The following is a 57671-nucleotide window of genomic DNA, read 5'->3' on the forward strand; positions in this document are numbered from 1 at the left end:
GCCCGCGGGGTCGCGACGGGGGTGCGTCGCGGCCCCGCGGGCGCGGTGGTGTAGCGGGTGATCAGTGCTCGAGCGCCGCCTCCGCTCCTGCCCCCGTGAGGGCCCGGACCTCAAGCTCGGTGAAGCGCTCCTCGGCCGAGGGCTCCCTCGAGGTCACGGTGCCGAGCCAGCCCAGGAAGAAGGCGAGGGGGATCGACACGATGCCGGGGTTCTCCAGCGGGAACCAAGAGATGTCGATGCTGGTCGGCAGGAGTGCCGCATTGCTGCCGTCCGGGTTCAGCTTCCCGGAGACGACCGGGGAGAAGATGACCAGCCCGACGGAGGAGATCAGGCCGCCGTAGATGCTCCAGACGGCGCCACGGGTGTTGAACCGCCGCCAGAACATGTTGTAGATGATCGACGGCAGGTTGGCCGAGGCGGCGATCGCGAAGGCCAGCGCCACCAGGAAGGCGACGTTGAGCTTCTGTGCCGGGATCGCCAGGATGATCGAGATCAGACCGATGATGCCGGCCGAGATCCGGGCGACCTTGAGCTCCTCGCCCTCCGAGGCCTCGCCCTTGCGGAAGACCGAGTTGTAGAGGTCGTGCGCGACGCTGGCGCTGGAGGTGAGGGTCAGGCCGGCGACCACTGCGAGGATCGTCGCGAAGGCGACTGCGGCGATCACTGCCAGGAGTACGGCGCCACCGACTGTCCCGGCGCCACCGCCGACCTCTTCGGCGAGCAGCGGCGAGGCCAGGTTGCCGCCAGACTTCTGCACGGCGCTGCCCAGCTGGGTGTCGAGGAGTGCGGCCGCGCCGAAGCCGAGCACGATCGTCATCAGGTAGAAGACGCCGATCAGGCCGATCGCCCACAGCACCGACTTCCGGGCGTCCCGCGAGGTCGGCACCGTGTAGAAGCGGATGAGGATGTGCGGCAGGCCGGCAGTGCCGAGCACCAGCGCCAGGCCGAGGGAGACGAAGTTGATCTTCGAGGTGGTGTCGGCGCCGTACTTGAGACCCGGGTCGAGGAAGCCGTCCTTGCCTGAGTTGGCGGCGGCGCTGCCGAGCAGCTCGGAGAGGTTGAAGTGGAACTGGGCGAGCACCAGGATCACGATCAGCGCCGAGCCGATCATGAGCAGCACGGCCTTGACGATCTGCACCCAGGTGGTGCCCTTCATGCCGCCGATGGTGACGTAGAAGATCATCAGCACGCCGACGAAGAAGATGGTCAGGTTCTTCAGCGCCTCGGACTCCACGCCGAGCAGCAGCGTCACCAGGGCGCCGGCGCCGACCATCTGGGCGAGCAGGTAGAAGATCGACACGACGACGGTGGAGGTGGCGGCCGCCGTACGCACCGGACGTTGCTTCATGCGGTAGGCGAGCTGGTCGGCCATCGTGTACTTGCCGGAGTTGCGCAGCACCTCGGCGACCAGCAGGAGCGCGACCAGCCAGGCGACCAGGAAACCGATGGAGTAGAGGAAGCCGTCGTAGCCCGACAGTGCGATGAGTCCGGAGATGCCCAGGAACGACGCCGCGGACATGTAGTCGCCGCCGATGGCGAGACCGTTCTGGAAGCCGGAGAAGGAGCGGCCGCCGGCGAAGAAGTCATCGGTGCCCTTGGTGCCGCGACTGGCGCGAAAGGTGATGTAGATCGTCAGGGCGACGACGGAGAGGAAGAGTCCCGAGGTCAGCAGTTGGTCGCCATCCATGTCAGGCCTCCTTCTCGTACTCGGCGTTGAGCTTGCCGGCCAGCGGGTCGAGGAACTTGTTGGAGTAGTTGCTGTAGATCCAGGCGATCACGAACGTGGTGAGGAACTGGAGGAGTCCGAAGACGAGTGCCACGTTGATGTTGCCCACCAGTCGGTGGCTCATGAAGTCGTGGGCCCACATCGAGAGGACGACATAGAGCAAGTACCAGGCGAGGAAGACGATCGTGGCCGGGAAGACGAAGCCCCGGTAGCGGGAGCGGAGCTCTTGGAACTCCGGCGTGGCATGCAGGTGGTCGTAGATCGGATTGTGCCGATCCGCCTGTTCATGGGTGGAGGTCACCGAACCGTCCCTTCGTGAGGTGTGATGCCAGTCACGCTAGGGAGGGCGCGTGGGCTCACGTCAGGGGGCGATCCGGGGTCAGCGCCGAGCGGGAGCGCGGAATCGGCGAACGGTCGTCCTGGTACGACGAGCGGTTCGTCACAGCCGCACCGAGCGCCTTGGGGGCAACGACACGTCGTCCCGCTCGACCGATCGGACATTGTTCCCCGAAGGGGCGTCTTCGTCTGGTCCCGCGACGTAGAGTTGTCTCGGCCGGGTCAGTCTCGGCCAGCTGCCGCCGTCGGTGGCGGTGCGCCCGCGGATCCCAGCTGGAACCCCCCGTCCAGCGATGCCCCATGTCACGGTGGTCCGCGGCGCCCGCCCCGGCGGTGGTCTGTCTGAGCGGTACCGCTCGCCGGTGCACATGCGCCCCGGCCAGGAGGCCTCGGCGCCGCGGCTAGGGTGACCCGGTGACCACTCCCGAGCAGACCTGGTTCGCCGATCCCACGGATGCGCTCGAGCGCCTGGGCAAGGTCGGCTACCTCGCCGACCACGCGACCGCGACGACCGCCTGCCTGGCGGGGCTGCTGGGCAAGCCGCTGCTGCTGGAGGGGCCGGCGGGCGTGGGGAAGACCGAACTCGCCAAGGCGGTGGCCCGGGCCACCGGCGCCGAGCTGGTCCGGCTGCAGTGCTACGAGGGACTCGACGAGGCCCGGGCGCTGTATGAGTGGAACTACAAGAAGCAGCTGCTGCGGATCCAGTCGAGCTCCGGCCAGGCCAACTCGGACGCCAGCTGGCAGGAGACGCACGACGACATCTTCACCGAGGAGTTCCTGCTCACCCGGCCGCTCCTCACCGCGATCCGCCGAAAGGAGCCGACGGTGCTCCTGATCGACGAGGTCGACAAGACCGACGTCGAGGTGGAGGGGTTGCTGCTCGAAGTGCTCAGCGACTTCCAGGTGACGATCCCCGAGCTGGGCACGGTAGCCGCCGTACGCCGCCCTTACGTGGTGCTGACCTCCAACGCCAGCCGGGAGCTCTCCGAGGCGGTCAAGCGGCGCTGCCTCTATCTGCACCTCGACTATCCGGACTCCGCGCGCGAGACCGAGATCGTGCTCTCCCAGGTGCCCGGACTGCCGGAGCGTCTGGCCAGCCAGGTCGTCGACATGGTGGCCCGACTGCGCGAGCTGGAGCTGAAGAAGGCTCCCTCCATCGCCGAGACCATCGACTGGGCCCGCACGGTCGTCGCTCTGGAGATCGGCGAGCTCGACGAGGCCGCCGCCACCCAGACCCTGGGGGTGGTGCTCAAGCACGTCACCGATCAGGAGCGCGCCATCAAGGAGCTGGGACTGGCGCGCCGCGGCGGGCGCTGAGGCGACGATGCCCCTGCTGGAACGCCACGTCGACTTCGTCGAGGCGCTGCGTCGTGCCGGCCTGCCGGTCTCGGTCGCCGAGGATCTCGACGCCGCCCGCGCGATCTCCGCAGTGCCCTGGCACGACCGCGAGACGCTCCGTGCGGCGTACGCCGCCACCCTGGTCAAGCGGGCCACCCACCGCCCCACCTTCGACCAGCTCTTCGACCTCTGGTTCCCCGCGTTGGTCGGCGAGGGGCGCACCGGTGCCGGCGGTCAGCCCTGGTTGGGCGACGACGGCGCCGAGGCAGGTGCGTCCACGGACGCCGACCAGCGCGGTCGGGACAACGGCGCCGCGCTGGAGGAGTTCCGCGCCCAGGCGGTGGAGGCGATGACCGAGGGCGACATCGGCCTGCTGGCCGAGCTGGCCATCGAGGCGGTGGGTCGCTTCGGCGCGATGCCCGGCCGGGCGCCGGGACTCTCTTCGTGGAGCGCCTACCAGGCGATGAAGCGGGTCGACGCCGACCAACTGGTGGAGCGCCTGGTGCAGGGCCTGCTGGCCCGCGGCGAGAGCCAGGCCGAGGCGCGCCGTCGTGCCACCCGAGCGGTCGCCGACTTCGAACGCCGCGTCGAGCAGGACTCGCTGCGTCGCATCGCGGAGGAGAAGGGCACCCGGTACGTCGCCGACAACACGGGTCGCCCGACCATCGACACCCTCGACTTCATGAGCGCTCGCGCCGCCGACCTGGTCGCGCTGCGTCGCGAGATCCAGCCGCTCGCCCGGAGGCTCGCCACCCGGCTCACCCAGCAGCACCACGCCAACCGCCGCGGCCCGCTCGACTTCCGGCGTACCGTCCGGGCCTCGATGTCGACCGGCGGCGTACCTCTGACCACCGTGCAGCGCCCGAAGCGGCCGCACCGCAGCGACCTCGTGGTGCTCTGCGACGTCAGTGGCTCCGTGGCCAACTTTGCTCAGTTCACGCTGCTGCTGGTGCATGCGCTGCGCGACCACTTCACCAAGATCAGGGCGTTCACCTTCGTCGACACGATCGCCGAGGTCACCGACGAGCTCCGGCCCGGTGCCGACCCTGTCGAGGTGATGGCGGCACTCGCCGCCTCCGCCCGGCAGGCGGCGCTGTGGGGCCGCACCAACTATGGCCGCGCGTTCAGCGTCTTCGACGCGGAGTACGCCGATGCGCTCGGCCCCAAGACGGCGCTGCTGATCCTGGGCGATGCCCGTTCCAACTACGCCGACCCGAAGCTCGAGCCGTTCAAGGCGATGGTGGAACGCAGTCGGCATGCCTGGTGGCTGAACCCCGAGCACCCTCGCAACTGGGGTGCCGGCGACTCGATCGCGCCGACGTATGCCGAGATCGTGCCGATGGTCGAGTGCCGCAACATCACCCAGTTGGGCGACTTCGTGCACTCCATCCTCTAGAAAACTGCTGATCGATACGGATCAGCAGTTCTCTAGCCTCGCTTGCCGGGCCTGGGTCAGGCCGCGACCAGACTCAGGTAGCCGAGCTCGCGCAGGCGCTGCACGGCGGCGGCGACGTCAGGGTGGCTGGCCTGGTCGGCCAAGGCCGCCCCGCGCACGTATGCCGCCGAGCCGGTCGTGTCGGCGCCGTCGAAGACCACGGTCAGGCGGTTGCTCACGGTCGCGTTGAGGAGCGAGCCGAGGAGGGCGACCGGGTCGCTGCGATCCTCCAGCGCCAGAACCGGGATCGACACCGGCACCTGGGTGGCTTGCGCCGCTGGAGCGCCCGCAGTCAGCACCTGATCGACATCGAACGGCAGAGTCGACTCGTCGGCCGCGAGCTGAGCCGCCACCAGGCCACCGCGGCCGAGACCGACCAGCATCACCCGGGCGCCCTCGGTCTGGCCGACCGCGCGCTCGACCGCCGCGCGTGTCGCTGCCGTCTGACTCGCGACATCGCCGTCGACGAGACGCAGGCCGCCCGACTCGCCCCCCAGGCCGCCGGTGAGGAAGACGAGGTAGCGTCCGGCGCCCACCGGTTGCACGAAGACGTCGGACTCCACCGTTGCCAGGCGCTGCACCAGGTCGGTCAGCGAGCCCGGGCGTTCGGCCGGATCACTCCGCGGTGCCAGCAGCGTCTCTGCTGGCCCGGCATCGGTGACGTAGCCGCCGGCGACGTCGCGCAGTGCCGAGGAGAATTCGTCGGCGAACGAGCCAGCGCCGATCGCGCGCAGCCCGCCCTGTGTCACGGCGGCGCGCTCGTCGCCCGCCAGGACGGGAGTGGTCAGCATCGCCCGCAGCTGGAGGGACTCGACCAACCCGCCGCCGGTGACGAAGTGCTGCATGAGGTCGGGCGTCGCCTCCGCCAGCTCGTTGAGGTACGCCGCCAGCTCGTCCCGGTCGGGAGCCGCCGTCTCGATGAGCCCGGCCGAGACGATCGGGCCGCCGAGGGCGACCTCCGGCGCGAGGTAACCGACCGCGCGAGCCGCGATCGAGCCCAGGGTGCGGTGCGCGAGCTGCTGCAGGTCGTCGATCCACTGGTAGGTCAGGACCGTTGCTCGGACGGCCAGGGCATCGGCGTCGAGTTCCAGCGCGTGGCCGTCGAGCCCGCCCTTGCCGGCGGTCGCCCGTTGCACCTCCTCCTCGACCGCGCGCCAGGTGTCGCGGGAGAGCTCAGCGGAGTCGGCCACATCGGGATCGGAGAGCACCCGGTGCCCGAGCGCAGCCCGCTCGCGGACCGTCTCCCCGGTCGCCTGGAACCACTCGGCGAGCCGGTTCAGGTCGGCGTACTTGTCGGCCATGCTGGGGTCCTCCCGGGTGTTCACGCCTGCACCTCCGCAAGGACGGGAGCCAGGAGTGCGGCGAGCTCCTCCGGCGGTACTGCTCGCACCTCGACCAGGCTTCGGTCTCCCTCACGTCGCGGGGAGAGCACGCGCCAGCCGTCGGCGAGGAGCACCAGGGAGACGACGCCGACGCGTTGCGGCTGGGCGGCAGGGGCCGTGAGCAGTCGGGCGCGACCGCGGGTCTCCGTGACCAGGGCGCTCACGACCTGGGCCGCGACGCCCGCGTCGAGTGGTTGACCGGCGGCATCGCTCGTCGTGTCGAGGTGGCGACCCACGATGGCGGCGAGGAGGTCTGAGCGACCGGAGCGCACCGCCTCGCTGCCGGCGTCCAACAGCTCGAAGCCGAGGGTGACCCGATCAGGCACCTGGGAGTCGCGGTGCTCGACGTCGGAGGGCAGGTTGAGGGCACGGCCGAGTTCGGCAGGCCAGTGGTCGATCGGGAACCAGGCCAGCTCGTAGACGACGCCGTCGGCGGTGGCGAGGGTGGCGACCGCGTCAGCGCCACGACGATGCCAGGCGTGTGCGCGCTCGCCGTCGATGACGACGTCGAGGTCGACCGCGAGCTCGGGAGTCGCGAGGAGACCGAGTGCGCCGACGACCCCAGCATCGACTCCACCGTCGAGGAGGCCGCGCCGGCTGAGCGACTCGGCGGGGTCCGGCAGCGCGGCGATCGCCTGGGCGAAGGCTGTGTCCTCCGCGCCGGTGCGGTTCTGGCCGAGCCGACTGGCCAGGCCGGAGGGCGCGCTCGGCGTTGCCTGCTCGAACGGCAGCGGTGCTCCGCCGGCGCGTTCGGCCAGCAGGTGGAGCTCGGGGAGGGTGAGGGAGAGTCGACGCGGCAGGCCGTCGAGCGCGTCGAGCGGCGCGGCGGCAGGGGCGGCGAGGTCGATGGTCACCATGTCAGAGACCCGGGATCGTCACGGTCAACCAGTCCTTGTGGCCGGAGGGGGGCGGGGTGAAGGCGAGCAGGGCGCGGTCTTCGTCGGAGGGCTCCACGACCACACCCGAGCCATGGTCGACATGCTGGGCGCGGGTTCGCGCCTCGGCGACGAGGGCGCCTGCCCGTCGCTCGAGGTTGCCGATGGTGTCCTTGAGGCCGTCGACCGCGGTCAGGTGCCGGGTCAGGGCGTCGGCAGCGATCTCGTGCTGCTCGGCGCAGTCGCGCAGTCGGGCCGCACGGTCGGCGATCCGGTTGCGCAGGTCGCTGGCGGCTCGCCCCTGCCAACTGATCGTCTCGACCTGCCCCACCAGGCTGTCCGCAAGAGCGCGCAGGTCGCCTGCCTGTTCCTGCAACTCGCGGGCGCGTTTGCGCATCGTGGCTGACTCGCCGTACATGGTCACCTTCCCTCGGCCTCGTCGCCCCCGTTCCCCGCGACGGGGCGGCTCAAACCGACAGTCCGGACCATATTGCAGATCGACCTCCACAAGGCGCGTTCTTGTGGTCTGATGCGGAGGCGAATTGCGGCTTTTTCTGGACGGGGGATGCGATGGCGCAACGGTTCTGCACGCAGTGTGGCGCTGGGGTCTCGGCGAACTTCTGTACCCGGTGCGGCGCACCGGTTGCGGCGCCACCCAGTGGTGACCGGCCCGCTGAGCTGCAGCCGGCTCCGATCATCCCGCCGCCGACCGTTGCCCCCACCTCGCCCACGCTCCCACCCGACCCCGGACCCGTGCCGGTCGCCTCCGAGCCGCCGACTCCCACGCCTCTCGCGCCCCTGGCTGAGAAGAAGCGCGGACGCCGGGGGATCTGGGTCGCGGGTGGAGTCGGCCTGCTGCTGATCGCCGGCGCCGCGGGCGCCGGGATCGCCCTGCTCGGAGGTGACGACGAGCCGAAGCGTCCAGTGCAGCCGGGTGGTTCGGTCGAGCCGACGACCTCCTTGCTGGGGGCGCCGGGCCACGAGTGGCGGATCCGGGCGGAGGACTTGGTCGACGAGCCGGGCGCCACCTTCGCCAGCCCGTTCTTCCGAGGCGAGGGCCAGTCCGTCACGCCGACCCTGCTGCCGGGACTCGTGGTCACCTTCGTGTCGTCGTACGACGAGGTCACCGACGAGAGTCGGACCTGGCTGGTCGGACTCGACCCCGAGACCGGCGAACGTACCTGGGCAGAGGAGAACGAGGACGGGCTCTGGCCCACCTGTGTGCCGCTCGCGGACCAGAAGCGGCTCGCCTGCTACACGGTGGAGTGGGACGAGGTGACCGAGAAGTCGTCCAGCGAGGTCGTCGTGAGGGATGCCTCCACGGGCCGGGTCGTGGGCTCCCAGGAGTTCGGCTACGGGATCGGCGACATCCGGGGCGTGGGAGACCGGATCTGGACGATCGGCGTCGACTCCGACTGGGAGACGGGCACCCATCGCGTGCACCTGACCGCCGGCGGGGCCTCGGACCTGACGGACGACGTCGACCGCGAGACCAGGCTGGTCGAGGACCAGGAGGACTACGGCGAGAGCTGGACCATGCTGCAGAGCGACGGCAGCCGCCTCTGGGCCACCGTCGCCGGCAAGTCGTTCCGGATCGACACGGGCACCGGCGAGCTTGTCGAGGACACCACGGTCAACGTCGCCTCCGACGAGAAGGGCAAGCCGATCGTCGTCCACGAGGAGGACGGCCAGAGCTGGCTGGAGGGCAGCGAGGATCGCTTCGACGGAACAGTCTGGGACGCGTGGGCCGGCAAGCAGGTGGTCCGACGCGGCATGGTCGGCGTCGGCCGGACCCTGGTACGCCGCGACACGGGCGCCCTGGTGCGTACCGTGATCGACGACGAGGCCGAGGCAAGCTGGGTGAACGACGACGTGCTCAGGGTCTCCGACTGGTCGGACGAGGAGACCGACGTCTGGTTCGAGGCTGCGTCGACCGGTGAGGTGCTGTGGCGCGATCGGCAGGGCAGGTGGAGCTGGGCGTCGATCTCCGACGCGTTCCTCAGCTTCGCACCGGACTCCGACACCTTCGACGTGCGGAGCGCGTGGACAGGCGACGTGGCCTGGAGCAGGGAGCTGCCGGTGACGAAGACGGACGACGGTGACACCTGGCAGATGACCACCGACATCGCCACCTGGACCGACGGCCTGGTCGTCACCTCCGAGGAGACCATGTTCGGCTTCACCGACTTCGGGACGCCCGACCCCGATCTGCTGCGCGTCCCCGAGGGGATCTCCGCTTCCTCGGCCCCGGAGGGGACCGACGACCGCGCCGCCGACGAGCTGCCCCTCGGCGATGAGTACGTGACAGCCTGCGGCTCCGAGCCGGAGTTCGTCCCCGTCGAGTCCGAGGGCGGGCCGGCCGGCGTGGAGGTGACCTACGAGGTGACCGCCACCTGCCCGGGCGGACAGTGGCTCGACTCGCCGGCGTACCGGATCGACCTGACCGGCGACGACGACGGCGAGGAGGTGCAGCTCGCTACCGGCGTCTTCGACTTCTCCGCCGACCGGGTCTGGATCCCGGAGGCGGGCTCCGGCGAGTCGGGCTCGCGGGTGACCACGACGTTCCCGGTCAGTCAGGTGTGGGCGACGCCTGAGGAGATCGGCGGCTACATCGAGCGAGCCGCGATCCTGGTCGACTGCGTCCGGGAGGAGTCCGGCTCCGAGGAGGAGCGCGCACCGGAGGACCGCGGCGCGACCGACGCCGGTGATGCCGCGTCGTCCGCCGATGTCACCGACCCGGATACGCGTGAGGAGAACAGTCTGACTGCGCTGCGCCGGATGGCGGCGCAGGACAAGGAGTACGTCCTCGCCAACCTGGCGGACCGGTGGCTGCCGCAGCTGTCGTCGAAGCAGGACGGCACCCACGACCGGGTGGACGAGAAGACCTACGACTACACGGCGATCTACGAGGAGCACCTCCGCCTCCGTCTGGAGTACCCCGACGTACGGCTGCTGTGGAGCAGCGACTGGGGCTCGTTCGAACGGCCCGGCTACTGGGTGACGGTGGTCGGCCGTGGTTCCGCGCGTCCCAAGCCGGCGCTCGCGTGGTGTCGCAGCACCGACCGCGCTCCGTCACAGTGCTACGCCAAGCTGGTGCGAGTCGCCGGGCCGTACGAGGGGACGACGCGGTTGCAGCGCTGACCGCTGTGACGGAAGGGTCGAACAGTCAGGAGAGCAGCGCCGCGGTGCGATGGATTGCGTCCGGGGTGCGAAGGCTCACCAGGAGGGTGGTCACGCCGCTCTCTTCCCAGGCGGCCGCCTTGGCACGCACCTGATCGGCGGTGCCGACGATGTGGAGGTCGTCGACGAGCTCGTCGGGTACCAGTGCCGTCGCCTCCGCGCGTGCGCCTGCCAGGAAGCGTTCCTGGACCCGATGGGCCAGGTCGCCGTAGCCCATCCGTGTGAAGAGGTTGATGTGGAAGTTCTGCTCCTTGGCGCCCATCCCGCCCATGTAGAGCGCCACGCTGCCACGTAGCCGGTCGAGGACCGCTCGCCTTTCGTGGTCGTTCTCGACCACCTGTAGATGACAGGTCGCTGCGATCTCGAAGTCGGCGGCGGTACGGCGTGCGTTAGGACGTGCGAATCCTTCGGCGAGCCACGGGCGATAGAGGTCGGCGCACTTCGGCGAGTAGAAGACCGGAAGCCAGCCGTCGGCGATCTCTGCGGTCTGAGCGACGTTCCTGGGGCCCTCGGCACCGAGCCAGATCGGCAGATCGGGGCGGAGAGGATGGACTATCGATCGAAGAGGCTTGCCGAGGCCCACAGCGCCCGGACCTTCGTACGGCAAGGGATGGTGGCTGCCGTCGTTGACCACCGGCGCCTCGCGTGCCAGCACCTGACGGATGATCGAGACCACCTCCCGGGTGCGAGCCAGAGGCTTGGCGAAAGGAACGCCGTACCAGCCTTCGACCACCTGGGGTCCGCTCACGCCCATGCCCAGAATCACCCGGCCATGGGAGAGATGGTCGAGGGTGAGCGCATGCATCGCGATGGAGGTGGGGGTGCGCCCGGACATCTGGACGATCGAGGTGCCCAGTCCGATCCGGGAGGTATCGCGGCCCCACCAGGCCAGGGGAGTGAACGCGTCGCTTCCCCACGCCTCGGCGGTGAAGATGGCGTGGAAGCCCGCATCTTCCGCCGCGGCGACAAGCTCCCCGACGCCCTGAGGAGGTTGGGCTGGCCAATAGCCCAGTTGCAGACCCAGCTTCATGATGCCGAGTGAATACGACGCGAGTGGAGGACGGATCCTCCCGCGGGAGGATCTTCGCCGGCGCAGGAGTGAGAGACGGCACTGCCGCCACAGAGCGGCGGTACGAGACGTTGCGTCGTACCCCTCCGGGGGCGCGTGAATATCCACCCGAGGTGTGATGCCGGTGTCCGCGCCCTCTCCTAGGTTCGTTCGGGCCGACCGACGAAGGAGCTGGAATGACGCAGGAAGCGCTCATCTATGAGGCGATCCGCACCCCCCGCGGCCGAGGCAGGCGTGGCGCCCTGCACGGAGTGAAGCCGGTCGACCTGGTCGTCGGTCTGATCGAGGAGCTCCGGGGACGCCTTCCCGAGCTCGACACCGACGTTGTCGACGACCTCGTTCTCGGTGTCGTGACGCCGGTCGGCGAGCAGGGCGGTGACATCGCGAAGGCAGCTGCGCAAGTAGCCGGTCTGCCGCAGACCGTGGCCGGGGTGCAGGTCAACCGCTACTGCGCCTCTGGGCTCGAGGCGACCAATCTCGCTGCAGCGAAGGTGCGTTCGGGGTGGGACCAGATGGTGCTCGCCGGTGGCGTGGAGTCGATGTCGCGGGTGCCGATGCTCTCCGACGGCGGGGCGCTCTTCACCGATCCCACCACCACCTATGACCACTACTTCGTGCCCCAAGGCATTGGCGCCGACCTGATCGCCACCATCGAAGGCTTCAGCCGAGAAGACGTCGATGGCTACGCCGTGCTTTCGCAGCAGCGCGCGGAGCAGGCGTGGAGCGAAGGTCGGTTCAAACGATCGGTGGTGCCGGTCACGGACCAGAACGGCGTCATCGTCCTCGACCACGACGAGCATCGCCGACCCGGGTCAACGATCGAATCTCTCGGCGCGCTCGCTCCGTCGTTCCAGATGCCGGGTACCAAGCTCGGCTTTGACGCCGTGGCGCGCCAGAAGTACCACTGGGTCGAGCGGATCAACCACGTGCACACCGGCGCCAACTCGTCGGGCATCGTGGACGGCGCCGCGTTGGTGCTGCTGGGCAGCGAGCGAGCCGGCACAGCAATGGGGCTGACTCCCCGCGGGCGCGTGGTCGCCACCGCCATCACGGCCGCCGACCCGACGATCATGCTGACCGGGCCGACGCCCGCGACGCAGAAGGTACTGGCCACCGCCGGCCTGACCCTCGACGACATCGATCTCTTCGAGTTGAACGAAGCCTTCGCCTCCGTCGTGCTCAAGTGGGTCAAGGACCTGCGCCTGCCGATGGAGAAGGTCAACGTCAACGGCGGCGCCATCGCGATGGGTCACCCCCTGGGGGCCACCGGCGCGATGCTCGTCTCCACCGTCTTGGACGAGTTGGAACGACGCCAGCAGCGTCGTGCCCTCGTCACGCTCTGCGTCGGTGGCGGCATGGGCATCGCCACCATCATCGAGCGACTCTGATCGCGCGCCCGGCACCTGATAGAGGAGAAGAAGTGAGCACCGAATCCAGCAGCGCCTCGATCATCACCTGGAGTCGCGACGAGGACGGCGTTGTCGTCGTCACCCTCGATGACCCGACGCAGGAGGTCAACACCGTGCACACGGGCTTCGTGCACGAGTTGGGTGCCCTGGTCGAGCATCTTCAGGCCGAACGGGAGGGGCTTGCCGGTGTTGTGATCACCTCCGCGAAGAGCACCTTCGTGGCCGGTGGCGACCTCAACGAGATCGTGACCCTCGGCCTTGCCGACGCCGCCCGCTTCACCCGCCACCTCAACAACCTCAAGGCGACCTTGCGAACGCTGGAGACGCTGGGTGTCCCGGTCGTGGCCGCCATCAACGGTTCAGCCCTCGGCGGCGGGTTGGAACTGGCGCTGGCTGCCCATCACCGGATCGTCGTCGACTCCCCGCGCGTACAGCTGGGTCTGCCGGAGGTGGGCCTCGGCCTGCTCCCGGCCAGCGGCGGCATCGTCCGCACCGTGCGGATGCTGGGCGCGCAGCGGGCCTTGGACGAGGTGCTCCTCAGCGGCCGTCGCTTCCGCCCGACGCAGGCGCGCGACCTCGGCCTCGTCGACGAGCTGGTCGACGACGTCGCCGACCTGCTCCCGCGTGCCAAGGCATGGATCGCCGAGCACCCCGATGCCACACAGCCCTGGGACGTCAAGGGATTCCGGTTCCCCGGGGGCACCCAGGCTTCCGGTGCCCTGGCGTCGGGGTTGCCCTTCCTCGCCTCGACGCTGCGGGCCAAGACCGGAGGAGCCCCGGCACCCGCCCAGCGTGCGATCCTCGCCGCCGCAGTTGAAGGCGTCCAAGTCGACATCGATGCAGCCGGCCTCATCGAGACCCGCTACTTCATCGAGATCGCAACCGCGCCGATCTCCAAGAACCTGATCAACCTCACCTTCTTCGACATGCAGGAGATCAAGGGCGGCGCGAGCCGCCCCGACGGCTTCCCGAAGAGCCGCGTGCAGAAGGTCGGCGTCGTCGGCGCCGGCATGATGGGGGCCGGCATCGCCTATGCCGCCGCCCGCGCCGGCATCGACGTGGTGCTGATGGACACCACGCTCGCCGGTGCGGAGAAGGGCCGTGCCTACTCGGCCAAGGTCGAGGGGCGAGCCGTGGCGCGTGGCCAACGCACCCAGGAGGCCGCCGACCAGGTCGTCGCTCGGATCACTGCGACCGACGATGTGCAGGATCTGGCCGGCGTCGACTTCGTCATCGAGGCGGTTTTCGAGAACGCTGCCCTCAAGGCGGAGGTCTTCGCCTCCGTGGAGCAGGTTGTCGGTGCCGAAGCAGTGCTCGGCTCCAACACCTCGACGCTGCCGATCAGCTCGCTCGCAGCCGGAGTGGCGCGCCCGCAAGACTTCGTCGGCGTGCACTTCTTCTCGCCGGTCGACCGCATGCCGTTGGTGGAGATCATCCGCGGCGAGGCCACCTCCGACGCGACGCTGGCGAAGGCGTTCGACCTGGTGCTCCAGCTGGGCAAGACACCGATCGTCGTCAACGACAGTCGCGGGTTCTTCACCAGCCGGGTGATCATCGCGCGCCTCAACGAGGCCGTCGCCATGGTGGGCGAAGGAGTTCCCTGCCCCAGCATCGAGCAGGCCTCGCTGCAGGCGGGATACCCCGCGGGTGCGCTGCAACTGCTCGACGAGCTGACGCTCACGCTTCCCCGCGCCGTACGCGAGGAGGCGAAGGCTGCGGCCGAGGCAGCCGGGCTCGACTGGCTGGCGCACCCGAGCCACGCGATCTTCGACCGACTCATCGACGAGTTCGGACGGGTCGGTCGCGCAGGCGGAGGCGGCTTCTACGACTACGACGACCAAGGCAAGCGGACCGGCTTCTGGCCCGGTTTGGCGTCCAGCTTCCCGACGCTCGACACAATGCCGCCGTTGCCGGATCTGGTCGACCGACTCCTCTTCGCCGAAGTGTTGGAGGCGTGGGCCGCCCACGTGGCTGGCGTGATCGAAGCACCGTCAGACGCCAACGTCGGCTCCCTGCTGGGGATCGGCTTCCCTGCATGGACCGGAGGGGTGCTGCGCTTCCTCGACCAGTACGACGGCGGTCGCGCTGGGTTCGTGGCCCGTGCCGAGCAGCTCGCAGCCCGCTACGGCGACCGCTTTCTCCCGCCCGCCACGTTGCTGGAGACGCTGGAGCGGGTCGAGCGGATCGCGTGACGTCTGGAGAGTGAAGGGCGGAACCGGTGAAGATCGACACCAACATCGGTGGCCAGATCGACGGCTCGGCAGGCGGCGACATCGCCGGGATCCGGGCCCAGGTCAAGGAGGCTGAGCAGTGCGGCTTCCACGGTGTGTGGAGCACCGAGGTAGGGCGCGACCCCTTCTTCGCTCCGCTGCTCGCCGCGGAACACGCCCCGGAGCTCACGGTGGGCACCGCCATCGCCGTCGCCTTCGCCCGGAGCCCGATGGTCACCGCCGCTTCTGCCTATGACCTGCAGTCGTTCAGCGGTGGGCGCTTCGTGCTCGGGCTCGGCACCCAAGTGAAGGCGCACATCGAGCGCCGCTACAGCATGCCCTGGTCGAAGCCGGCCGCACGCATGACGGAGTACATCGCGGCCCTGCACGCCATCTGGGACAGCTGGGAGAGCGGTAGCCGCCTCGACTTCCGCGGTGAGTTCTACAGCCACACGTTGATGACGCCGATGTTCACACCGGCTCCACACTCCTGGGGTCGACCGCCGATCATGGTGGCGGCGGTCGGCCCCAGGTTGACCCAGGTGGCTGCCGCGGCCGCCGACGGTGTCTTCCTGCACAGCTTCACCACCGAGCGCTATCTGCGCGAGGCAACCCTGCCGTTGGTCGGAGAGGCGCTGGCGGCCCGTGGCCGTGAGCGCGGCACCTTCACCGTCGGCTACCCCGGCATGGTGGCGACCGGAGCCGATGACGAGGAACTGGCGACCGCGATCGCCGCTGTACGTCACCAACTGGCCTTCTACGGCGCCACGCCTGCATATCGAGCAGTGCTTGAACTGCACGGCTGGGGTGCCGTCCACGAAGAACTGCATCGCCTCTCGGTCGAGCAGCGGTGGAGTGAGATGGACGGGCTGATCGACGACGAGATCCTGAATGCCTTCGCGGTCGTCGGCCCACCGGAACACGCCTCAGCCGAGATCCTGCGCCGGTTCGGCGATGTCGTCGACCGCTTCACCCTTTACGCGCCGTACGCCTTGGCGCCGGAGGCGCGTGCCGCTGTGGTCGGGGGACTTACTGCCTGAGCACGTGTCGACGACACGCGAGGAGACCTGTACGGAGAAGGAAAGGGCAGCACGATGGACTTCGGTGTTTCGCACGAGCACCAGGCACTGCGAGCCGCGGTGGCCGCGATCTGTGCCGACTTCGGCAACGCCTATTACACCGCGAAGGCCGAGCAACGGGAGTTCACCGAAGAACTCTGGCTCGCTCTGGGGGAGCGTGGCTACATCGGCATCAACATCCCCGAGGAGTACGGCGGGGGTGGCGCCGGGCTCCTCGAGCTCGCCGCGGTCGTCGAAGAGACCGGCGCTGCCGGCTGCCCACTCCTGCTGCTCCTGGTCGCCAGCGCGATCAGTGGCGAGGTGATCGCCGAGTTCGGCTCGGCGGCCCAGCGCGAAGAATGGCTGCCGCGGTTGGCGAGTGGTCGCGGCCGGGTCGTCTTTGCCATCACCGAGCCCGACGCAGGCTCCAACGCCCACCGGATCAGCACGACGGCACGCCGCGACGGTGACCACTACGTGCTGCGCGGCACCAAGCACTACATCTCCGGTGTCGACGTCGCCGACGCGGTGTTGGTGGTTGCGCGCACCGGCGTGGATCCGGCGACCGGTGGTGCCGAGCTCTCTCTTTTCGTGGTCGACACAGACTCCCCTGGGCTCACTGCCCAGCCGCTCCCGGTCTCGGTAGAGATACCGGAACGTCAGTTCACTCTGTTCTTCGACGACGTCCGCGTGCCGGCCGATCGCCTCATCGGTGTTGAAGGGGCCGGCTTCAAGCAGGTCTTCCACGGACTCAACCCCGAGCGAGTGACCGGTGCGGCGCTCCTGGTCGGCATCGGCCGCTATGCGCTCGCGCGCGCCGCGCAGTACGCCAACCAGCGAACCGTCTGGGAGGCCCCCATCGGCGCACACCAGGGGGTGGCGCATGCGCTGGCGATGGCGAAGATCGAGGTCGAGGCAGCCGGGTTGATGACGGCGCGAGCGGCGTGGCTGCACGACCAGCGCCTGCCCGCTGGCGAAGCCGCCAACATGGCGAAGTATCTGGCTGCTGAAGCGGCGCTGGCCGCGCTCGACGCGGCGATCCAGTGCCATGGCGGAAACGGTGTGGCTGCCGAGTATGGGCTCATTCCGCTGTGGGGCTTGGCTCGCGTGCTGCGCATCGCGCCGGTGAATCGAGAGATGATCTTGAACTATGTGGCTCAGCATTCGTTGGGCCTGCCTCGGTCTTACTGACCCTGCTTGGCTTCACTCGCCTGGCGGCTTCGTCGTGGTCACGGCTCGGGTCGGCCGACGTCCTACGACCCGAGCACCTTGAATGGGGAGAAAGCAAAGAACGAGCCCGGGCCCGCCAACGTGATCGCGTTGACGGGCCCGGTTCGTGCAGGAGAGCGGCGTTCAGACGGGTAGAGGCGCCGAGCCGTCGGCCTCTCCCGCTGAAGCGAGCGCGACAGGTCCCCGTTGGTCGACGATCAACGCCCGCGCCGTCCACCACAAGGCGGTGGCGGCCAGGCCGACACTCACGAGTGCGGCTAGGGCGAGCGCGAGGCCGTTGGGGTCGGTCGACGAGTTCTGCAGCACAAGCGTTGGGAAGCCCGCACCGATAACGTCGAAGGCGAAGTTGCACGGAAAGATCGCGAAGAGCGCCAGATAGTGGGCCGGACGCTGGGCGTTCCGGTAGAGAAGCGCGGTAAGGACTGCGAAGCCTGTGATCTGGGTTCCCTCCATGAACGCGATCCACAGCGGATAGTCGAAGACCCGCCAAGGCGCTTCGCCGTAGTAGACGTAGAGCCCCACGTTCACCGCGGTGATCTCGAAGATCGCGGTGGTGCAAGCCGTGATGCCGGCCAGCCGGAACACGGACCGGAACGACGCCGCCTGGCTCAGGCTCCGATAGCACAGCATCGCGGGCAGCCCGAAGACCATGATGTACGCCGGCATCACCCACACGGGCTGAGGCAGGCCGAAGCTGGTGAAGAGGGTCCACTGCTCACCGTTGTCGAGCCAGTGCAGGTGGTAGGCGATGTCGTAGATCGGCTCGATGATGCTGCCTGCGCCGACGGCGAGCACCAGGATCACCGGCAGTATCGTCCGGTCCTCGCGGGCGCGTTTGACGGCGTAGGCCAGCAGCAGAACGGAGCCGGTCCAGAGCAGGATCGTGGCCACAGTCTGCATGGTCGTGTTGAGCTCGAGGCCGTACGGCGGTGTGGGTGGTTGGCTGGGGAGGCCCATGGAGGGTTCCCTTTCTGTTGCTGGCAGGTGGGCGAGGTCTCACGTGTTGCGGAGTTGGCCGGGTGCGCCGGCTTGCAGCGATGTCGAGTCTCCGGAGGGAGCAGTGGGGGCGGCGGAGCCTGCGGCGTCGGGGCTGCCGAGCTGCACGGTGACGATGCCGAACGTGACCACGACGATGCCGACCAGCTGGACCGGCGTGGGCCGTTCGTCGAAGATCACCGCGCCGAGGATGGCGATCAGGGTGATGCCGATGCCACACCAGATGGCGTAGGCGGTGCCGATCGTCATGCCATGGACGAGTGCTTGCGAGAGCGCATAGAAGGCTGTCGCGTAGCCGAACACCACGACGACTGACGGCAGCAGCTGGGAGAAGCCCTGCGACTGGCGCAACATCATCGTGGCGGTCACCTCGGTCACGATGGCGATGGAGAGCCAGAACCAGGTCATTGCATTCACACTTTCTTTCTCAACGGCGCGAAACTGCCGATTCCCGCAATCTAGGGAGAATCCTTGTGATGGCCATCACCCTGAGCGGGTGGCTCTCTCCTCCTGGCGGGCGATCTGTCATTCCGCAGGGAAAAGAAGGGACCCGCCCGCCCTCGCCGTGAGGGCGACGAGGGTGAGCGGGCCAGGTTTGACGCCGGTCGGGCGTCAGTCGTTGAGCTCCTCAGGGGCCAGCAGCTGCTCACCGATGTAGGTGCAGGACTGGTCTGCGTTGAGGGGCTGGAACATGGAGGCCGCCGAATCGCGGTAGAGCCGCTCGAAGATGGCGCCCTTCTTGAAGGACGAGCCGCCCACGAGGCTCATTGCGCGCTTCGTCATGTGCATGACGTTCTCGGCGGTGAAGGTCTTGGCAAGCCCGATGTAAGGGAAGCGCAGCTCCACCGGCCAGTTGTCGTCGTACCCGTCGATCAGCTCCTGGCAGGTGCGGTAGACAACGCGCCGGGAGAGCTCCACACGGCTGGCCATGTCGCCGATGCCGTCGACGATGTGGCCGACGTTCGAGACCTTGGTCTCGGCCGCCGCGATGGCGCCGAAGGTGGCACCGAGCGTCTTCTTCGACAAGACCGCGCGAGCCTCCTCCAGCACGCGGTACTGCATGCCCAGGTAGATGCTCGCAAACATCAAGGACGCCCACTCGAGCACGCCGAACGCGCCGGAGCGCCACTCGCAGATGAAGCCGTCCTCGGGGACGTAGAAGCCCTCGAAGTGGATGGTCTGGGTGCCGGTGGCGTGCATGCCGAGGGCGTCCCAGGTCTTCTCGATCCGGATGCCGTCGCCCTGGCCCTTGGAGTCGACCTTGAAGTTGGCGATGAAGAAGCTCTCCTTCTCGACCCGCTCTTCGAAGGTGTCGGGGAGGTTGCCGTCCGCATCGGTGATGGTGGCGTTGGTGGTGACGATGTTCGCCGCCTCGCACAAGGTGCCCCAGACCTTCTTGCCGTAGAGGCGCCATCCGCCCTCGGGCTGGGGGACAGCGGTCATGTCGGCCAGGCCGGAGAAGCCGGCGCGCTGCTCGGAGAAGGGGCCGAACATGATGTCGCCGGCCGCCACGCGTCCCAGCCACTCCTTGTTCTGGACGTCGCTCATCAGGCCCATCGTGATACCCACCATGATGTAGTGCATGTTGTAGGCAAGGGTGATGGCCGAGTCGCCGCGCGAAAGCTCACTGACGATCTTCGAGGTCTGGAGGATGTCGGCGCCCATGCCGCCGTACTCCTTGGGCACGTTGAGGGCGCCGAGACCACTCTTCTTGAACTTGGTGATCGTCGACTTTGCGAAGGTGTTCTTCCGGTCGTGCTCGGGGCCGATCTCGCGGAAGTAGTCCGACAGCTCGGTGGCCTTGGCGAACGCCGCCTCAAACTCGGCCTCGGTCATCTTGTCGCTCATGGTGAAACTCCTGTGTGTATGCCGGTGAGTCGGGTCGGTCAGCTGAGGACCAGGTCGTCGCGGCCGGCCTCGGTGAGGATCGCCTTGTAGGCATCGAAGATCGGGCCGGTCAGTGGAAGCAGGCCGAGGGCTGTGGAGCGCTTGCCTTCGAGCTTGACCTTGCGCTGAGCCATGGCGAGGGTGAAGTTCAGCTTGCCCTGCCAGAAGCGGTTGGCGTTGTCGGAGCTCATCCGCAGCTGCACCGTCGAAGGAGCTGCTTCGGCGGCGTCGCCGCAGAGAACCTTCTGGCCCGGGAAGTCGACCAGGATGGTCGCATCAGGGCCGGTCTGCAGGATTTTGACGACCAGCGAGCCGTCCTTCGTCGCCTCGACGAAGGCGGGCTCGACAACGCAGGCCTCCATGGCCTTGCCGATGTAGGCGTAGATCTCGTCGGCGTCCTTGAACGTGCTCATCGTGGAACCTCCTCCAACAGTCCCGGGCGAAGAGTGCTCGGGGAAACCTCGGAATGTGACGCCGGTGGTTGGACCGGCCGATATCGAAGTTAGGGCCGGGGTGGTGTGTGACACGTCACCCAAGGGGAGGCAGTTTCACGTCCTTCCGAGTGTTCCCGGCGAACCCCGGCAATGTGGCCCGGCCCGCGAATGCGCCGACGCCACGACACAACCCAGCCCCTCGCCCGGGGGGTGCGGTTCATCCTGCGGTGTGACGTGCTAGATCACACCGCGCGCCTACGGTCGGGGTTCTGGTTCGTGTGCCAGTGGGGCGCCGGACCTCTCTCGAGGAAGATCCAGAGGAGACCTCATGAACTACGCGTTTGCCGTCAAGTGGCTCAAGGCGTTCCGGGAGAGTGCGGATGCGATCTGCGAGCTCTACGCCGACGACTTCGTCTTCGAGGACCCGATCCTCGACCAGTACCAGATCCGGGACAAGGGTGACCTCGGCCGGATCTTCGTGCTCTACGCCAACAAAGACCGCGAGAACGGTCTGGGTGTGCACAACTTCCGGATCCGTGGCTACGAAGGCGACCACCGCAGCGGCCTGATCCGCTGGGAGTGGACGCCGGAGGACTGCGCCAACTTCATCGGGATCGATGTCAAGGACAAGCCGTTCTTCGCCCAGGGCCACACGTTCCACGTCTACAACGAAGAGGGCAAGATCGTCCGTGAATCCTCCTGGTGGGACTCCGGCTCGATCATGCACGACGTCGGCGTTCCCGGCGTGGCCCCTACCCCCTTCCCGGTCGCCGAGCCGGCACTCGCCTGAGAGGAAACAGAGATGACTGACATCGCCTACGCCCAGAAGTGGGCCCACACCCGGATCAACGACCAGGCCGCACACCGGGATCTCTACGCGGGCTCGGAGGAGTTCGTGATCGAGACCCGGAAGGTCAACGACCACCTCGGCGACACGATCTCGACCGACGACGAGTTCCGTCAGGACCTCGCCGTGTGGGCCGACGGACGCCAGTCGATGACCGTGACCGAGGTGTTCTCCGGCAACGGCCACGTGATGATCCACTGGGACTACGAGGTCGCCGGTGCGGACGCCTATCGCGGGCTCCCGACGGACGGCAAGACCCTGACCACCAAGGCCTCGACCTTCCTCGCCTTCAACGACGCAGGAAAGATCATTCTTGAGTCGACTGTCGTCAACGAGAATCCGCTGCTCCAGCAGCTCGGGCTCCCGATCATCACCCCGCACTACTGGGAAGAGGGCTTCGACCCTGCCTCCTTGGGCTGAGCCACTCGGCCAGGGGCCGGGCGACCACACGGTCGCCCGGCCCCTGGGCATTTCCGGGAGGAGACCGTTCGGAGGGTTCACCCCAAGGGGGGTGTCGCTTCATCCTCCGGGATGTCGTGGCGCCCCTGCTCCCAGACCTACCTTCGTGACGCACATCACCGAGAACTGTCTGGGGGCTCGGCCTCAGCGGGACTCCCAGAACGAGGAGAGACCACCATGTGGGGAACACTGCCGGACACCCTGGACCGGGCCTGTGGCAACTACCGGGACCAAATCGCGATCGTCGAGGACGAGCGGCGGCTCACCTACAGCGAGCTCCGTGACCTCTCCGACCGACTGGGCTCCGCGCTCGTCTCTCTGGGGGTCGAGAAGGGCCAGCGGGTCGGCCTGCTGATGCCGAACTGCCTGGAGTTCATCCCCTGCCAGCACGGCATCTGGAAGGCCGGCGCAGTGCTCGTGCAGATGCCGACCCGGGCCTCCGCCTCGGTGCAGCGCGCCAACCTGGCCCAGACCGAAGCCACCACGCTGATCTACCACGCCTCTCTCGAGGGGATCGTCGAGGAGATGCGGGCCGACCTTCCGGGCCTGACCCGCTTCGTCCGCGTGGGTGGCGACCCGGCCGACTCCGGTGACCACGACTTCACCACCTTGGTCGACAAGCAGCCCGCCGGTCGCCCCGCGGTCCAGATCGCCGAGGACGACGAGTGCTACGTGCTCTTCACCTCCGGCAGCACCGGCGAGCCCAAGGGCGTCGTCCAGAGCCACTTCACCTGGGGTCACTACAGCATCACGGCGGGCCTGGAGATCGGTGACACCCGCTGGGGCGAGGTCTTCGCACACGGCGCGCCGCTGACGCACTACACCCAGATCTTCGTGATGCCGACCTTCCTACGTGGCGGCACCAACGTCATGCTGCCGGGCCTCGAGGTCGAGTCGCTCTTGGAGAACATCCAGCGGCACAAGATCACCGCGACCGCCGTGGTGCCGACCATCATCTACCTGCTGCTGGATCACCCGGGCCGGGAGAACTACGACCTCTCCTCCCTGCACACCATGTTGTACGCCGGCTCCCCGATCGCACCCGAGCGGCTGCGGCAGGCGCTGGAAGTGTTCGGCTCGATCTTCATCCAGACCTACGCGGGTACCGAGCCCGGCTACGTCTCGTGCATGCGCAAGAGCGACCACCGGGTCGACAGCGAGCAGGCGATCCAGCGCTTGGCCTCGGGCGGCCGACCGATCCCCTACGTCGAGGTCTCGATCCAAGACGACGACGACAACCCGCTGCCGGTCGGTGAGGTCGGCGAGGTCTGCTCTCGCCAGCTCGGCCAGATGCTCAGCTATGTCGACTCCTCGCGCAACGCCGAGGCGCTCCGTGGCGGCTGGGTGCACACCGGCGACATCGGCAAGCTCGACGAAGACGGTTTCCTCTACATCGTCGACCGCAAGAAGGACATGGTGGTCAGCGGCGGGTTCAACGTCTTCCCGCGTCAGGTTGAGGACGTCATCTGCGCCGACGCCGAGGTCGCCCAGGCCGCCGTGATCGGCATCCCGCACCCCAAGTGGGGCGAGGCGGTGCACGCCTTCATCGTCCGCAAGCCGGGTTCCGAGGTCAGCGCCGAGCAGATCCAAGCTCGCGTCAAGGCCGAGTTGGGATCGATCCCCTCACCCAAGACCGTCGACTTCGTCGACGAGCTGCCCGTCAATCCCGCAGGCAAGGTCGACAAGAAGACCCTGCGGGCCCCGTTCTGGCAGGACCGCGACCGCCAGGTCGGCTGATCCCCCCACCCCATCCCAGGAAAGTGAGCAGACCCATGAGCGTTCCGCACTACCAGAACTTCATCAACGGCGCTTGGACCGACAACGGCCAGGTGCTCGAGGTGCGCAGCCCCGCCACCGGCGAGTTGGTGGCCACGGTTGCGAAGGGCGGGGCGGCCGAGATCGACGCTGCCGTCGCCGCAGCAAAGGCCGCCCACGCCGCCGGCGTGTGGCGCAACACGCCGCCTGCCGAGCGCGCGGCCCTGATCAACGCCGTCGCCGGCGACCTGGCCGGCCGGCTGGAGGAACTTGCGGCGCTGCAGAGCCGCGAGAACGGCGCCACCATCCGCGTCACCGGTGCGCTTCACGTCGGCCTGTCGATCGCCAACATGCAGTTCATCGCCGCCCAGGCCGCCGAGTACGAGTTTGAGAAGGCCGGTCCCGAGATCGGTCCGGTGCCCGCCGAGGGCATCCTGCGTCGCGAGCCGCTGGGCGTGGTCGGCGCGATCGTGCCATGGAACATCCCGTTGCTGACCATCGTCTGGAAGGTCACCCCGGCCCTGGCTGCTGGCAACACCGTGGTGCTCAAGCCGGACGAGCACGCCCCGCTGCTGGCGCTGGAGCTGGCCAAGGCGTTCGAAGCGGCCGGTCTGCCCGCCGGTGTGCTCAACGTCGTGGTGGGCGAGGGTCACGACGCGGGCGCCCGGCTCAGCCAGCACCCGGACGTGCGCAAGATCGGCTTCACCGGTTCCACCGAGGTCGGCAAGAGCATCCTGGGTGCGTCGGCCGACAACATGAAGCGGGTCACCCTCGAGCTCGGCGGCAAGGGCCCCAACATCCTCCTCGACGACGCCGACCTCGACGTTGCCATCGACGGCGCCATCTACGCCTGCATGGCCAACAACGGCGAGGCATGCGAGGCCGGCACCCGGCTCCTGGTGCCCAACTCGCGCAAGGACGAGATCGTCGAGCGCCTGGTCGCCCGGGTCGGCACGATGAAGATCGGCAACCCGCTCGACCCGGCCACCGACATCGGGCCGCTGATCACTGCGGACCAGCGCGACCGAGTGCTGGCGCACATCGCCAAGGCGGAGACGCAGGGAGCCAAGGTGGCCATCGGTGGCAGCGCCCCCGCCGGCGAGGAGTTCGCCAACGGCTACTTCGTCGAGCCGACCGTGCTCACCGACGTGACGCCGTCGATGACCGTCGCCTGCGAAGAGGTCTTCGGCCCGGTGCTCAGCGTGTTGGGCTACGACACCGTCGACGAGGCGATCGCTATCGCCAACGACACCGAGTACGGCCTGTCGGCCGGCGTCTGGGGCACGGACGAGACGCGGGTTCTCGACGTGGCCCGCCAGCTCGAGGCCGGAATGATCTACGTCAACGACTGGCATGTGCTGCACCCCGCCTATCCCTTCGGTGGCTACAAGCAGAGCGGTCTCGGCCGCGAGGGCGGTCCGAACGCCCTCGACGCGTACACGGAGCAGAAGTACATCTCCGTCGACCGCTCCGGCGGTGTTGAGAACAAGGCCTACGCCTTGGTGCTCGGCACCCCGGCCTGAGTCGCGAACCTCTCTGACCCCGAGGAGTGAGCCATGTCCACCCATCCCCGCACCGATCGATACGCCGGCTCCGAGCTGGTGGAAGCGGCCCTGGAGCAGTTGCGCCTCGGCCGACCGGTGGTCGTCTTCGATGACGACGACCGCGAGAACGAGGGCGATCTGATCTGCGCCGCCGAGCTCATGACCGCAGAGACGATGGCCTTCATCGTCCAGCACACCAGCGGACTGATCTGCGTGGGGATGACGGGGGAGCGGCTCGACGAGCTCGAGCTGCCCCCCATGGTGGAGGCCTCCGACGACCCGAGGGGTACGGCCTTCACCGTCTCGGTGGACCTCAAGGGCTTCACCACCACCGGGATCTCGGCCGAAGATCGGGCACTCACGGCGCGCGCGCTGGGGAACCCGTTCGTCACACCGGCGCAGTTCAGCCGCCCCGGGCACGTCTTCCCACTGCGGGCCCGACCTGGCGGCGTACTGCAGCGCACCGGCCATACAGAGGCGTCGGTCGACCTGTGCCGGATGGCGGGCCTGCAACCGGCGGGCGTGCTGGCGGAGATCACCAACCCCGACGGCACCATGGCGCGGATGCCGGACCTGGTGCGTTTCGCCCAACGGCACCAGCTGGTGCTGCTCTCGGTGGCCGACCTGGTGCGCTACCGCATGGCGGAGAACTCCGTGGTCACGCGCACTGCCGCGGCTCGAGTGCCGACCGACTTCGGTGACTTCGACGTGTCGACCTACCGCTCGGAGGTCGACGGTCGGGAGCACGTGGCCTTCGTGCGCGGTGATGTCGCGGCCGTGCCCGACGTGCTGGTGCGGGTGCATTCGGAGTGCCTGACCGGCGACGTCTTCGGGTCGCGTCGCTGCGACTGCGGTGAACAACTGCAGATCGCGCTGCGCACCGTGGCGGAAGCCGACTGTGGGGTGGTCCTCTACATGCGAGGGCATGAGGGGCGCGGGATCGGCCTGACGCACAAGCTGAGGGCCTACCGCCTCCAGGACGAGAACGGACTCGACACCGTCGACGCGAACCTCGCGCTCGGTCTGCCCGTCGACAGCCGCGAGTACGGCGTGGGTGCCCAGATCCTGCGTGACCTCGGTGTCACGTCCATGCGGTTGATGAGCAACAACCCGGCGAAGTTCGCTGGTCTCTCGAACTACGGAATCAGCATCACCGAGCGCGTGCCGTTGCGGGTCACTCCCCGCGCAGAGAACGCGGCCTACTTGCAGACGAAGGCGTCTCGCCTCGACCACGATCTCGACGCCACCTGCGCGTCGGAATGGAACGCATCATGACCAGCACCCTTGTCCCCCCGACCACAGCGGACAAGTTCCGCCAGGCGATGTCCTCGTTCCCCAGCGGGGTCACGATCATGACGACGACCGACGTCGGCGGCGAACCGCGCGGCTTCGCCGCCAGCTCCTTCTGCTCCGTCTCGCTGGAGCCCGCGCTGGTGCTCGTGTGTCTGGCGAAGACGGCGCAATGTCACGACGCCTTCATGGTCAACGACCAGTGGTCGATCCAGATGGCGGGCTCGGCGCACGTCGAGCTCATCGAGCGGTTCGCCACCAAGGGCGCAGACAAGTTCGCCGGTGGTGAGTTCGTGCCGGACCATCGTGGGGTGCCGGTGTTGCTCGACGCCGCCGTGCTCATCGAGTGCGAAGCCTACGAGCGCCACGACGGTGGGGACCACACGATCCTGATCGCCAAGGTCAGGGAGATCGACATCGACGACCGGCCGCCGGTGCTCTACTTCCAGCGCGGCTTCCGCCACCTCGACCAGATCCCGCTGCAAGGGGCCCTGTCGTGACCATGACCGAACCGACCTCGGAGACCGAGGACTACCCGGAGCGTGTTCTGCCGGCAGGCGGTCGCCTGATGCAGGCGACCCCCTCAGGCGTCCAGCGCGTAGTCAGCGACGTCGGTGAGTCCGGGCGCCTGCTTGCACGCATGGTGAGTACGGCGGTCCGTCAACCGCGCGGCTACTGGGCCGCGACGCGCGACGAGATGTACTCGATGCTGCGCTTCTGCTGGCTTCCGGTGACCCTGGCGGTCGGCGGCTTCACCTTCCTGATCGCCAACTACGCCTACGATCTGCTGAGCCTGCTGGGTGCCGGCAACCGGCTCGGCACCTACTTCGTGTTTGCCTCGATCCGCGAGATCTCACCGTTCTGCACCGGCATGGCGGTCGCGGGCGTGATGGGCACCGCGATGACCGCCGACCTCGGCGCCCGACGGATCCGCGAGGAGCTCGACGCCCTCGTGGTTCTCGGAGTCGACGCGCTCCGCGAGCTCGTGCTGCCGCGCGTGCTCGCTATCACCGTGATGATGGTGCTCTTCAACATCCTGGGCAGCGTCTTGGGTATCGGCGTCGCCCTCGTGTCGGCGACGTGGCTCGGTGACACCTCGCCCGGCGCCTACATGGGCAACATCTTCGGTGCCCTGACCGTCCCCGAGCTCGGCGGCACGTTGATCAAGACCCTCGGTGTCGGCCTCTTCATCGGTGTCGTGGCCGCCCACAAGGGACTCACCGCGAAGGGTGGGGCCGAGGGGGTCGGCCGGGCAGTCAACGAGGCGGTGGTGCTCTCCTTCGCAGCCATCTGGGTCATCAACTTCGTGGTCAACGCGACGATGCTCGGCCTCTTCCCCGAAATGCTCATGAACAGGTGATGACGGTGACCACAGACACGACAACGACCTCGGTCATCGACCCGGAGGCCGAGGCCGAGCTCGACGCGTCGTCGCCCTCGGTCGGCGGCGGTGGGTTCGGCGGCTACAGCGACGGCACGTCGCTGATCACCGACCTGGGCGCCATTGCAGCCTTCTCCGGCAAGGTGTTCCGCGGCCTTCCCAAGGTGGGTGCGCACGGCACGGAGGTGCTCCGGCAAGCGGGTGTCTTCATCTTGAAGAGCACGATGATCATCTGGTTCATGATGTGCATGCTGGCCGCCGAGATCGCGCTGGAGGCGCACTATCTCCTGGCTCAGCTTGGCGCCGGCGGTTACACGGCCGTCTTCAGCTCGACTGGTGACTACACCGTGGCCCAGGAGATGTGGGGCTGGATCCTCGCGGCCAAGGTCGGCTGCGGGTTGGTTGCCGAGCTCGGCTCGATGCGGATCAGCGAGGAGATCGACGCCCTCGAGGTGATGGGCTTCGACTCGCTCTCCTACCTGGTGACCACCCGCATCGTCGCCATCATGGTGGTGACGCCGTTCATGTTCGTGGCCGGAACCGGACTGATGTATCTGCTTGGCTACTTCCTGAACGTGCACTACTTCCACAGCGTCTCCGGCGGTGGCTACCTCTCCGTCTTCTGGTCGTTCACCACCCAACAGGACCTCATGCTCTCGCTCCTGGTGGCCGCGATCATGGGATTCCTGATCGTCCTGGTGGGCTGCTACTACGGCTACAACGCGAGCGGCGGGCCGGTCGGCGTAGGCAAGGCCACCGCGAAGTCGATGGTCATCAACCTGGTCATCGTGAGCGTCCTCGGCGCGGTCTTCCAGCAGCTCTTCTTCGGCGCACTCACGCGCGCCCCCATCAGTTTCTGACGTGCTCGGGCACATCCGATCGACGAAAGGCAGCACCGCGATGACGACACAGGTCACCCAGGACATGTCCTTCTATGAGGACATCTACGCCAACGGGATCATCGTCGAGCCCCACCCGGACGTGACGCACAGCGTCAAGATCAAGAACGTCAAGAAGTCCTTCGGCTCCTTCGACGTCTTGACCGGGCTCAACCTCAACTTCGCCAACGACTCGATCACCACGGTCCTCGGGCCCTCCGGCACCGGCAAGAGCGTGCTGCTCAAGCACATCGTGGGCCTGCTCGAGCCGGATGAGGGCGTCGTCGAGGTCTTCGGCCAGGACATCTGGAGGGTCTCGGATGCCGAACGCCGCGAGATCCGCAAGCGGGTCGGGATCCTCTTCCAAGACGGCGCGCTCTTCGGCTCGATGAACATCTTCGACAACGTCGCTTTCCCGCTGCGCAAGCACACCCGCAAGCGCGAGTCCGAGGTGCGCCAGATCGTGATGTCGCGGCTGGAGGAGGTCGGCCTGACCAGGGCGGCGACGAAGTATCCCGGTGAGGTTTCCGGCGGCATGAAGAAGCGTGCCGGCTTTGCCCGCGCCCTGGTGCTCAACCCCAGCCTGGTCATGTTCGACGAGCCGGACTCGGGCCTCGACCCGGTGCGTACCAGCCTGCTCAACGACCTCATCCTCAAGGTGCATGCCGAGCACGGCGGTACCTACATCCTGGTCACCCACAACATCCCCACCGCACGCAAGGTCAGCGACTACGTCGGCGTGGTGTGGCAGGGCAAGCTGATCCACTACGGCGAGACCGAGAAGGCATTCAACTCCGACATGCCGTTCGTGCGTCAGTTCCTGTCCGGTGATTCCGTCGGCCCCCTGGGCATGGACTGAGGACGGACGATGAATCGCAAACGATGGGTCGCCGCCGGGGTGGCGTCCGCTGCCGTGGCCGGGATGTTGCTCCTGGCGCAGGAGAGCGACAGCTACGAGGTCCAGATGGTGATGCCGTCTGCCGCGCAGTTGTCGAAGCAGACCCCGGTCTGGGTGGAGGGCCGCCAGGTCGGGGAGGTCTCCGACCTCGGGCTCAAGGACGGCAAGGCCGTCGTCACGATCAAGATCGACGACGATGCCGCACCCCTGCACGCCGGCACGACCTCCCGCGTGGAGTGGGTCTCGGCTGTGGGCGAGCGCGTGTTGAGCATCAACCCGGGTCCGAGCTCGAACCCGGCGGTTCCGGACGGTGGCTCGATCGAGGCGACGTCACACCAGGTGGAGGTCGACCAGGTGCTGGCCGCCCTCGACACGAAGACCCGGGAACGGGTCTCCACCCTGATCGGTCGACTGCAGAGCACCGTGGACGGCCGCGAGACCGAGTTGCTCTCGACCATCCAGCAGGCTTCCGGGAGCGTCGACGCCCTCGGCGAGGTGCTGCGCGCGGTGGGTGCCGATGGACCCTCGATCCGCTCGATCGTGAGCGACCTCTCGGAGCTGCTCGACGTCAGCGCGAAACGGCGTGACGAGATCGCCTCGAGCGTCGCGAACCTCAGCGCCGTCGCCCGGTCGGTCGCCAGCGAGCAGGAGGCGATCAGCGAGATGCTGAAGCAACTCCCCTCAACCGTCGAGGCGGCCAACACCACGTTGGGGAAGGTGCCCTCGGCTGCCGAGGAGACCACGGGGCTGCTGCGCGAACTGCGGCCCTCGACCCAGCAGCTGCGTTCGGTGAGCAAGAACCTGGCGCCGGTGCTGGTGGACCTGCGGCCGACCGTCGCCGAGCTGCGTCCACTGCTGGGTGCGGCACGCGAGCTGCTCGACGTGGCTCCTGGACTGCTCGACGGCACCCACGAGATCCTCCCCACGGTCGACGGGATGTTGAGCGAGCTGGCGCCCGCGATCTCGTTCTTGCGGCCCTACACACCGGAAGCTGTGGGCGGCCTGCACAACTGGGGACAGGCCTTCGCGCCCTATGACGGCGCTGGGCACACCTGGGCGGGGCTGCTCGGCCCTGGGACCAACGCGCTCAACGAAAGCCCCGTGCCGATGCCGCTGAGCCGCCAGAACCCTGAGCCTGCTCCCGGTCAGGCGGGCGGTCAGCCCTGGTTCGACGCCAATGGAAGTGAGGTGCGCTGACATGCGCAAGAAGCTCTGGGCGGCCCTGGCGGCCGCCCTTCTGGTGACCGGCTTCTTCGCGGTCACGATGCTCGACGACGATGAGGACTCGGTCGAAGTCGTCGCGATCTTCAGCGACGCCAGTCCGCTCCTGCCGGGCAACGTCGTCAAGGCGGCGGGCGTCAACGTCGGCACGATCGACGACATCGAGGTCGAAGGTGGTCAGGCACGCGTCACGATGAAGCTCGACCGCTCGGTGTTGCCACTACACAAGGACGTCACAGCCACCATCACGACACAGGACCTGCTCGGCGAGCGCTTCGTGCGGCTCGACCGCGGAACCGCTGAGCAGCCCGAGCTCGGCTCGCCGATGGTCATTCCGCAGAGCCAGACCTCCCGTGTCGTCGACCTCCAGGACGTGCTGAACTCGGTGGACACGCCGACCGCGGAAGGGCTCTCCGCGCTGGTCACGGAGAGTGGCGAAGCATTGCGCGGCCACGGCAAGAAGACAGATGCCGCTTTGGCCGCGCTCGCTCCCGCGATGCGGCAGGCCGACGACCTCGCTGCGATCCTGCGTGACCAGAACGCCCTGCTGGGGCGGCTGGTTGACACCGCCACGCCGGTGGCGAGTGCTCTGGCTGCCGGCGACGGCAAGGACATGGACAAGCTGGTCGACTCCGCGACCGAGTTGCTCGAGACGCTGGCCGGAGAGAGAGATGCGCTGCGTGCCTCCCTCAACGAACTGCCCTCGACCCTCGAGGGGGCACGGGCGACGCTCGCAGAACTGGCTGGGGTGACCGGTCCCGCCACCCGCACCTTGCGTGAGCTGCGTCCGGTGACCGGCGACCTCTCCACCATCAGTGGCGAGCTGACCCGCTTCGCCGACGCCGCCGACCCCGCACTGGGCTCGCTGCCGCCGGTCCTGAAGGAGGCCAAGCGTCTCCTCGACGCCGCGGCCCCGGTCGTCTCCGCCTTGCGGCCGGCCGGTGACGGATTGGTCTCGACCTCGCGGTCGGCCGATCAGCTCACCAGCGGCTCGTTGAGCGGCAAGAGCCTGACCGATCTCATGGAGTTCGTGAAGGGTTGGTCGCTGGCGACCAGCGACTACGACGCTATCAGCCACTACTTCAAGGCCATGGTGCCACTCTCGCCGAACGCGTTGGGTGACACCGCGGCCGGCCTGCTGCCGATCCTGCCCGACGACATACTGCACGGGCTGCCGGTGCCGACCGCTCCCGACCTCAACCTGCCCGGTCGCGACGACAACGAGCCCGAGCCGGACAAGAGCGGAACCGACAACGGGGCCGGCAAGTCCGACCCGACCGGCCTGGGTGCCTTGCTCGACGGCTTGCTCGGTGGTGGCAAGAAGCAGCAACAGCAGAGTGCGACCGGTCTCACCGCTACCCAGGAACAGAGCCTGATCCAGCAGATCCTTGGAGGCCTGCAGTGACCACCAAAGTGACCCCCGAGCTGCGCAATCGCGCGCTTGCCTTTCGAGCAGGTCTCGTCGTGCTTGCCGCGATCATGGTGCTGGTCTACGTGACCTTCAAGGCACAGACCGGCCTTCCGATGCGCACGACCACGAAGGTCCAAGCCATCGTCTCCGACGTTCACTCGTTGCGTGTCAACGACGCCGTGCGACACCACAGTTCGCGGATCGGGCGCGTCAGCGACATCGAGTACAAGGACGACGCGGCGCTGGTCACGATGGAGCTCGACGGCGACGTCGACGTCTATCGGGACGCGACAGCGGCGATCTGGGACCTTTCGGCACTGGCCACCAAGTTCGTCGAGTTGAACCCGGGCACGTCGGAGAGCGGCCGCCTCGGCAATGCCCCGATAGCGCTCGCCCAGACTTCGGACTCCTCCGACCTGTACGAGGTGCTCGACATCCTCGACAAGCCCACACGGGATCGCGCCACCAGCACCCTGCGTGAGGTCGGTGGGGGTATGGCCGGCCACGGTGGCGATCTCGCCGCCTTCCTCGACAGCGCCCCCGACGTGCTCAAGGACCTGGGCACCGTCTCCGGTGCGCTCTCCTCGCCCGACGCCGAACTGCCCGAGTTGCTTGCCGAGGCGAACGTCCTGGCCGGTCGGTTCCAGGGCAGGGAGACCGAGTTGGCCGAGTTGATCGACCACACGGCCGAGACGCTGGACGCTTTCGCGGTCGACGAGGGCAGTGCCCTGCACGACACCGTGGTGCGGCTGCCCGAGACGCTGTCCACGGCACGAGGGGCCTTGGAGGAGTTGCGAGGTCCGCTCGCCAACACGCGCAAGGCGGTCGAGGCGCTCGAACCGGGCGCGGTCTCCTTGGCCCGCTCCGAGGACGACTTGCGCAGCTTCCTGCGCGAGGCGGTGCCGGTGGCCGACCAGGTGCCCCCGGTGGCCAAGCAGGCGGTGCCGTCGGTGAAGGCACTGACCGGCGCGATGACCGATGCGCGTCCGGTGGCGCCTCAGGTGGCCACGGCGGTAGGTGATCTCATCGCGCCGCTGCGGGTCCTGGCGCCGTACGCACCCGACCTGGCCTCGCTCTTTCTCCGCGGCGCCAGCTTCGTCTCCCAGGGACCGAATCCCGGCGTCCGCTATGCCCGGCTCGGGATCACGCCCGGCGTGAACACCGTCACCGGTGGACTGCTCAACTCACGGGATCTCCCGCAGAACCAGTACCCGCGCCCCGGTGAGGCTCAGCATGACCGTGCCAAGGGCCTGCTGCCCGTCGGCCTCCAGTTCGGATTGGGGAAGCAGCAATGACCACCCGCATCTCTAACCGCAAGCGAATCACGCAAGCCTCGCCGAAAGCGAAGGGCACCGTCGTGATGGTGCTGTTGTTGCTCTTCGCCCTGGGGGCGTTCAACCGCCCTCGTATCGAGACGACCCTCTCGGGCGGGGAGAAGCTCAACGCGGAGTTCAGCCGCGCCTACAAGCTCTCGCCCTTCCAGAGCGTGGTGAAGCTGGCCGGGGTCGAGGTGGGCACGGTCACCTCCGTGGACGCGGAGGGCGGCAACTCGGTCGTCGAGATGAAGCTCGACGACGGTGTGCTGGGAAAGCTCGGCACCGAGCCCGAGGCCAACATCCGACCGACCCTGGTTCTCGGGGGCAAGTACTACGTCGAGTTGGTGCGTGGCGGTGAGAAGGGTCAGCCCCGCGAGGGCAGCACCATCCCGCTCAAGCGCACCGCGGTGCCGGTCGAGCTGGACCGGGTGATCTCTGCCGTCACTCCGGACGCCGCCAAGTCGGTCAGTGGCACGGTGAAGGGCCTGGAGGAGTCCTTCGGCAAGGAAGGCCGGGCCGCGACCCAGCGCCTGCTTCGCGACGGGCCGAGCACTTTCGAGGGTGCGACCGAGGTGCTGGCCGGCCTGCGGGGCAACGACCCGAAGCAGGATCTGACCAATGTCGTGGTCGGTCTCCAGAACACGGCCGCCGCCTTGAACGAGAACCCGCAGCAGTGGGACGGCATCTTGAAGGATCTGGCCGCGACCGCGTCGGTCCTGGCTGGCGGCGCCCAGCCGCTCGCCGCCACCGTCCGCACCGGCCCGGAGACGTTGGCCGAGACGCGCGGTGGACTTCAGGATCTCGACGGGACCCTGGACCGACTGGAGACGACGGCGGGCTCCTTCCGCGAGAGCGCGAAGGCGCTGGCTCCGCTGCTCACCCAGTTGGATCCGGTGCTGGTGCGCGCTCGACCCGTGATCCGTGACGCTCGTGCCGTCGCCCGCGATGCGCGGCCGCTTGTCCAGGACCTGCTGCCGGCCTCTCGTGAGGCGGTGAAGCTCGTCGACGACGTCAAGGGTCCGGTGCTCGACCGGCTCAGTGGCCCGGTCACGACCGCCGTGCTCTCACCGTGGCACGGGAGCGGCGTCTATCAGGGCGGTGGCAACGACCACACGCTCTACGAGGAGACCGGCTACCTGTTGGCCGACATCGCTGACGTCTTCAAGTTCCACGACCACAACGGCGCCATGGGTCGCCTGATGGCTGGTGTCGGCCTCAGCACACCAGGCGGTGTCCTGGGCTACTCGCTGGAAGAGCTCCTCGAGGGCAACGGCCTGCAGCTGCCGGCCGGTCCGCAGGAGGGGGCGAACGAGAACGAGCCCCCGCCGCCACTCAACCTAACGCCGTCCTACACCGAGAAGTCGCTCTTCGAGGAGCTCGCGCTGCCGCTCGTCACGATGGGAGCACACTGATGACTGACAACAGCCGCTTCGGGGCAGCGATCGAGCGGATGCGGACCGTACCCGGCCTCGGGCGCGACGTCACCGCCCTGGTCGTGATGATCGCACTCGGCCTGGTGGCCACGGTGCTGATCAAGGCGCAGCTCGGTGGGTCCACGCCGTGGGCCGACACCACCGTTGTGCGCGCCGAGGTCGCGGAGATCCCGGGCCTCAACCCGAACAGCCAGAACAGCGTCACCATCGCCGGTGTCAAGGTCGGCACGGTCACGGAGGCGGAGGCAACCGACCGGGGTACGGCGCTGGTGACCCTGGTCCTGGAGGGCAACTACCAGGTCCACCAGGACGCCCGCGTGGTGCTGCGACCCAAGAACGCACTCAACGAGATGCAGGTCGAGCTCAACCCGGGTACCTCCAAGGCCCCGAGGCTGGCCGAGCGTGGAGTGATCCCGCTCAACCAGACGGAGCGTCCGGTTCAGGCCGACGAGGTGCTCGAGCACCTCGATGAGCGTTCACAGCTCGCGCTGACCGACCTTCTGCTCGAATCCGACGTGGCGCTCGCGCGGGCGCCGCAGCACCTACCGAAGGGGCTCGACGCCACCTCCGACACGCTCGGCACGTTGCGGCCGGTGGTCGAGGAGCTGCGCGGGCGTCGTGCCAAGATCGCCGACCTCGTCTCGGCACTGTCGACGATCTCGACGGCGGTCGGCAAGAACGACGAGCGGATCACCCGTTTGGCGAGCTCGACCAGCACCACGCTGGCGACCTTGGCCGGCAGTGACGATCAGTTGCGGGCGACCCTGCGTAGCCTGCCCGGGTTCACCGGCGAGTTGCGCAACGCGATGCGCGGTACCCGGCAGCTCACCGCGCAGTTGGACCCGACCTTGGACGGTCTGCACGCCGCGTCCGGAGAGTTGCCCCGCGCCTTGAAGCGTCTTCAGTCGACGGTCACCAGCCTCGACGAGACCGTCGTTGCGGCTCGTCCCGCCCTGGACCGCGCGGTGCCGGTGGTCAGGGATCTGCGGCCGTTGGTCAACGACGTCCGGAGCGCGATGGGCCCGCTGGCCAATATCGGTGGCCGGCTCGACCAGGACACCCAGACCGTGATGACCTATCTGACCGCGATCAAGGCGTTCGTCTACAACACGTCCTCCGTCTTCGGGGCCGGTGATGCGAACGGCAGCATCATCCGAGGTCACCTCATGGTGCCGCTCCCGGGTGCGGGCGTACTGCCGAACCGGATCGACCAGGGCCGGGGAGGCCAGTGATGAAGAACGTCATGAATGGTGTCGGTGGCCGTGTGGCCGTGCTCGTCGCCTTCCTCGCTGTCTGTGGCTTGGCGTTCGCCTGGCTCCTGGGCGGCACCGGGATCAAGCGGCCCTTCCTCGACGCCGACGAGTACACCGCCACGGTGACGATCAAGGACGTCGACAACCTGGTGCATGCGAGCCAGGTGCAGATCGCCGGTGTCAAGGTCGGCGGAGTGCGCGAGGTCGAGCAGACCTCCGATGGCCTGAAGGTGACCTTCACCGTCGACGACGAGGTAGCGCCCCTGCACGACGGAGTCCAGGTGCGAGTCGGCGAGCGCTCGCTGGTGGGCGAGACCTACCTGGCCCTCACCGACGGCGACGGACCCGCACTGCGGTCCGGCGCCGCACTGCCCGACAAGGCGGTCCAGCCGAGTGTCCAGTTGCGCGACGTGATGGCAGACCTCGACCCGGAGACCCGTGAGAAGGCAGGCAAGCTGCTGCGCTCGTTGGGAAAGGGGACGACCGGTGCGGGTCCCTCCGTCGACCGTTTGCTCGATGGACTCGGTGATCTCGGCGCGGAGGGGCACACCGCCCTGGACGCGATCGCAGCGCAGTCCGACGACCTGGAGTTGCTGGCCCGCCAGACCACGCAGGTGCTCGACGCCCTCGACACCGGGCAGGGTCTGTTGGCCACGCTGGTGGGCGACGCCAACCGCCTGACGCGGGCTACGGCCGGCCAGAGCGCGGCGATCGCGGCGACGATGCGCCAGGCGCCCGAGGTGCTGGACCAGGCGAAGGTTGCGACGAGGTCCCTGACCGGCCTTGCGGCCGCGTTGGACCCGGTGGCGGCGGACCTGCGGGCCTCGGCCCCGGACCTCACCACAGCGCTGCGTGAGCTCCCGGCCACCACCGCCGACCTCGACGGCATGTTGGCCCCGCTCTCCGGTGTGCTGGACCGAGCCCCGGGCACCTTGAAGCGGGTGCCGACCTTCAGCCGCGACGTCAGCGACATCTCCCCGACCGCGCTCGGCACGTTGGCCGACGTCAACCCGATGCTCGCCTACATCGAGCCCTACGGGCCGGAGCTGGCGGCGTACTTCGCCAACTTCAACGCGGTGCTCAACTACCGCGACGAGAGCGGTGCCTACTACCTGCGGCTGACCCCGTTGGTGAACACCCACTCGCCGCAGCTTCCGATCTCCACCAACGGGCTGCTCGGCAACTATCAGAACGCCTACCCGGCACCTGGCACCGGGGCAACCCCGGGGCCGTTCAAGGGCGAGTACCCACGCATCCTGCGGCAAGGGAACTGAGATGTCCGTGCGCACCCTCGGCCGCCTGTTGACGGTGGGCGTGCTTCTGGTCCTGGTCGGGCTGGGGCTGGCTCGGGTGCGCACGGACACCACGGCGTCCTCATTCCTCCCGAAGGACGACGCCACCTCGATCGCCACCAAGGCGGCCGCCCGTTCTTTTGGAGCCGACCCGGTCGTGGTGGTGGCCGAGTCGACGGAGCCCGGTGCACTGCTCGCGGGGGAGGAGATCCTCAAACTCGTGGGTCTTGAGGGAGCCTTGGCCCAACTCCCCGATGTCTCGGTGGTCTACGGCCCCGGCACGGTCCTCAACCAGGTTGCCGGGCAAGCGCGGAACCTGTTGGCCACCATCAGCGGCCGCCGTGACGCGCTCATGGAGACGGCTCGTCGCAAAGCCCTGGCGGACGGTGCCTCGGCTACACAGGCGAAAGCGGCCGCCGACCGGTCCGTACGTCGCTTCGACCGTCGCTACGGCGGCCTGCTGGTGCAGGGACTGCCGGCCGGCCTGCCGACGTTGCGCAACGCGGCGTTCGTCCGAGCCGTCGTGCTTGACGCGGACCAGCAACCGCGCCAACAGTGGCGCTTCGTGGTGCCGCGCGACAACGCCGTCGCGATCGTGATCCGGCCCCGGGACGGTCTCGACCAACGGGCAACCGAGCGTCTGGTCGGAGCCGTCGACAAGGCGGTCGACGAGGCGGACCTGGATACGTCACGGGTCGTGGTGACCGGCATGCCGGTGGTCGCCTCCGGACTGGCTCAGGTGCTCAAGCGTGAGGCACCGTTGATCGGTGCGGTCGCCCTCGGCCTGATCACCGGCTGCTACCTGCTGCTGCCGTGGCTGAGGCGCTCCCCGCGCCGGGTGATCCCGATCCTGACCACGCTGCTTGCCACCAGCGGCACCCTCGCGCTCTTCGGGTGGCTGGATCACCCGGTCTCGCTGGGGGTGGTCGCCTTCCTGCCGATCCTGCTCGGAACCGGGAGTGACTTCCCTGCTTATCTGACCCGCGGCGCTGATCGGCGCATCGTGATCGTCACCGGGCTCGCCGCCGCTGCCGGCTTCGGCACCCTGGCATTCTCGCCGGTTCCGCTGGTCCGAGAGTTGGGGATCGCCCTGATGGTCGGCATCGTGTTGACCCTGCTGGTCGGTGTCGTGCTGGCCCGCATCTGGACACAGCCGGCGGTGCGGCCCACGCTGGTGGAGGGGACCGACGCTCTGCCGCGAACGAGCATGGGACGACCCGCCCGCCTGCTCCTGGTGGGCACGGCGAGCCTGTTGGCCATTGCCGGGTGGAGCGTTCTGCCGCGGCTGGAGATCGAGGCGAGCCCCGAGAGGCTGATCGCCGGCGCCCCGGCGATGGAGTCGGTCGATCAGGCCGAAGAGATCCTCGGTACCTCCGGCGAGGTGCAACTGCTGGTGCGAGGCGCCCAGGTGCTGACGCCCGAGAGCCTGGACTGGATGCGGCGACTGCAAGAGCTCATCGTGTTGCGGTTCGGTGATCGGCTGCGACCCGTCGTCAGCCCGCCTTCGTTGCTTGCTTTCCTGGGTGACAAGCCCACGGCGGAGCAGCTCCAGGCGGGCCTTGCGCAGTTGCCCGGCTATCTGCGTGCTGCCGTACTCGGTGCCGACGGCCGTCAGGCGGTGCTGAGCTTCGGCATCGAGCTCAACGACGTCGCCGCGCAACGTGAGCTGCTTGCCCAGATCATGCGGGAAGCTCCTCCACCGCCGGACGGCCTGACCCTGGACGCTGCGGGACTGCCGGTGGTGGCGGCACGCAGCTACGGGCTGCTCTCGGAGCACCGTTACCTCCATGCCGGGATCGGCATCCTTGCTGCGGGTGCGGTGCTGGTGATCGGGCTGCGTCGGCGTCGCGAGGCGGCATTGGCCGTGTCGGCCGCCTTGCTCGCGACCGGTTGGGGCTTCCTGGGGGCCCAACTCCTCGGCATCTCGCTCACGCCGCTCACGCTTGCGCTGGGGTCGCTGGCGACAGCCACCGCGTGTGAGTTCACGATCCTGCTCGGTGCCGCGCGACACCACCGTCTGCTGCTGCGCTCAGTGCTGGTTGCTGCGGCCGCGGCGACTGCTGGCTACCTGGCGCTCGCGGTCTCCGAGCTCTCCGTCATCCGCGACTTCGGCCTCTTCTTGGCCGCCACGGTCGGACTGTCGCTACTTGCCTCCTCTCTTGTTCGGATCCTGCTCCCGGCGACGCTCGCCCCGCGCGAGCGCTCCGACCCTGGGGAACTGGAGCCTCCCTTCGTTCCCCAACCCAAGGTCGAGGTGGTGGTGTGATGGATCTGCGCAAGCTTCTCAGCCCGGCGCGCACCCGCGTGCTGGTCGGACTGATGGCGCTCGTGGTGCTCCTCGGTGCTGGTTGGGTGGTGCACGATCGGATGACCGGACTGCCCGACGATGCGGCGCTGCGTTACGACGGCCATGTCGTGACCAAGTCGGAGCTGGACCGGCGCGCCGACACGTTGAACGCGCTCTATGGAATCGCGAAGCCCACCGATGCCGCGGCGCGAGGCGACTTCCAACGCGACATCGCCAAGTCGGTCGCGGTCAGCCTGATCCTGGACAAGGCGGCGAGGGACCGCCACATCTCGATCAGCGAGAAGTCGGCCCGCGACACCCTCGCCTCGATGCTCGCTGCCCAGCTGGGGCCTGAGCCGCGTCGCGCCTTCGAGCAGCTGTTGACCGAGTTCGGCGTCAGCGAGGGCGACATTCTTGGCGAGATCCGGCGCCAGCAGGCGATCGCACAGCTCTTCAAGTCGGTGACCCAGAAGACGGTCGATGGGGTGAGCGTTGCCGACGCCCAAGCCCGCTACGACGCCGACCCTGCCGCTTTCGCCCGCCCCGAGCGGCGCAAGATCGCCAACATCGTCGTCGCCGAACGCAGCGAAGCGCGGCGCCTCCTTGCCCGGGCACGTGCTGGAGACGGATTCGCTGCCCTCGCCCGGGAGATGTCGCTGGACGACGCCACGCGTGCCAAGGGAGGGTTGCTCGGCGTGGTCACCGCGAACGACCTCGACGTCACTTACAGCAAGGCAGCGTTCCGTGTGGAAGCCGGTGATTTCTTCGGCCCGGTACAGACCGCCTACGGATGGAATGTCGGAGCGGTGCTTCAGGTGCTGCCCGGACGGGCATTGCCCTTCAGCAAGGTCCAAGCGGACGCCCTCGACGTCGTACGGTCCGAACGTGCGTTGACGACCTGGCGGGAGTGGCTTGCCCGGCAGATCAAGGACGCCGAGGTCGAGTACGCCGATGACTACCGACCGGAGCATCCCGACGAGCCTCCGGCCGAGGTCGGTCCGAGCACTGGAGGCGTGCGGTGACGCTGCTGATCTCGATGGTCCTCGCCTGGGCCTTCCTCGCCCTCAGCCGCTGGGGACGCCGCAACGCCGACAAGCTGGTCTCGCCGGCGATGACCCCTGAGCGCCGCGCTCGCGAGGAGCGTCGCCTGCGCCGCGGAGCGCGCTCCTTGCTACTGCTCAGCTTCGTGTGCGCCGGGTTCGGCGTGCTGAGCGCGGTCGTGATGTTCGGCGGGTGACTTCCCCCTCAGGGAGGGGGAAGTCACTCCCCTGCGGCGAGGTACGCGGCGGCACCCGAGCAGGAGACTCAACAGCAGCGGAAGATCCGCTCACGGAGGACAAGGAGTACACGTTGACGACGCCACTGCGATCGACCCTCGACGTGACGAGCGACGACTATCTGGAGAATCGCTCCGCTCAAGAAGAGGCCCTGGCTCAGCTCCAGGAACAGCTCGACCTGGCCTGCGCCGGCGGTGGAGAGAAGTACGCGAAGCGGCACCGGGACCGGGGACGGTTGTTGGCCCGCGAGCGGATCGAACTGCTGCTCGATCCTGACGCGCCCTTCCTCGAGTTCTCGTCGCTGGCGGCGTGGGGCACTCAGTTCACTGTCGGCGCGAGCATCGTGACCGGGCTCGGTGTGGTCTCCGGCGTCGAGACGGTGATCATCGCCCACGATCCCACCGTGCGGGGCGGCACGATGAATCCCTACACGCTGCGCAAGAACCTGCGTGCCTTGGACATCGCCAAGCGCAACCGTCTCCCGGTGATCAACCTCGTGGAGTCGGGCGGTGCCGATCTGCCGACCCAGTCCGAACTCTTCGTCCAGGCCGGGAAGATCTTCCAGGGTCTGACCGAACTCTCTGCGATGGGCGTGCCCACGCTGGCTCTGGTCTTCGGCAACTCCACGGCCGGTGGCGCCTACGTGCCCGGCATGTGTGACTACGCCGTCCTGGTCGACCAGCAGGCCAAGGTCTTCCTCGGCGGGCCGCCGCTGGTGAAGATGGCAACCGGCGAGGACGCCGACGACGAGGAGCTGGGCGGCGCCGACATGCACAGTCGGGTCTCCGGGCTCGGCGACCACTTCGCGATCGACGAGCGCGATGCGATCCGCATCGGACGCCGCATCATGGCGGAGATCAACTGGCGCAAGCTCGGGCCGGGCCCGACCATGTCTCCCGACGCGCCCCTCTATGACGAGGACGAACTGCTCGGCATCGCCGCCGCCGACTTCCGCAAGCCGGTCGATCCGCGCGAAGTGATCGCCCGCGTCGTCGACGGTTCCAGGTTCGGTGAGTACAAACCGTCCTACGGCACCGCGCTGACGACGGGCTGGGCCTCGATCCACGGCTATCCGGTCGGCATCCTGGCCAACTCCCGCGGCATCCTCTTCAGTGAGGAGGCCCAGAAGGGGACCGAGTTCATCCTCCTGGCCAACCAGCTCGACATCCCGCTGATCTTCCTGCACAACTGCACCGGGTTCATGGTCGGCAAGAACTACGAGCAGGGCGGCATCATCAAGGACGGTGCCAAGATGATCAACGCCGTCGCCAACAGCAAGGTGCCGCACTTCTCGATCAACATGGGCGCGTCTTTCGGCGCCGGCAACTACGGCATGTCGGGCCGCGCCTTCGACCCGCGCTTCATGTTCTCGTGGGTCAACGCGAAGCTCGCGGTGATGGGTGCTCAGCAACTCGCCGGCGTGTTGTCGATCGTCGGCCGGCAGGCCGCCGAAGCGGCCGGGCGAGAGTTCGACATCGAAGCCGACGATGCCCGCCGGGTGCAGATCGAGGAGCAGATCGAGGCGGAGTCACACTCCTTCTTCATCTCCTCGCGGGTCTATGACGACGGCGTCATCGATCCGCGCGATACCCGTGCCGTCCTCGGCATGGCGCTCTCCGCAGCTCACTCCCAGGTCGTCGAAGGAAGGCGCGGGTTCGGCGTCTTCCGCATGTGAAGGTGGCAGAAAACATGGCAACCATCAAGAAGCTCCTCATCGCCAACCGAGGCGAGATTGCCTCGCGCATCATCCGTTCCGCGCGGGCGATGGACATCGCGTGCGTCGCGGTGTTCTCCGACGCCGACGCCGACGCACCGTTCGTCACCGAGGCGGACGAGGCAGTTCGGCTGCCGGGTACCTCGCCCACTGACACCTACCTCCGCGGCGACCTCATCCTTGAGGCGGCCCGCCAGACCGGGGCCGATGCGGTGCATCCTGGCTACGGTTTCCTCTCCGAGAACGCCGGCTTCGCTCGCGCGTGCGCGGCTGCGGGCGTGATCTTCGTCGGACCTCCGCCGGAGGCGATCGACAGCATGGGCTCGAAGATCGAGGCCAAGAAGATCATGGCAGCAGCTGGCGTACCGGTCCTGCCGGGGATCACGATCGAGACCGACAGCGAGATCGACGGGGCGCAACTCGGGTCGCGCGTGTCCGACGAGATCGGCTACCCGGTGCTCGTCAAGGCGGCCTTCGGTGGTGGCGGTCGCGGAATGCGCATCGTGCGCGAGAGCTCGGACCTGCTGGAGGCGGTCGAAGGAGCGCGTCGTGAGGCGGTCACTGCCTTCGGCGACGGCACCATCTTCCTGGAGCGCTACCTGGACGTTCCGCGCCATATCGAGGTGCAGCTCTTCGCTGACACCCAGGGCACGGTCGTCCACCTCTTCGAACGTGAGTGCTCGATCCAGCGTCGCTACCAGAAGATCATCGAAGAGGCGCCGTCGCCGGTGGTGGACGACGCCCTGCGCGACGAGCTCGGCGCTGCGGCCATCGCCGCAGGCAAGGCGATCGGCTACGTCGGCGCCGGCACCGCCGAGTTCGTGATGGGATCGGACGGACGCTTCTACTTCCTCGAGGTCAACACCCGCCTTCAGGTCGAGCACCCGGTCACCGAACTCATCACGGGCCTCGACCTGGTGCGGTTGCAGCTCCTCGTCGCCGAGGGGCACCCGCTGCCCACCGAAGCGGTTGCTGCCGACAGGAGTGGACACGCGATCGAGGTCCGGCTCTACGCGGAGGATGTCGACGCCGGCTTCCTGCCTGCGACGGGCACCATCCAGGAGTTCTCGGTGCCGGCCCTACCGGGGATCCGCGTCGACTCCGGTGTGGTCGTCGGCTCCGAGGTGGGTGTCCACTACGACCCGATGCTGGCGAAGATCATCGGCTACGGGCCGACCCGTGACGACGCGCGCCGGGTCTTGGCACGCGCGCTGGCCGAGAGCCGCGTCGACGGTGTGGTCACCAACCGGGACCTGCTGGTCGGCATCCTTCGCGAGGAGGAGTTCGCCGCCGGTCAGATCGACACCGGATACCTCGGTCGGCACGAGCCGGTGGACCTGATGCGCTCGTGGCGCTCGCCGGACCTGGTGCGTGTCCACGCCGCAGCCGCCGCCCTCGCTGCCCAGGCCGCCCACCGGGCAGCAGCAGCCGCCCTGCCCACGCTGCCCTCCGGTTGGCGCAATGTCTCCAGTCAGCATCAGCACGTCAGCTATCTGGTTGACGGCAACGAGGTCGACGTCCGCTACCGGGTCCGCCGCGGCACCGTCGAGGTGAGTGTCGACGGCGAGGAGCTGACTGGTGCACGGGTGTGGGCCGCAACTCCCGACCTGGTCGACATCGAGGTGGACGGGGTTCGCCGCCGTTGCGACGTGCGCGTGCACGGGGAGAGCGTCAATGTCACCAGCGCTCTGGGCAGCCTGGTGCTCGTCGAACAAGCCCGCTTCTCCGAGCCGGGCGACCGCAACGAGCCGGGGTCGCTGTTGGCCCCGATGCCGGGGACCGTGGTGCGTGTGTTGGTCGAAGAGGGTCAGCCGGTCGAAGAAGGCGCGACGGTGCTGGTGATCGAGGCGATGAAGATGGAGCACAGCGTCAAGGCGCCGGTTTCCGGCGTGGCCAGCCTGGTGCGGGTCCAGGTCGGGCAGGCTGTGGAACTCGGCACGGTCCTGGCTGTCGTCGAGGAGGAGGCACCATGACCGCGGTCGTGGCACCACCGGCGGTCAGCTACGCGTTGGTTGACGGCGTCGCCTGGCTGACCATCCAGCGGCCAGAGGCGCGCAACTGCCTGAGCCGCGCCGTACGGGAGGGGCTGTTCGACGGCGTACGCCGGTTCAACGACGACGACGCCGCGCAGGTGCTGGTGTTGACCGGCTCGGGGGAGCGGGCCTTCTGTGCCGGCGGTGACCTGAAGGAGATGGCGGCAGACCGCCTCGAGGTGCCGCCGATCGACTTCGTGCCTCAGTTCAACCGCAATATCGAGGTCACCAAACCGACGATCGCGGCGGTCAACGGTGCTGCGCTCGCCGGCGGCTTCCTGCTGGCTCAGACCTGTGACCTCGTGGTTGCGGCTGATCACGCGACCTTCGCCATCAGCGAGGTCCGGGTGGGGCGTGGCGCCCCGTGGGCAGCGCCGCTGCCGGGCCTGATTCCGCCGAGGGTGGCGATGGAGATGCTGCTGACCGGTGCGCCGATCACCGCAGCCCGCGGCTACGAAGTCGGCCTGGTCAACCACGTGGTGCCGATGGAGAGGCTGCAGGAGACCGCCCAAGAGCTGGCTCGGCGGATCGCGGCCAATGCGCCGCTCTCGGTACGGGCAGGAAAACGCACGGTGCGCCTGATCGCCGAGATGGGTCTCACGGAGGCCTTCGCCGCTGCCGAGGAGATCTGGGAGCCGGTCTATCGCAGCCGGGATGCCCAGGAGGGGCCTGCTGCCTTCCGTGACAAGCGAGCTCCACGTTGGGAGGGACGATGAGTCAAGATGCCTTCGCCTGCCTGCTCGACGACTTGGCGGCCGAAACGGCCTCTGTCGTCGACCTGCTGGCCGCGCTACCGGAGGCCGATTGGGAGTTGCCGACTCCGGCGGAAGGCTGGTCGATCCGCGATCAGGTCAGCCACCTCGCATTCTTCGACGAGCAGGCCGTGCTGGCGGTCGCGGCCCCGAGCCGCTTCCGTGATGGTGCGCAGGCGCTGATGGCAGGCGGGATGGACTTTCCCGACCGGATCGCCTTGCGCTATCGGGAGATGCCGGTCGCCGAGCTGCGTGCCTGGTTCCAGGTCGCGCGGGAGCGGTTGGTCTCCGTTTTCGGGGGCCTCGAAGGCAGCACCCGGGTGCCGTGGTTCGGCCCTGACATGAGCCTCATGTCGAGCGCGACCGCACGCCTCATGGAGACCTGGGCACATGGCATGGACATCGCCGACACTCTCGGTCGGAGCGTCGAGGCGACGCCGAGGTTGAAGCACATTGCGCACCTGGGCGTTCGCACCCACGGGTTCAGCTTCGCCGTGCGTGGACTTGAGGTGCCTCGGACTGCGGTCCGCGTCGAGCTCGATGCCCCCGACGGCACCACGTGGGCGTGGGGGCCGGTCGACGCTGCCGACAAGGTCACCGGGCCGGCCCTCGACTTCTGTCTTGTCGTCACCCAACGCCGACACCGGCTCGACACCGAGCTCGACATCGCCGGTGACGCCGCGCGTTCGTGGATGTCTCATGCGCAGGCTTTTGCCGGTGCCCCCAGCGATGGACGTGCGCCCCGCCCGGTCGGAGCACACACGTGAGCGGGCGTCGCGCCGTGCGTATCGGCAACTGCTCCGGCTTCTACGGCGACCGGATCGCCGCAGCCCGGGAGATGGTCGACGGGGGCGAGATCGACGTGCTGACCGGCGACTACCTCGCCGAGCTGACCATGCTCATCTTGTGGAAGTCGCGCCGCAAGGACGCAAGCACCGGCTACGCCAAGACCTTCCTCACGCAGATGGAGCACGTGCTCGGCACCTGCCTGGATCGCGGCATCAAGGTCGTCAGCAACGCCGGTGGACTCAACCCATCCGGTCTGGCTGACGAGCTGGCGCGGCTGGCGGAACGGCTCGGGCTGACGCCGCGGATCGCCTGGATCGAGGGCGACGACCTCACCAGCCGGATTCCGGGCCTGCTGGCGGCAGGGCGCGAGCTTGCCAACATGGATACCGGGCAACCTTTGGCCGAGACCGGTCGCGAGTTGGTGACCGCCAACGCCTATCTGGGTGGCTGGGGAATCACGCGTGCGCTGGAGGCCGGGGCAGACATCGTCGTCTGTCCGCGCGTCACCGACGCCTCGCTGGTCACCGGCCCGGCAGCGTGGTGGCACGGGTGGGGTCGCGAGGACTACGACGCCCTCGCCGGCGCTGTCGCTGCCGGCCACGTCATCGAGTGCGGGCCACAGGCAAGCGGCGGCAACTACGCCTTCTTCGACGAGATCCTCGACCGCCGCTATCCCGGCTTCCCGATCGCGGAGGTCGCGGCCGACGGCAGCACCGTGATCACCAAACACGAGGACACGGGCGGGCTGGTCTCGCCGGGCACCGTGACCGCGCAGTTGCTCTACGAGATCCAGTCGCCGCGCTATGCCAACCCTGACGTAGTGGCGGACTTCGCCTCGCTGCGGGTTGAGCAGGTCGGCAGGGACCGTGTTCTCATCGCCGGGGCACGTGGAGGTCCGCCGCCGGAGGAGTTGAAGGTCGCCATCAACCAGCTCGGCGGCTATCGCAACACGATGACACTCGTGTTGACCGGCCTCGACATCGAGAAGAAGGCTGCGTGGGCGCAGGAGCAGCTCTTCACGGTGCTCGGTGGGGAGGGGCAGTACGAGAGCGTCGACGTCCGACTGCTGCGCTTCGATCGCGAGGACGCGCCCACCAATGAGCAGGCGACCGCACACCTGCGCATCACTGTCATGGACGGCGACCGCGACAAGGTCGGACGCCGCTTCTCCAACGCCACCATGGAGCTGGCCGTCGCGGGCTACCCGGGCTTCCACACCTCCACTCCGCCGACCGATGCCAGTGCCTTCGGCATCTACTGGCCGGCGCTGATCCCGATCGAAGAGGTGAGCCAGCGGGTCACACTTCCTGACGGGACCGTCGAGCTGATCCCGCATGGGCCGACCAAACCGTTCGAGCAGTCGGAACCGCCACTCCCGAGGCCGAGCGTGCCTGTTGGCGGAGCCACCCGTCGGATCCCCTTGGGACGGCTCTGCGCGGCTCGGTCGGGCGACAAGGGCGGCAACGCCAACGTCGGCTTGTGGGCGCGTAGTCCTGAAGCCTTCACGTGGCTCCGCAACTACCTCACGCTCCAGGAGTTCCGCCGACTGGTCCCCGAGGCGGCTGAGCTCGTGGTGCGGCGTTGGGAACTGCCCAACCTGCACGCGCTCAACTTCGTGGTAGTGGGCTTGCTCGGGAGCGGAGTGGCGGCGTCGCCGCGACCAGATCCCCAAGCGAAGGGGCTGGGTGAGTACGTGCGATCCCGCCTGGTCGACGTACCGGAGGCACTGCTGGAGGAGGGGTCATGAGCACCGAAGTCCTGGTCCGCGACGACGGCCCGGTGCGGGTGCTGACTCTCTCTGGGCCGCTGCGGCTGAACTCGATCTCGGCATCGACGGCCGATGCGCTCTGCGACGAGATCCACCGGGCGGAGCGCCATGATCCAACGCGGGCGCTGGTGTTGACCGGGGAGGGGGATCATTTCTCAGCCGGCGGCGATGCGGATGGCGTCATCGAAGCAGCGGCGCGTGAGGACGACGACGCCATGCTCCGGTTCATGCGGTCCTACCAGCGGGCAGCGCTCGCGGTGTGGAGCACTCCGCTGCCCGTCGTGGCTTGCGTCTCCGGCGTGGCCTACGGAGGTGCCTTCAACCTCGCCCTGGCCTGCGACCTCATGGTCTGCTCGCAGGAGGCTCGCTTCTGCGAGGTCTTCTTGCGGATGGGGGTGGTGCCCGACTTCGGCGGTGCCTACCTGCTGCCGAAGGCGATCGGCATGCAACGTGCCAAAGAGCTGATGCTGCTGGCTGATGAGATTGACGCCGGGACCGCGCAGCGCCTCGGCTTGGCGAACTTCGTCATGGGCACGCCGACCGAGGCCCGCGAGACTGCTCTCGCTCTGGCTCACCGGCTCTCCGCGCAGTCCCGTCTTGCCGTGTCGATGACCAAGCGGTTGATGAACTCCGCTGCCGGAGGCTCCTTCGAATCCGCGCTGGAGCTCGAGGCGCTGAGCCAGGCCACCGCTCTCGGGTCGGTTCGCGCCCAGACGTCCTTCGAACGCTTCCGCAGCTGATGCTCAGGGTCTGGTCAGATATCGGCAGCCAGCAGGCGGCGACCGATGGTGCGCAGCGTCGTGTCGAGCTCACGATGACGGCGGAGTTCGTCGATCCGCGTTGCGTCATTGATCATGGTGAGGACCGCCTGCACCACGTACCGGGCCTGTGCAGCGCTGATTCCCGGCCGGCTTGTGCGCAACAGGCGCACCCACTCGGCAATGTAGTCGACCTGCTGACGGCGTACGTCGCGACGCAAGACGCTGGGAAGGTTGGTGACCTCCGAGACCAGGATGCCGACCAGGTGGCGGTGAATCGTCGCGAACTCGATGTAGGCGTCGAGGACCAGGTCGAGCGCCTCGCCGGCATCCTCCGTGGCGGCCAGCGACCGCGCCAAACCGAGACTCAGCGGCTCAGCGGCCCGGGCGATGGTGGCGCCGAGCAGCTCCGACTTGCTGGGGAAGTACTTGTAGACGGCGGCGCCGGTGACACCGACCGCGGCACCGACATCGTCCATCGTCGTCGCTTGGTATCCCTGCTCGAAGAAGAGCCGTACGGCCGCTGCGACGATGGCCTCGCGTCGGGACTTGTGGGGCAGACCGGTTGCCGCGTCACCGTCGTCCTCGGCGATCCCCGAGCCCGGCATGGATGCTGTAGCCACGGCCAGGGCGCACTGGGTCTGCATGCGCGCCTCCTGATCAGGCGACAGCTCCGCGGAGTGGTAAGCGCTGCTCGTCAGGGTGGAGAGGATCAACCATGCCAGCAGGCCCGCGTCTGGTTCGTCGAGTTCTGGGCGCTGCGCTTGCAGGTGGCGAGCTATCCGACCGGCGAACTCGCTCAGACGCGCCTGCACTGCCGCGCCCGCAGCGTGGTCCAGATGGCGAGCTTCGCGATACAGCAGCACCGCCAGCGCCCGATGGGGGCGTACGCCGCTCGCCAGCGTCTCGACCAGCGAGGTCAGGTCGCGGCATGCCAGCAGGTCAGTCGTCACGGTGTCTTCGACAACCAGGTCAATGGCTTGTTGGAGGATCTCCTGCTTGCCCCGGAAGTGCCGATAGAGCGCTCCCGGAGAGATCCCGACCGCCGCGGCGATGTCGCTGGTGCTGACGTTGCCGTAGCCATGCTGGTGAAAGAGTCCTCCAGCTGCGGTCACGATCTGTTGCTTGCGGTCGCGCGGCCGACGCTTCGGGCCGCTCTGTGTCGCGCTGCTCATGTCCCTGTCCCCGATGCTTCTGGTGCTGAAGCGCCAGGATTCTCCCCCTTCAATATACGAAACCCCGCGCCGCGGCCCGGCCGCTCGTCCGGCTGTGCTGGCACCGATCGGTCGAGGAGTGACCAATGACGACGTTCGCCGACGACCTGGACCGGCTCCGCATCCCCCTGATCGCTGCGCCGATGACGGGTGTCTCCAGCCCCGAGCTGGTCATGGAGGCCTGCGCCGCTGGCGTGGTGGGCTCCTTTCCCACCCACAACGCGCGTGACGTCGCCGAGCTCGACGCGTGGCTGACGCGCGTCAAGGGTGGCCTGGCCCCTTACCCGGAGGCCGGTCCGATCGCGCCGAACCTGGTAGTGCATGGCACGAACCGCCGTTTGGCCGCGGACCTCGACTGCGTACTCAAGCATGGGGTGCGGGTCGTGATCACTAGCGTGGGCTCGCCGGCGGCGGTTGTGCCGGACTTGCATGCTGCTGGTTGTGCGGTCCTCGCCGACGTGGCGACCCTGCGGCAGGCTCACCGAGCCGCCGAAGCAGGGGTCGATGGCCTCGTGTTGCTGACCGCCGGTGCCGGTGGCCAGACCGGTCACGCCAACCCGTTCGCCTTCGTGAGCGCCGTACGTGAGTTCTTCGCTGGCGTCGTGGTCCTGGCCGGTGGCCTCTCTGACGGCCGAGCGCTGTGCGCGGCGCGTGTGCTCGGTGCCGACCTCGGCTACGCCGGCACCCCCTTCATCGCGACTCGCGAGTCTCTGGCGAGTCCTGACTACCAGCAGGCATTGGTGGAGGCGTCGCTGGACGACGTACGCCTCAGCGATGCGGTGAGCGGCTTGCCGGCGAGCATCCTGGCAGGGTGGCTGGAGGCGCAGGCGGCCGAGCCGGTCACGGCGGGCGACTTCCGCGAGGACCGACTCGTCGCCAACCCGGATGTGTGGAGCGCGGGCCACGGTGTCACGCGGGTGCGCGGCATCTCCACTGTCGCCGACGTCATCGACCTCCTGGCCGCCGAGTATCAGAGTGCGCGCGCGGAGTTGAGTCTGCTGGCGCAGTCCTAGAGTTGCGCGCCGGGCGCTCGGCCCGCTCCTCGTCACCGCGGTCAGCTCGGTCTGATGGCGGTGATCTGCCAGGCGTCGTCTTTGCGGCGCAGCTCTAGCCGGATGGTCGCCGTTCCCGAGTTGCTGCGCCCGTCTGGCGCTGACGCTTGCTGGTCGGCGACCACTAGCAGCTCTGCGGTGTCGCGGGTCTGCTGGAGGATGCCGATGGAGGTCGCGGTGGTGCGCAACGTGATGCCCTGTCCGGCCGTGCCCAGGTAGGGCGCGTAGAGGGTGTGGAACTGCTTCTGTGCCGATCCGGCGAGGCGCGCGGAGACCACCTTGGCCTGAGCTCGCCTCCGCTTTGGGTCGACCGAGAAGACCTGCTGTACCAAGGTGGAGGCCTCGGTGAGCAGACCAGCGGTCGACTCCTCGTCGAGAAACGCCCTGTTGGCCGGTGGGGCCGGCTTCTCGCTTTCGCTGGCCAGATAGACCGCGCCGCCCGCGGTGAGGGCGGCCACGGCAGCCAAGGCCGTCAGCGCCCTGGTGCCGCTGAGGGAGCGGGTGAGCGCATGGAGCGTGGTGATCATCATTCGCCTCCGACCTGGCGGATGGCCGAGAGCCGCCAGGCGTCATCGACTCGCTGGGCCATGGCGAGGTAGCGCGCGGTGCGCTTGGTCGGCCCGGTCTTGGCCTTGGTGGTCGTCAACTCGACGACGGTCAGGACGCGCGCGGTGCCGGCAGACTCGTCCCATGACACCAGCGCGGACTCGAGGGTGCGCACCGACGTGACCTCCTTGGCTGCCTGGATCTGTCTGCGGATCGAGGCGCGGCCCTTGGTCAGCTGAGTGTGGAGTCGGCCCGTGGTTACCTCTGACCAGCGCTGGAAGGTTTCGGCAGCAGCGTGATGGTCTGCGGAGAGCAGCACCTCCATGTCGCGGACCGTCGCTGCGCTTGCCTCGTCGCGCAAGGCTGCTTGCTTCGCTTCGGCTGTCGCGGGCGCCACGTCATCGCGCAGGGCGAATGCGCCGCAGGCGGCGGCGCCGATCAGCAGCGTGGTCAGCAGGCCGCCTGCGAGCCACTGCCGGGCAGGGAGGCCGCCCGCATCGAGATCGAGGGCGGCCTTGGCCTCGGTCGTGACGGAAGCCTCAGCGGCTTCGCTCTCTGTGGCGTTGGCCGACCCGGGCAAAGACATCGAGTTCCTCGGTCAAGTGATTATGGACTAACTGGGCTCTGATCCTCTCTGAGAAGAATTCGAAGTTCAGAGCGTCACCTTCTCGGCTTATGAGCGTTGACGGTATGACGTGGATCACGAAGACTGTAGCAGAAAGTAAATCTCAAGAAACTCACCGCGTGTGAGATGGAAGATCGGAATGACGGTGGACCTACCCGTGGCCGGCAGGCCCGACGGCGCGACCGAACTGGCGCCCTTCGTCGAGTTGGCCGAGTTGGAGCAGCGTGCCCTCGCCGGACGCGAGGCGTTGGCGACATCGGATGCGCTGGGTCGTCCCATGCGGCTTGCGCGCAAGATCTCCGAGGCGCTCACCCGGCTGGAGCAGTTCGGCACCGCCGCAGAGCTGCTGCGCGCGGTTCCCGGTGAGTTCGGCGCCGCGGGCGACTTCGACCGCGTGCTCTTCTCTACGGTGGACGGCTCACGATGGACGCCGCAGGCATGGTGGGCGAGAGATCCGCGCCGTCCCCAGGACCGGGCCGTGGTCGCCTCGCTGCAGGGCTCGCAACTAGACCTGGTGGGTGGCATGGTCGAGGCCGAGGTCGTGCGGCGACGTACGACTGCGCTGGTCCGCGACACCGAAGGCGGGCTGCGGACTTGGGCGCCTTTCACCGAGATCGCTGAGTCTGTCTCTTACATCGCGGCACCTGTGGTCGTCGAAGAGCGTGTCGCCGGCCTGCTACACGTCGACGCGGGCCTCAGCGGCCGCGAGATCGGCGAGGTAGAGATGGCCCACACGAAGCAGTTCGCAGAAGGGTTGGGCCTGCTGCTGGAGCGGCTGGCCACGCGTGCTCGCGTGGACACGCAGGCGCGCCGGATCCAGGAGGCTCTCGACGCGGCCGCAGCAGCGTTGGCCGCGACCCCCTCAGCGTCGGTCAGCCTGAGGTCGACGACCCCGGATTCTCCCGAGGAGCTGGTAGGCGTCGCCCGGGTGCCTGCGCCTCGCTCGGGAGGATTGGCTGAGAAGTTGACCCAACGCGAGCGAGAGGTGTTCGACCTTCTCGTCGGCGGCGCCACGAATGCTCAGATCGCCGACCGACTCACAGTTTCGGAGACCACGGTGAAGTCCCACGTCAAGCACATCCTGCGCAAGCTGAACGCCGCCAACCGCGCCCAGGTGATAGCTCGGTATCTGCGCGACGGAAGACAGGGGGACTGGTCATGATGTCTGAAGGCGCGATCACTCGCGCGGTCGTCTTCGACGGCCCTCGCCGTCGCCCGGTGCGGACTGCCGGTCACTCCTTCCGCACTCGCGCGACGGATCTGGTCGCCGAGGCGGGCGAGGTGCTGGGCCTTTCGGTCGCCTCCCCCGACCACGACCCGACACCCGCCCTGGGCGCGGCCGCCTTGGCGATGGTCGCCGACGACTGTGTCGATCGAGCTCGCATGGTCGGTGTGTTCGACGAGGGCGCGGCGCGCCGGCTCTACGAGTTGGCGATCACGATCCAGATGCTCGCCCTGGAGGTGCAGGAAGAGCAGTTGGCGGTCCGAGGTCGTCGTTTGGCCGGGGCAGCCGACGGCCTCAGCCGGCTCCGCGGTGCGCACTCCATCGACGCACTCATGAACGCCGTGTGTGAGGAGATCACCCGCTCATGCGACTTCGGTCGTGTCGTGATCTCTCGCGTAGAAGCCGGCTCCTGGCTACCGGCTCGGGCGCACTTCGCTGGGGCAGACGAGTCCTGGTTCGCCGATTGGGTCGGCGCCGGGATCCCGCTGCGTGGGAACACGCCGGAGACGAGACTGCTCACCGAGCGCGCCCCGGCGGCCGTCTATGACACCGCCAGCACCACCGTGCACCGCGAGATCATCGTGGACTCCGGCCACTCGACGTCCTACGTTGTGGCGCCCCTGGTCTCGGCTGGCACCGTCGTGGGCTTCCTGCACGCCGATCATTTCCCGACCGCTCGTCACGTCGAAGAATCCGACGGTGACCTGCTGGGCACGGTTGCCGACGGGATCGTACGGCTGCTGGGGAGGTTGGAGCAGATCGAAAGGCTGCGGACGCAACGTGACCAGGTGCGTGGAGCCTTGGCCAGCCTCGACGGGATCGAAGCAGAGCCGATGCCGGCCGCGACGCGAGTCGTGGCGCGCCCTGAGCTGGTAGCCGAGCTGACCGGCCGCGAACTCGAGGTGCTCGACATGATCGTGCAAGGGGCGACCAATCGTGACATCGGTGAACGCCTGGTCATCGCGGAAGACACGGTGAAGTCCCACGTCAAGCAGATCTTGCGCAAGCTGGGCGTAGCCAACCGTGCGCAGGCGATCGCCTGCGCGGCCGGCACCGCGCCTGCGCCCTACCCGGGATGGACATCCTGACGCTTGGTGACGTGCCGGCGTGCGCCCTGTGCCTTGCGGGGGAGGTGCACAGGGCGCACCGTCGAGCATCGGATCTGGTCCTAGTTCGGTGCGGTGTAAGCCCACGATCCCCAGTAGTAGACGGGCGCGTTGACGGCGGCCTCGAAGGCGCGGAAGTAGAAGGCGTGCGGCTGCTGGGCGGGGTTGGCCCAGTTGAAGAGTGCCACCTCCTTGAGGTTGGTCAGACCGTTCATGTAGACGCACACCCGACCGGGAGGAGCGGTCGGTGTGGCGTAGCTCCCGGTGCAGGTGGGGTCGGTGGCCGTCGCGTCGAAGGCGTCCTCGCCGAATCCCAGGCCGGTGGGCGCGGCTGGGGCTGTCGCCGGGAACTCGACGTTCTCGACCACGGCACCGTCCGGAACGCCCGCTGCCATGTGACCGTCGTAGAACCGTCCGGTGACCGTCGTTCCGGGCGGCATCGTCTCCCAAGCGCTCACCCCTCGTGCGCCGGGTGCCCCCGCGGGTCCGGCAGGACCGACCGCGCCTCCCAGCTGGCCCCGTACGTCGGCTGAGAGGTCCTTGGTCTTCACCTGACCGTTCCTGATCTTCGCGCTCGTCACGGCGCTGTCGGCGAGGTCCTTGGTGCCGATCAGGCCGGCGGAGTGGGCGCTGCCGGTCGAGAGCGCCAGCACGACGGCGAGAGTCGAGGCGACTTCGGGATACGTGGGGCGACGCAGGTGCATGGTGACCTCCGGGTGGCTGGGATGGCAGGTCGATCGGACCTGTCGCATCGTGCTCCCGGAGAAACCGTCGCGGTAGTAGGGATCGCGCGTAGTCAGGTGCGCGCCAGGAAGTTCTCCAGACGATCCATGCCGGTGGTGATCTCGCCGGCCGACCCGGCGAAGGAGAATCGGACGAATCGATGGCCCGTGCGGGTGTCGAAGTCGATGCCGGGGGCCACCGCGACGCCGGTGTCGGCCAGCAGCCGGTGTGCCCAGGCCATCGAGTCGTCGGTGAGGTGCCCGATGTCGGCGTATGCGTAGAAGGCGCCGTCCGCCGGTGCGAGCCGATCGATGCCGAGGGCCGGGAGCCGTTCCAGGAGCAGCCCTCGGTTGACGGCGTAGCGACGTACGTGGCCGTCCAGTTCGGCATAGGAGGAGTCGTCGAACGCCGCGATCGCCGCGCGCTGGGCGATGACCGGCGGACAGATGGTGAAGTTCCCGGTGAGGACGTCGACGGCGCGGCGTAGACGCTCGGGCACCAGCATCCAGCCGATCCGCCAGCCCGTCATCGAGAAGTACTTCGAGAAGGAGCAGAAGACAACGGCCTCGCGGGAGGTCGCCCAGGCCGAAGCGTGGCCGTGCTGCTCGTCGGCGGCGTACTCGATGCCGTGATAGATCTCGTCGCTGATCAGCTGCACGCCCTGCTCCTCGCACCAGGTGGCCAGTGTGGCCAGCTCGTCCGGGGCCAGCATCGTCCCTGTCGGATTCGCTGGGCTGGCGACCACCAGGCCGTCGAGGGGGCCGGTCTCGGCGACGAGGCGTTCGAGTGCGGCCACCGTCGGCTGGAAGCGGACCTCCGGTCCGCAGTCGAACTCGACGACCTCGCAACCCAGTGCCTGCAGGACATTGCGGTAGCAGGGATAGCCGGGGCGAGCCATCGCCACCCGGTCGCCGATCTCGAACGCCGCGAGAAAGGCCAGGAGGAAGCCTCCGCTCGACCCCGTCGTGACCACGATGTCCTCGCGGTCCACGTCGACGCCGTGCCAGCGGCCGTGGTGTGCGGCGATCCGTTCGCGCAGCTCAGGGATTCCCGTGGCGACCGAGTAGCCGAGCGGATCGCTGGAGCCGAGCAGGCGCATCGCCTCCTCGCGTACCGGTGCGGGTGCTCCGGTACTGGGCTGTCCGGCGACGAGGTTCACGAGGTCGCCGTGACTCTCCTGCCGCCGCTGCGCCGCAGCCAGGAGGTCCATGACGTGGAACGGTGGCACGTTGGCCCGGCTGGCGACGGTGAACCTAGAGCTCATGCCCCCATCCTGCCTCCTGCCGTACCTCACCCTCGTCGAGTCGCCAGTTCCAGCACGTCGAGTCGCCAGTTCCAGCACGTTGAGTCGCCAGTTCCAGCACTGAAGCTGGCGACTCAACGTGTTGAAGCTGGCGTTTCGGCGGTCAGGGGGTGGTGGCGGCGTGCCGGCCCGCGCGGCGGCCGAAGAAGGAGCCCTCGCCGAGTTGGGTGCCGGTGGAGTAGCCCTTGGCGTCCTGGGCGATGTTGGAGGCGCAGGCGCCGGCGGCGTACAGGCCCGGAATCACCTGGCGGCCGTCGTCGAGCACCCGGCCGTCGAGGTCGGTGACCAGCCCGCCCATCGTGAAGCCGGCGTAGAGAGCCTTGCCGAGGGTGAGGTCGTAGGCCCCCCACGGGCCCTGGTCCTGGGGAGCCAGCCAGGCGGGCTGCTTGTGGAAGTCGGGGTCCTCGCCGCGGGCGGCATTCTCGTTGTAACGCTCCAGCGTCGCTGCCAGCGCGCCTTCGGGGATGCCCAGCGACTGCTCCATCTCCGCCACGGTCTCCCAGCCGTCGATGAAGGGGGCGAGCGGGAAGTCCGGGTGCTCGATGTGTGCGCTGTCGACGATGAGGTACGCCGCATGGTCGGGCTGCTCCATCACGAAGCCGGAGGTTCGGGCGTGGTAGGAGTCCTCGGCTACGAATCGCTGCCCCAGCTTGTTGACCACCAGCCCCTTCACCAGCTGTGCCGGCGGATAGAACGGCGCGGTGATGAACGCCTCCTCCATGAACGCCGTAGCGCCGCCGACCGACTGGCCGAGCCGGATGCCGAGCCCGTCGTCATAGGTGGAGCCGAGCACGAAGGGCTTCTCCGCCAGGTTCGGCGTGTACGCCGCGACCATCTCCTTGTTCATCACGAATCCGCCGGCCGCCAGCACCACCGCACGGGTCCGGACATATCCCGACTCGTCGAAGCGCCGCCAGCGCAGGCCGATCACCCGCCCGGATTCGTCGGTCACCATG

The 57671-nt window shown here is 68.3% G+C and carries 50 protein-coding genes (1 of these 50 cut by a window edge); 34 read left to right on the forward strand and 16 right to left on the reverse strand.

Annotated features, from left to right (window positions below):
- Window positions 1–61: 61 nt before the first annotated feature.
- Entirely contained in the window at window positions 62–1687 is a 1626-nt protein-coding gene (locus DNK54_RS14905) for a solute symporter family protein (protein WP_110207774.1), read from the reverse strand.
- 1 nt (window position 1688) lies between these two features.
- Complete coding sequence (locus DNK54_RS14910) at window positions 1689–2027, reverse strand: DUF485 domain-containing protein (RefSeq protein WP_110207775.1); 339 nt, start codon at window positions 2025–2027, stop codon at window positions 1689–1691.
- A gap of 449 nt (window positions 2028–2476) precedes the next feature.
- Between DNK54_RS14910 and DNK54_RS14915 the strand changes: the two genes are divergently transcribed.
- Window positions 2477–3379, forward strand: a complete 903-nt coding sequence (locus DNK54_RS14915; protein WP_110207776.1) for an AAA family ATPase — start codon at window positions 2477–2479, stop codon at window positions 3377–3379.
- Between the two features lie 7 nt (window positions 3380–3386).
- Window positions 3387–4796 (forward strand): vWA domain-containing protein, encoded by a 1410-nt coding sequence (locus DNK54_RS14920; RefSeq protein ID WP_110207777.1) that lies wholly within the window; start codon window positions 3387–3389, stop codon window positions 4794–4796.
- A gap of 56 nt (window positions 4797–4852) precedes the next feature.
- On the opposite strand, the gene DNK54_RS14925 is transcribed toward DNK54_RS14920, so the two are convergent.
- From DNK54_RS14925 to DNK54_RS14935, 3 genes are read right to left on the reverse strand one after another with little or no spacing between them, the layout of a single operon-like run.
- A complete protein-coding gene (locus DNK54_RS14925; protein ID WP_110207778.1) occupies window positions 4853–6160 on the reverse strand; it encodes a hypothetical protein in 1308 nt (435 codons plus the stop codon).
- On the reverse strand, window positions 6157–7074 hold the full coding sequence (locus DNK54_RS14930) for a hypothetical protein (protein WP_110207779.1): 918 nt from the start codon (window positions 7072–7074) through the stop codon (window positions 6157–6159). The genes DNK54_RS14925 and DNK54_RS14930 overlap by 4 nt, the downstream gene beginning before the upstream one ends.
- 1 nt (window position 7075) lies before the next feature.
- Entirely contained in the window at window positions 7076–7510 is a 435-nt protein-coding gene (locus DNK54_RS14935) for a hypothetical protein (RefSeq protein ID WP_110207780.1), read from the reverse strand.
- Between the two features lie 335 nt (window positions 7511–7845).
- On the opposite strand from DNK54_RS14935, the gene DNK54_RS14940 reads away from it, so the two are divergent.
- Complete coding sequence (locus DNK54_RS14940) at window positions 7846–10233, forward strand: hypothetical protein (RefSeq protein ID WP_110207781.1); 2388 nt, start codon at window positions 7846–7848, stop codon at window positions 10231–10233.
- A 25-nt stretch (window positions 10234–10258) separates the two neighbouring features.
- On the opposite strand, the gene DNK54_RS14945 is transcribed toward DNK54_RS14940, so the two are convergent.
- Window positions 10259–11302, reverse strand: a complete 1044-nt coding sequence (locus tag DNK54_RS14945) for an LLM class F420-dependent oxidoreductase (protein WP_110207782.1) — start codon at window positions 11300–11302, stop codon at window positions 10259–10261.
- A 215-nt stretch (window positions 11303–11517) separates the two neighbouring features.
- On the opposite strand from DNK54_RS14945, the gene DNK54_RS14950 reads away from it, so the two are divergent.
- From DNK54_RS14950 to DNK54_RS14965, 4 genes are read left to right on the forward strand one after another with little or no spacing between them, the layout of a single operon-like run.
- Entirely contained in the window at window positions 11518–12729 is a 1212-nt protein-coding gene (locus tag DNK54_RS14950; protein ID WP_110207783.1) for an acetyl-CoA C-acetyltransferase, read from the forward strand.
- A 32-nt stretch (window positions 12730–12761) separates the two neighbouring features.
- On the forward strand, window positions 12762–14942 hold the full coding sequence (locus tag DNK54_RS14955) for a 3-hydroxyacyl-CoA dehydrogenase NAD-binding domain-containing protein (protein WP_239460116.1): 2181 nt from the start codon (window positions 12762–12764) through the stop codon (window positions 14940–14942).
- A 26-nt stretch (window positions 14943–14968) separates the two neighbouring features.
- The gene (locus DNK54_RS14960) at window positions 14969–16000 is read left to right on the forward strand and encodes a TIGR03617 family F420-dependent LLM class oxidoreductase (RefSeq protein WP_110207784.1); all 1032 of its coding nucleotides are present in this window, start codon (window positions 14969–14971) and stop codon (window positions 15998–16000) included.
- Between the two features lie 54 nt (window positions 16001–16054).
- On the forward strand, window positions 16055–17209 hold the full coding sequence (locus tag DNK54_RS14965) for an acyl-CoA dehydrogenase family protein (protein ID WP_110207785.1): 1155 nt from the start codon (window positions 16055–16057) through the stop codon (window positions 17207–17209).
- 162 nt (window positions 17210–17371) lie between these two features.
- Here the strand turns inward: DNK54_RS14965 and DNK54_RS14970 are convergent, their stop codons facing one another.
- From DNK54_RS14970 to DNK54_RS14985, 4 genes are all read right to left on the reverse strand, one after another.
- Window positions 17372–18205, reverse strand: coding sequence for a hypothetical protein (locus DNK54_RS14970; protein WP_110207786.1), 834 nt, complete (start codon window positions 18203–18205; stop codon window positions 17372–17374).
- Window positions 18206–18244: 39 nt separating this feature from the next.
- Complete coding sequence (locus DNK54_RS14975; protein ID WP_110207787.1) at window positions 18245–18652, reverse strand: DMT family transporter; 408 nt, start codon at window positions 18650–18652, stop codon at window positions 18245–18247.
- A gap of 204 nt (window positions 18653–18856) precedes the next feature.
- Complete coding sequence (locus DNK54_RS14980; protein WP_110207788.1) at window positions 18857–20092, reverse strand: acyl-CoA dehydrogenase family protein; 1236 nt, start codon at window positions 20090–20092, stop codon at window positions 18857–18859.
- 38 nt (window positions 20093–20130) lie between these two features.
- On the reverse strand, window positions 20131–20544 hold the full coding sequence (locus DNK54_RS14985; protein WP_110207789.1) for an SCP2 sterol-binding domain-containing protein: 414 nt from the start codon (window positions 20542–20544) through the stop codon (window positions 20131–20133).
- A 349-nt stretch (window positions 20545–20893) separates the two neighbouring features.
- Here DNK54_RS14985 and DNK54_RS14990 point away from each other — a divergent pair, with 349 nt between their 5' ends.
- The 24 genes from DNK54_RS14990 (at window position 20894) to DNK54_RS15105 (ending at window position 48903) form a co-directional block, all read left to right on the forward strand.
- Complete coding sequence (locus tag DNK54_RS14990) at window positions 20894–21355, forward strand: nuclear transport factor 2 family protein (RefSeq protein ID WP_110207790.1); 462 nt, start codon at window positions 20894–20896, stop codon at window positions 21353–21355.
- Between the two features lie 12 nt (window positions 21356–21367).
- Window positions 21368–21832: a nuclear transport factor 2 family protein gene (locus DNK54_RS14995; RefSeq protein ID WP_110207791.1), complete on the forward strand. Its 465-nt coding sequence runs from the start codon at window positions 21368–21370 to the stop codon at window positions 21830–21832.
- Between the two features lie 216 nt (window positions 21833–22048).
- Window positions 22049–23608, forward strand: a complete 1560-nt coding sequence (locus DNK54_RS15000) for an AMP-binding protein (RefSeq protein WP_110207792.1) — start codon at window positions 22049–22051, stop codon at window positions 23606–23608.
- A gap of 35 nt (window positions 23609–23643) precedes the next feature.
- Complete coding sequence (locus tag DNK54_RS15005) at window positions 23644–25149, forward strand: aldehyde dehydrogenase family protein (protein WP_110207793.1); 1506 nt, start codon at window positions 23644–23646, stop codon at window positions 25147–25149.
- 33 nt (window positions 25150–25182) lie between these two features.
- Entirely contained in the window at window positions 25183–26445 is a 1263-nt protein-coding gene (locus DNK54_RS15010) for a bifunctional 3,4-dihydroxy-2-butanone-4-phosphate synthase/GTP cyclohydrolase II (RefSeq protein ID WP_110207794.1), read from the forward strand.
- A complete protein-coding gene (locus DNK54_RS15015) occupies window positions 26442–26960 on the forward strand; it encodes a flavin reductase family protein (protein WP_110207795.1) in 519 nt (172 codons plus the stop codon). The genes DNK54_RS15010 and DNK54_RS15015 overlap by 4 nt, the downstream gene beginning before the upstream one ends.
- 2 nt (window positions 26961–26962) lie before the next feature.
- Window positions 26963–27820, forward strand: coding sequence for an MlaE family ABC transporter permease (locus DNK54_RS15020; protein WP_110207796.1), 858 nt, complete (start codon window positions 26963–26965; stop codon window positions 27818–27820).
- On the forward strand, window positions 27820–28701 hold the full coding sequence (locus tag DNK54_RS15025) for an ABC transporter permease (RefSeq protein ID WP_110207797.1): 882 nt from the start codon (window positions 27820–27822) through the stop codon (window positions 28699–28701). The genes DNK54_RS15020 and DNK54_RS15025 overlap by 1 nt, the downstream gene beginning before the upstream one ends.
- A gap of 40 nt (window positions 28702–28741) precedes the next feature.
- Entirely contained in the window at window positions 28742–29578 is an 837-nt protein-coding gene (locus DNK54_RS15030) for an ABC transporter ATP-binding protein (protein ID WP_110207798.1), read from the forward strand.
- A gap of 9 nt (window positions 29579–29587) precedes the next feature.
- Window positions 29588–30814 (forward strand): MlaD family protein, encoded by a 1227-nt coding sequence (locus DNK54_RS15035; protein ID WP_239460117.1) that lies wholly within the window; start codon window positions 29588–29590, stop codon window positions 30812–30814.
- 1 nt (window position 30815) lies between these two features.
- Window positions 30816–32243 (forward strand): MlaD family protein, encoded by a 1428-nt coding sequence (locus DNK54_RS15040; protein WP_110207799.1) that lies wholly within the window; start codon window positions 30816–30818, stop codon window positions 32241–32243.
- On the forward strand, window positions 32240–33544 hold the full coding sequence (locus DNK54_RS15045; RefSeq protein ID WP_110207800.1) for an MlaD family protein: 1305 nt from the start codon (window positions 32240–32242) through the stop codon (window positions 33542–33544). Before DNK54_RS15040 ends, DNK54_RS15045 begins: the two co-directional genes overlap by 4 nt.
- Entirely contained in the window at window positions 33541–34977 is a 1437-nt protein-coding gene (locus DNK54_RS15050; RefSeq protein WP_110207801.1) for an MlaD family protein, read from the forward strand. The genes DNK54_RS15045 and DNK54_RS15050 overlap by 4 nt, the downstream gene beginning before the upstream one ends.
- A complete protein-coding gene (locus DNK54_RS15055) occupies window positions 34977–36230 on the forward strand; it encodes an MlaD family protein (protein WP_110207802.1) in 1254 nt (417 codons plus the stop codon). The genes DNK54_RS15050 and DNK54_RS15055 overlap by 1 nt, the downstream gene beginning before the upstream one ends.
- Complete coding sequence (locus tag DNK54_RS15060; protein WP_110207803.1) at window positions 36230–37525, forward strand: MlaD family protein; 1296 nt, start codon at window positions 36230–36232, stop codon at window positions 37523–37525. The genes DNK54_RS15055 and DNK54_RS15060 overlap by 1 nt, the downstream gene beginning before the upstream one ends.
- 1 nt (window position 37526) lies before the next feature.
- Window positions 37527–39809 carry an MMPL family transporter gene (locus DNK54_RS15065; protein ID WP_110207804.1) on the forward strand — a complete coding sequence of 761 codons (2283 nt, stop codon included), beginning with the start codon at window positions 37527–37529 and terminating at the stop codon, window positions 39807–39809.
- Window positions 39809–40852 carry a peptidylprolyl isomerase gene (locus tag DNK54_RS15070; protein WP_110207805.1) on the forward strand — a complete coding sequence of 348 codons (1044 nt, stop codon included), beginning with the start codon at window positions 39809–39811 and terminating at the stop codon, window positions 40850–40852. The genes DNK54_RS15065 and DNK54_RS15070 overlap by 1 nt, the downstream gene beginning before the upstream one ends.
- Entirely contained in the window at window positions 40849–41067 is a 219-nt protein-coding gene (locus DNK54_RS15075; RefSeq protein WP_110207806.1) for a hypothetical protein, read from the forward strand. The genes DNK54_RS15070 and DNK54_RS15075 overlap by 4 nt, the downstream gene beginning before the upstream one ends.
- Window positions 41068–41180: 113 nt before the next feature.
- The gene (locus tag DNK54_RS15080; RefSeq protein WP_204164620.1) at window positions 41181–42782 is read left to right on the forward strand and encodes an acyl-CoA carboxylase subunit beta; all 1602 of its coding nucleotides are present in this window, start codon (window positions 41181–41183) and stop codon (window positions 42780–42782) included.
- Window positions 42783–42796: 14 nt separating this feature from the next.
- Window positions 42797–44794 (forward strand): acetyl/propionyl/methylcrotonyl-CoA carboxylase subunit alpha, encoded by a 1998-nt coding sequence (locus DNK54_RS21740; protein ID WP_110207807.1) that lies wholly within the window; start codon window positions 42797–42799, stop codon window positions 44792–44794.
- Window positions 44791–45570, forward strand: a complete 780-nt coding sequence (locus DNK54_RS15090) for an enoyl-CoA hydratase/isomerase family protein (RefSeq protein WP_110207808.1) — start codon at window positions 44791–44793, stop codon at window positions 45568–45570. Before DNK54_RS21740 ends, DNK54_RS15090 begins: the two co-directional genes overlap by 4 nt.
- On the forward strand, window positions 45567–46373 hold the full coding sequence (locus DNK54_RS15095) for a TIGR03084 family metal-binding protein (protein WP_110207809.1): 807 nt from the start codon (window positions 45567–45569) through the stop codon (window positions 46371–46373). The genes DNK54_RS15090 and DNK54_RS15095 overlap by 4 nt, the downstream gene beginning before the upstream one ends.
- Window positions 46370–48142: an acyclic terpene utilization AtuA family protein gene (locus DNK54_RS15100; RefSeq protein ID WP_275426273.1), complete on the forward strand. Its 1773-nt coding sequence runs from the start codon at window positions 46370–46372 to the stop codon at window positions 48140–48142. The genes DNK54_RS15095 and DNK54_RS15100 overlap by 4 nt, the downstream gene beginning before the upstream one ends.
- Window positions 48139–48903 carry an enoyl-CoA hydratase/isomerase family protein gene (locus DNK54_RS15105; RefSeq protein ID WP_110207810.1) on the forward strand — a complete coding sequence of 255 codons (765 nt, stop codon included), beginning with the start codon at window positions 48139–48141 and terminating at the stop codon, window positions 48901–48903. The genes DNK54_RS15100 and DNK54_RS15105 overlap by 4 nt, the downstream gene beginning before the upstream one ends.
- Before the next feature lie 14 nt (window positions 48904–48917).
- Here the strand turns inward: DNK54_RS15105 and DNK54_RS15110 are convergent, their stop codons facing one another.
- Entirely contained in the window at window positions 48918–50096 is a 1179-nt protein-coding gene (locus DNK54_RS15110) for a TetR/AcrR family transcriptional regulator (RefSeq protein ID WP_110207811.1), read from the reverse strand.
- Between the two features lie 125 nt (window positions 50097–50221).
- On the opposite strand from DNK54_RS15110, the gene DNK54_RS15115 reads away from it, so the two are divergent.
- Window positions 50222–51148: an NAD(P)H-dependent flavin oxidoreductase gene (locus tag DNK54_RS15115; RefSeq protein WP_110207812.1), complete on the forward strand. Its 927-nt coding sequence runs from the start codon at window positions 50222–50224 to the stop codon at window positions 51146–51148.
- Window positions 51149–51189: 41 nt separating this feature from the next.
- Here the strand turns inward: DNK54_RS15115 and DNK54_RS15120 are convergent, their stop codons facing one another.
- The gene (locus tag DNK54_RS15120; RefSeq protein WP_110207813.1) at window positions 51190–51714 is read right to left on the reverse strand and encodes a hypothetical protein; all 525 of its coding nucleotides are present in this window, start codon (window positions 51712–51714) and stop codon (window positions 51190–51192) included.
- Window positions 51714–52319 (reverse strand): nuclear transport factor 2 family protein, encoded by a 606-nt coding sequence (locus DNK54_RS15125; protein ID WP_110207814.1) that lies wholly within the window; start codon window positions 52317–52319, stop codon window positions 51714–51716. Before DNK54_RS15125 ends, DNK54_RS15120 begins: the two co-directional genes overlap by 1 nt.
- Before the next feature lie 178 nt (window positions 52320–52497).
- On the opposite strand from DNK54_RS15125, the gene DNK54_RS21540 reads away from it, so the two are divergent.
- On the forward strand, window positions 52498–53520 hold the full coding sequence (locus DNK54_RS21540) for a helix-turn-helix transcriptional regulator (RefSeq protein ID WP_110207815.1): 1023 nt from the start codon (window positions 52498–52500) through the stop codon (window positions 53518–53520).
- Complete coding sequence (locus DNK54_RS15135) at window positions 53517–54671, forward strand: helix-turn-helix transcriptional regulator (protein WP_110207816.1); 1155 nt, start codon at window positions 53517–53519, stop codon at window positions 54669–54671. The genes DNK54_RS21540 and DNK54_RS15135 overlap by 4 nt, the downstream gene beginning before the upstream one ends.
- 80 nt (window positions 54672–54751) lie before the next feature.
- Here DNK54_RS15135 and DNK54_RS15140 read toward each other — a convergent pair whose 3' ends face one another.
- From DNK54_RS15140 to DNK54_RS15150, 3 genes are all read right to left on the reverse strand, one after another.
- Complete coding sequence (locus DNK54_RS15140; RefSeq protein ID WP_110207817.1) at window positions 54752–55441, reverse strand: hypothetical protein; 690 nt, start codon at window positions 55439–55441, stop codon at window positions 54752–54754.
- A gap of 44 nt (window positions 55442–55485) precedes the next feature.
- Window positions 55486–56676, reverse strand: a complete 1191-nt coding sequence (locus DNK54_RS15145; protein WP_110207818.1) for a pyridoxal phosphate-dependent aminotransferase — start codon at window positions 56674–56676, stop codon at window positions 55486–55488.
- Window positions 56677–56818: 142 nt separating this feature from the next.
- Window positions 56819–57671: the 3' portion of an FAD-binding protein gene (locus tag DNK54_RS15150; RefSeq protein ID WP_110207819.1), read on the reverse strand. 602 nt of this gene lie beyond the right edge of the window; 853 of the gene's 1455 nt are visible here — the last part of the coding sequence; its start codon lies off the right edge, out of view — the gene reads right to left on this strand; the stop codon is at window positions 56819–56821.

The organism is Nocardioides daejeonensis, assembly GCF_003194585.1.
GTDB classification, from domain to species: Bacteria; Actinomycetota; Actinomycetes; order Propionibacteriales; family Nocardioidaceae; genus Nocardioides; species Nocardioides daejeonensis.

Excerpts from the sequence above, each read along its gene's own strand:
- DNK54_RS15020 (WP_110207796.1), top strand. The coding sequence starts at position 26,963 with ATGACCGAACCGACCTCGGAGACCGAGGACTACCCGGAGCGTGTTCTG.
- DNK54_RS15035 (WP_239460117.1), top strand. The coding sequence starts at position 29,588 with ATGAATCGCAAACGATGGGTCGCCGCCGGGGTGGCGTCCGCTGCCGTG.
- DNK54_RS14990 (WP_110207790.1), top strand. The coding sequence starts at position 20,894 with ATGAACTACGCGTTTGCCGTCAAGTGGCTCAAGGCGTTCCGGGAGAGT.
- DNK54_RS15025 (WP_110207797.1), top strand. The coding sequence starts at position 27,820 with ATGACGGTGACCACAGACACGACAACGACCTCGGTCATCGACCCGGAG.
- DNK54_RS14995 (WP_110207791.1), top strand. The coding sequence starts at position 21,368 with ATGACTGACATCGCCTACGCCCAGAAGTGGGCCCACACCCGGATCAAC.
- DNK54_RS14945 (WP_110207782.1), bottom strand. The coding sequence starts at position 11,302 with ATGAAGCTGGGTCTGCAACTGGGCTATTGGCCAGCCCAACCTCCTCAG.
- DNK54_RS14980 (WP_110207788.1), bottom strand. The coding sequence starts at position 20,092 with ATGAGCGACAAGATGACCGAGGCCGAGTTTGAGGCGGCGTTCGCCAAG.
- DNK54_RS15010 (WP_110207794.1), top strand. The coding sequence starts at position 25,183 with ATGTCCACCCATCCCCGCACCGATCGATACGCCGGCTCCGAGCTGGTG.
- DNK54_RS14905 (WP_110207774.1), bottom strand. The coding sequence starts at position 1,687 with ATGGATGGCGACCAACTGCTGACCTCGGGACTCTTCCTCTCCGTCGTC.
- DNK54_RS15110 (WP_110207811.1), bottom strand. The coding sequence starts at position 50,096 with ATGAGCAGCGCGACACAGAGCGGCCCGAAGCGTCGGCCGCGCGACCGC.
- DNK54_RS15090 (WP_110207808.1), top strand. The coding sequence starts at position 44,791 with ATGACCGCGGTCGTGGCACCACCGGCGGTCAGCTACGCGTTGGTTGAC.
- DNK54_RS15065 (WP_110207804.1), top strand. The coding sequence starts at position 37,527 with ATGTCCGTGCGCACCCTCGGCCGCCTGTTGACGGTGGGCGTGCTTCTG.
- DNK54_RS14970 (WP_110207786.1), bottom strand. The coding sequence starts at position 18,205 with ATGGGCCTCCCCAGCCAACCACCCACACCGCCGTACGGCCTCGAGCTC.
- DNK54_RS15060 (WP_110207803.1), top strand. The coding sequence starts at position 36,230 with ATGAAGAACGTCATGAATGGTGTCGGTGGCCGTGTGGCCGTGCTCGTC.
- DNK54_RS15125 (WP_110207814.1), bottom strand. The coding sequence starts at position 52,319 with ATGTCTTTGCCCGGGTCGGCCAACGCCACAGAGAGCGAAGCCGCTGAG.
- DNK54_RS15040 (WP_110207799.1), top strand. The coding sequence starts at position 30,816 with ATGCGCAAGAAGCTCTGGGCGGCCCTGGCGGCCGCCCTTCTGGTGACC.
- DNK54_RS14935 (WP_110207780.1), bottom strand. The coding sequence starts at position 7,510 with ATGTACGGCGAGTCAGCCACGATGCGCAAACGCGCCCGCGAGTTGCAG.
- DNK54_RS15105 (WP_110207810.1), top strand. The coding sequence starts at position 48,139 with ATGAGCACCGAAGTCCTGGTCCGCGACGACGGCCCGGTGCGGGTGCTG.
- DNK54_RS14965 (WP_110207785.1), top strand. The coding sequence starts at position 16,055 with ATGGACTTCGGTGTTTCGCACGAGCACCAGGCACTGCGAGCCGCGGTG.
- DNK54_RS15120 (WP_110207813.1), bottom strand. The coding sequence starts at position 51,714 with ATGATCACCACGCTCCATGCGCTCACCCGCTCCCTCAGCGGCACCAGG.
- DNK54_RS15140 (WP_110207817.1), bottom strand. The coding sequence starts at position 55,441 with ATGCGACAGGTCCGATCGACCTGCCATCCCAGCCACCCGGAGGTCACC.
- DNK54_RS15115 (WP_110207812.1), top strand. The coding sequence starts at position 50,222 with ATGACGACGTTCGCCGACGACCTGGACCGGCTCCGCATCCCCCTGATC.
- DNK54_RS14985 (WP_110207789.1), bottom strand. The coding sequence starts at position 20,544 with ATGAGCACGTTCAAGGACGCCGACGAGATCTACGCCTACATCGGCAAG.
- DNK54_RS15015 (WP_110207795.1), top strand. The coding sequence starts at position 26,442 with ATGACCAGCACCCTTGTCCCCCCGACCACAGCGGACAAGTTCCGCCAG.
- DNK54_RS15070 (WP_110207805.1), top strand. The coding sequence starts at position 39,809 with ATGGATCTGCGCAAGCTTCTCAGCCCGGCGCGCACCCGCGTGCTGGTC.
- DNK54_RS21740 (WP_110207807.1), top strand. The coding sequence starts at position 42,797 with ATGGCAACCATCAAGAAGCTCCTCATCGCCAACCGAGGCGAGATTGCC.
- DNK54_RS14930 (WP_110207779.1), bottom strand. The coding sequence starts at position 7,074 with ATGGTGACCATCGACCTCGCCGCCCCTGCCGCCGCGCCGCTCGACGCG.
- DNK54_RS21540 (WP_110207815.1), top strand. The coding sequence starts at position 52,498 with ATGACGGTGGACCTACCCGTGGCCGGCAGGCCCGACGGCGCGACCGAA.
- DNK54_RS15050 (WP_110207801.1), top strand. The coding sequence starts at position 33,541 with ATGACCACCCGCATCTCTAACCGCAAGCGAATCACGCAAGCCTCGCCG.
- DNK54_RS14950 (WP_110207783.1), top strand. The coding sequence starts at position 11,518 with ATGACGCAGGAAGCGCTCATCTATGAGGCGATCCGCACCCCCCGCGGC.
- DNK54_RS15000 (WP_110207792.1), top strand. The coding sequence starts at position 22,049 with ATGTGGGGAACACTGCCGGACACCCTGGACCGGGCCTGTGGCAACTAC.
- DNK54_RS15135 (WP_110207816.1), top strand. The coding sequence starts at position 53,517 with ATGATGTCTGAAGGCGCGATCACTCGCGCGGTCGTCTTCGACGGCCCT.
- DNK54_RS15005 (WP_110207793.1), top strand. The coding sequence starts at position 23,644 with ATGAGCGTTCCGCACTACCAGAACTTCATCAACGGCGCTTGGACCGAC.
- DNK54_RS14975 (WP_110207787.1), bottom strand. The coding sequence starts at position 18,652 with ATGACCTGGTTCTGGCTCTCCATCGCCATCGTGACCGAGGTGACCGCC.
- DNK54_RS15095 (WP_110207809.1), top strand. The coding sequence starts at position 45,567 with ATGAGTCAAGATGCCTTCGCCTGCCTGCTCGACGACTTGGCGGCCGAA.
- DNK54_RS15145 (WP_110207818.1), bottom strand. The coding sequence starts at position 56,676 with ATGAGCTCTAGGTTCACCGTCGCCAGCCGGGCCAACGTGCCACCGTTC.
- DNK54_RS14920 (WP_110207777.1), top strand. The coding sequence starts at position 3,387 with ATGCCCCTGCTGGAACGCCACGTCGACTTCGTCGAGGCGCTGCGTCGT.
- DNK54_RS15055 (WP_110207802.1), top strand. The coding sequence starts at position 34,977 with ATGACTGACAACAGCCGCTTCGGGGCAGCGATCGAGCGGATGCGGACC.
- DNK54_RS15030 (WP_110207798.1), top strand. The coding sequence starts at position 28,742 with ATGACGACACAGGTCACCCAGGACATGTCCTTCTATGAGGACATCTAC.